We start from the raw sequence: 56053 nt of genomic DNA, 5'->3' as shown, positions 1-56053 counted from the left end.
GCAATACTATAAAAATTACGTTAGGGATTTTGGCGCGACTAACCTGTCGATCCCGCTGACCCTGAGCTGGGCCAGCGACGGCAAGGACAGCTATTTCTTCCCGACCCGTGGTACCTTCCAGAAGGCTGCCCTTGAAGTGGCGTTGCCTGGTGGCGATCTGACCTATTACCGCGCAACCTACCAGTTGCAGCATTTCATTCCGCTCAATCAGCGGTTTACGCTGATGCTGAATGGTGAAATCGGCTACGCAGCTGGTTATGGCGATTCAGGTCTGCCGTTTTTCAAGAATTTCTATGCGGGCGGTATCGGTTCAGTGAGGGGCTACAAGGCATCCAGCCTTGGCCCAGTCGATACCACTGATCCGAATAACCAGTACCGCCTAGGTGGCAATCGCCGCGTCATCGGCAATGCCGAACTGCTCTGGGGGATCCCGGGCATGGAGAAGAGCTTCCGTATGGGCTGGTTCTTTGACGCCGGTCAGGTGTATGGCGATAAGGGTATGAGTGCAGCGGGCGGTCTTCGGTACTCGACCGGTTTGTCTGCTTCGTGGATTTCGCCGATTGGGCCGCTAAAATTCAGTATTGGTCGGCCGCTTAACAAGCAGGTAGATGACAAGTCCGAAACCTTCCAGTTCCAGATGGGTACCACGTTCTAATTCAGGAGTTTTAAGTTGAAAATCAAGTCCGTAGTTCTCGCCTCGTTGTTATCTGCCCTGTTTGTGACCGGCGCGGTTGCGGCCGAGTTGAAGGTGGGTTACGTCAATACGCAGCGCATCTTCCGTGATGCGCCGGCGGCCCAGAAGGCGGCCAAGAAGCTGGAAGGCGAATTTGCCAAGCGCGACCAGGATCTTCAGCGCATGGCCAAGCAGTTGCAGGGCCTGCAGGAAAATCTGGAAAAGAATTCAGTCACCATGGCGGAAAGTGAACGCCGGACGAAGGAAAAGGAATTCGGCGAAATTTCGCGCGAATTCCAGCGTCGTCAGCGTGAATTCCGCGAAGACCTGAACCTGCGCCAGAACGAAGAAAATGCAGCAGTCATTGAAAAAGCCAACAAGGCCATCAAACAGATTGCCGAAAATGAAAAGTATGACCTGATCCTTCAGGACGTTGTCTGGGTCAGTCCCCGTCTGGATATCACGGAGCGTGTCATCAAGGCTTTGTCGGAAGGTAAGTAATATGTCCGGTTTGGGTGAGACGTCTTATACGCTTGCCGACATCGCCGCCCAATTGGGCGGCGATGTGCTTGGCGACGGGCAAACGCGCATTTCTCAGGTGGCGACCCTGGCTTCGGCCGGCGAGGGCGATATTGCCTTCCTGGCCAACCGTAAGTATCGCAATCAGTTGCAGTCGACCGGTGCTTCCGCCGTCATTCTGGCGCCGGATGCGGCTGAAGGATTCGCCGGGCCGCGCATCGTGACGGCCAATCCTTATGCCTATTATGCACGGGTGGCCGCCTTGCTCAATCCGTCGGCGGTGGAGATTGCCGGCATACATCCGACAGCCGTCATCGAGTCAACTGTTCCGGCATCTGTTTTCATCGGGCCGCATGTCTGCATCGGTAAAAATGTCAGTATCGGCGAAGGGTGCCGCATCCATGCCGGGTGCGTCATCGGTGATGGCGCTGTGGTCGGCGAAGGTAGCGTTCTTTATCCCAATGTGAACGTCTATCATGGCTGCCGGATTGGCAAGCAGGCGATTCTGCATTCCGGTGTGGTGATCGGTGCGGATGGTTTTGGCTTTGCGCCGGATGGCAAGGAGTGGGTCAAGATTCCCCAGGTTGGTGCCGTGGTCATCGGCGACGATGTCGAAATAGGCGCCAATACCACCATCGACCGCGGTGCGCTGGACGATACGATCATTGGTGATGGCTGCAAGATCGATAATCTGGTCATGATCGGTCATAACTGCAATATCGGTCCCTATTCCGTGATAGCCGGGTGTACCGGCATGGCTGGCAGCACGACCCTGGGTGAGCACTGCATTCTCGGCGGTGCTTCGATGATCAGCGGTCATTTGAGCCTGGCTCCCAACACCACGATTTCCGGTGCATCGACCGTCATGCGCAGTATCCTTGAGCCGGGTGGGGTCTATGCCAGCGTTTTCCCGCTGGATAGCTATGAGCACTGGATGCGAAATGCGTCGCATATCCGCCGGTTGTCAAAGCTCGCAGACCGCGTTTCAGAACTTGAGAAACAACTTAAAGAAAAACACATAGAGGGTTGATTAAATGGATATTCAAGCAATCATGGAGCACCTGCCGCACCGCTATCCGTTCCTGCTGGTCGACCGTGTGGTAGAAATTGAACTGGGCAAAACGATCCACGCCTACAAAAATGTGACGATCAACGAGCCGTTTTTTATGGGCCATTTCCCGCATCATCCGGTGATGCCGGGCGTGCTGATCATGGAAGCGCTGGCCCAGGCTGCTGGAATCCTCTCCTTCAAGTCGATGGCCGAGAAGCCGTCGGCCGATACGGTGTTCTACTTTGCCGGTATTGACGAAGCCCGTTTCAAGAAGCCGGTGATGCCGGGCGACCAGTTGCATTTGCATGTCGAGATTGAGCGCCAGATGCGGGGTGTCTGGAAATTCAAGGCAGAGGCCCGTGTTGATGATCAGCTGGCAGCGAGCGCACGCCTGATGTGTGCTCAGCGGAATCTGTAAGATGATTCATTCAACTGCCATTGTCGATCCGGGTGCCAAAATTGGTGCCAACGTCGAGATCGGCCCCTATTCCATCATTGGCCCGCATGTCGAGATCGGTGACAACACGGTCATTGGCCCGCATACCGTGATTCGTGGTCACACCCGCATTGGTCGCGACAACCGGATTTTTCAGTTCTGCTCACTCGGTGAAGTGCCGCAGGACAAGAAATACGCCGGTGAACCGACACGTCTGGAAATCGGCGACCGCAACGTCATCCGCGAGTTCTGTACCTTCAATCTCGGTACCGTTCAGGATGCCGGGGTGACGCGTATCGGCGATGACAACTGGATCATGGCCTATGTGCATATCGCCCATGATTGCCAGGTTGGCAACAAGGTTACTTTTGCCAATAACGCCTCGCTGGCCGGCCATGTCGTGGTCGATGACTGGGCCATTCTTGGCGGTTTTACCGGGGTGCATCAGTTCTGCCGCATCGGTGCGCACGTCATGACGGCCGTCAGCACGGTGATCCTCCAGGATGTGCCACCTTACCTGATGGCTGCCGGCAATACGGCGACGCCTTACGGTATCAATGTCGAAGGCCTCAAACGACGTGGTTTTACAGCCGAGTCGATCACTTCGCTCAAGCGCGCTTACCGTACGCTATACAAATCTGGTCTGCTGCTTGAAGAGGCCAAGACCAAGCTGACCGAAGATGCCAAGACCCAGCCGGACGTTCAGCGTTTCGTCGACTTCCTGGCGGTTTCCAAGCGAGGCATTATTCGCTGATATGGGTCGCGCCGTTCGGATTGCCATGGTGGCGGGGGAACCTTCCGGGGATCTCCTGGCCAGCCACCTCATTGCTGCCTTAAAAGAGCGTTTGCCGGATGCCGTGTTTTTCGGCATCGGTGGGCCGCGCATGGAGTCGCATGGCTTTGATGCCTGGTGGCCGATGGAAAAGCTGTCGGTCATGGGCTATGTCGATGCCCTCAAGCATTACCGGGAAATATCCGGGATTCGCCGCCAGCTCAAAAAGCGCCTGCTCGATATCCAGCCCGATATTTTCATCGGGGTCGATGCGCCTGATTTCAACCTGGGTCTCGAAACCAGCCTCAAGTCAGCCGGCGTCAAGACCATCCATTACGTCAGCCCGTCGATCTGGGCCTGGCGCGGCGGGCGCATCAAGAAGATTGCCCGCGCTGTGCACCGTGTCCTCGCTCTGTTCCCGATGGAACCGCCGCTCTACGAAAAAGAGCACATCCCGGTCACTTATGTCGGGCATCCGCTGGCTGACATCATTCCCTTGCAGACCAGCAAGCAGGCGGTCCGTGAAAAGCTCGCCCTGCCGCGCGATTACCCGATTTTCGGGATGCTGCCGGGGAGCCGCCAGGGCGAATTGGCGATGATGGCCGATACCTTCGTGCAGACCGCCAAGCTGATCTGCGAACGCTATCTGCCCAATGCCATTTTCGTTGTGCCGTTGGCCACCCGAGAAACGCGGCTCCAGTTCGAAGCGGCGATTTATCGTCAGCAGGCCAGCGATGTTCCGTTCCGTCTGCTCTTTGGTCACGCTCAGGATGCACTTGGCGCCGCCGATGTTTCGCTGGTTGCCAGTGGTACAGCGACGCTGGAGGCTGCCCTGATCAAGCGGCCGATGGTGATTACCTACAAGATCGCCAAGTTCTCCTACTGGCTCATGAAGCGCATGGCCTATCTGCCTTACGTCGGACTCCCCAATGTCCTGGCCGGGCGCTACGTGGTGCCGGAAATTCTGCAGGACGACGCTACCCCAGAGAATCTCGCCGAGGCCCTCGTCAAGCTGTACGAAGACAAGGAAAATGCCGAAGCGGTCGAGGAGGCGTTTACCGAAATGCATCTGCAATTGCGCCAGAACACGGCAGAAAAGGCCGCCAATGCGGTCATTGAATGCCTGAACTGATCGTCCCCGAAGGCCTCGTCTGCGGTATCGACGAGGCTGGCCGTGGTCCGCTGGCCGGCACGGTGGTCGCAGCTGCGGTAATTCTCGACCCGCTGCGTCCGATTCCCGGTCTCAACGACTCGAAAAAACTCAGTGAAAAAAGACGTGATGGGCTTGCCGTCCTGATCCGTGAACGCGCCGTGGCCTGGGCCGTAGCCTCGGCCTCGGTCGAAGAGATCGACCGCCTCAACATTTTGCACGCCACCATGCTCGCCATGCAGCGCGCCGTTTCCGCCTTGGGCGTGCAGCCAAGCGCCGCCATGGTCGATGGCAACCGCTGCCCGAAACTCGATATTCCCTGCGAGGCCGTGGTCAAGGGCGACGGCAAGATCGCCTCGATCGCCGCTGCCTCGATTCTCGCCAAGACAGTGCGCGATGCCGAAATGCTGACCTTGCACGCGCAATACCCGATGTATGGCTTCGACCGGCATATGGGCTACCCGACGGCGGCGCATTTTCAAGCCCTTGAGGAACACGGCGCGTCACCGGTACACCGACGCAGTTTTGGTCCGGTGGCAAAGCAGCTTTCCTTGCTATGAAACTTATCCAGTCTCGCGACAACGCGTTTTTCAAGTCGCTCAAGCGACTGGCCGAATCCGGACGCGAGCGCCGAAAAACCGGGCAGACCCTGCTCGATGGCGTGCATCTGGTCGAAGCCTATGAAGCTGCTTTCGGGCCGGTTGAGACGCTGATCGTTGCCGAATCGGCGCAGGCCGGCGGCGAAATTGCCCGCTTTGTCGACAAGCGGCAAACCGTGCAGCTGGCCGATAGCCTGATGCGTGACCTCGGCCTGGTTGATACCCCAAGTGGCTTGCTGGCGCTGGTCAAGACTCCGGCTGCAACAGCTGCACCAGACCGCAAAAGCGACGCAATCCTGCTCGATGGCATACAGGACCCCGGCAATGTCGGCACCCTGCTGCGCACGGCCGCCGCTGCCGGTATCAAGCAGGCATTGCTCGCGCCGGGTTGTGCCTCGGCCTGGTCGCCCAAGGTCCTGCGGGCCGGGCAGGGTGCCCACTTTGCCTTGAGTATCCATGAAGACGTCGATCTGACCACCTTCATGGCCAACTACGAGGGCACCTCGGCTGTCACTTGTCTGGATGGCGCAACGTCGCTTTACTCAGCCCAACTTACGGGGGCAATCGCCTGGGTATTTGGTGCCGAAGGGCAGGGCGTGCGCGCCGAACTGATCGCGGCAGCCGGTCAGCGCGTCAAGATCCCGATGCCTGGTGCGGTAGAGTCCCTCAATGTTGCTGCCGCTGCGGCCGTTTGCCTGTTCGAGATGGTTCGGCGCAGATCCGCCTAGGCTATGCCGACTGTTGCTTCAGTAGCTGGGCTATGAAGCGCGATGCCTACAGAATGGGCGTTAGATAACTGATTGCTCATATCCGAGTCTGCCTTGTCTGGTGTGGTTTGTGATTTTTTACCTTGTTCTGATTGTTGGCACAATACATCCTTTTCAGGTGTAATTGTTTCCACTGGAAACAAGGGATAAACATGCGTGCATTCGCACTGACCCGCTATTTCTCGCTCATATCACTGATCCTTATCGTTCTGGCTGGCGGCCTTCTGGGAGTCCTGGTACGTCAGCAGGAGATTGTTCAGGTTGAGCATTTGGCTGAGAACCAGAATATTGCATTGACGCAATTTTTATATAAGTTGCTGGCGCGTGATGTCGATGTATTAATTGCTCATTCAGCCGGGAAGCCACGATCGGAATTGCAGAACTCAGGTCAAATCAGGGCGCTGCACTTGAAAGTCAGCGAACTGATTCGAGGTTCCGAACTAGCCAAGATCAAGATCTACAACCTGCAGGGAATTACCGTATTTTCCACCGAGGCGACACAGATCGGGGATGACAAGAGTGGCAACCCGGGGTTTATCTCGGCCAGTAGTGGCGAGTCAGTCAGTGAACTGGTTCATCGTGATCAGTTTAGTGCCACCGAAGGGATCCTGAGCGATGTCGACCTGCTCTCAAGCTATATCCCTGTTCGCGATGAGTCTGGTGTCGTTGCGGTCTTTGAGGTCTATCTCGATGTGACTCCGCTGGTGTCCAAAATCGATCGTTCAATATGGCGAATTGGCGCGATTGTTTGTGTTGTACTGGGGGGGCTGTATGTCACCCTTTTGTTGGTGGTTCGCCATGCACAGGCCGCACTGAGCACCCAGGAGGCCTTGCTTGAAGAGACGAATCGCGAACTTGACCAGCGTGTGGCGGAACGTACCCAGGCCTTGCTAGAAAGCGAAGGTCGCATACAGGACCTGCTGAAAGAGCAGGAACTGATCTTTGATAATGCCCATGCCGGGATACTGCTCTTGAAGAATCGCCGCATCATCAAGAGCAATCAGCACATAGCGAATATGTTTGGATTCGCCAATCCCAAGGACTACGAAGGGTCGAGTACGGAAATTTTTTATTCGGACACCAGGCAATTTGAAATGGCTGGGGAAATTGGCTATGGCCAGATGGCTGCCAAGGGATTTGCCAATTTCGAGGTGGAGATGTGCAGAAAGGATGGGGGCCGATTCTGGGTTATTCAGTCCGGCCAGCCGCTTGATTCTCAATCCGTCATGGCCGGACTATCGATCTGGGTTTACACCGATGTTACCGAGCAGAAGCAGACGGAAAGGGATCTGCGTATAGCAGCGGCAGCGTTCGAGTCGAGAGAAGGCATGATGATTACTGATTCACAAAATGTCATTCTGCGCGTGAACCGGGCCTTTACAGAACTGACCGGATATTCCTCCGATGAGGTTGTTGGGCAAACGCCGCGGATACTCAAGTCGGAGCGTAACGATGCCGATTTTTTTCGGAATATGTGGGAAATAATAAATCGGACCGGCGGATGGCAGGGGGAAATCTGGGGAAGGCGCAAAAATGGTGAGCTGTATCCAAATTGGCTCAATATCTCGGCAGTCAAGGACAAGAACGGTGTTGTCACCAATTACATCGGCACCCACTACGATATTTCGGAGCGCAAAAAGGCAGAAGAGAGAATCAATGAGCTGGCTTTCTTTGATCCGCTGACCCATCTCCCGAACCGAACCTTGTTGGCAGATCGGCTGACCCAGACGATGACCGTCAGTCACCGTAATGGCGAGTCAGGAGCGGTGTTGTTGATTGACCTTGACCATTTCAAGATGTTGAACGACTCACTGGGACATCATCGTGGTGACCTGTTGCTTGCTCAGGTGGCGCAGAGACTTGCCAAAAGCATTCGCGAAGGCGATACCGTTGCACGTCTGGGTGGGGATGAGTTTGTCGTCATCCTCGGCGGGCTGAGCGGTAGGGCACAAGATGCAGCAAAACAGGTGGAAATCGTCGGGACAAAGATTCTTCTCGCACTCAAAGACAAATTTCAATTGGGTGATGTGGAACACCATACAACGGCAAGTATCGGGGCAACCCTGTTTCGGGGGCATGAGACATCAATAGATGACCTGTTGAAGCAAGCAGATCTGGCCATGTATAAATCCAAGGATCGAGGGCGCAATGCGCTTCATTTCTTTGATCAGACCATGCAGACAGCTGCGACTGAAAGGGCCGCTCTCGAGAAAAGTCTTCGTCGGGCCATCCAGGAAGAGCAGTTTATCCTTCATTATCAGGCTCAAGTTTCACGCGAGGGCCGTATCGTTGGTGCTGAAGTTCTGGTTCGCTGGCTGCCTCCCGAGGGCGGCATGGTCTCTCCGGCCGAGTTCATCCCGCTGTCGGAGGAGACTGGATTGATTCTGCCGTTGGGTCGCTGGGTCCTTGAAATGGCTTGCACCCAGCTGGTTGTATGGGCCAGGCGTAGCGAAACCGAAGCCTTGAGCATTGCCGTCAATGTCAGTGCGAGGCAATTCCATCAGGCGGATTTTGTCGAGCAGGTTCTGGCGATACTGGAACGGACCGGAGCAAACCCCCTGCGCCTGAAACTCGAACTGACCGAAAGCCTTCTCGTCTCAAGTGTTGATGAGGTGATCATCAAGATGAATGCCTTGCGGGCAGCCGGCGTTACCTTCTCCCTGGATGACTTCGGGACTGGCTATTCGTCGCTGTCTTACTTGAGCCGACTGCCGCTGGACCAGCTCAAAATCGACCGCTCTTTTGTGATGAACATAGAATCGAGCGATAACGCAGCAGCGATCTGTGGGGCGACCATCAGCATGGCGCACAACCTCAGGCTCAAGGTCGTAGCCGAAGGGGTTGAGACAGAAGCCCAGCGCTACTTGCTGAATACCGTGCATCACTGCGATTTTCTGCAGGGCTACCTGTTTAGCCGTCCTCTGCCACTTGATGACTTTGAGGCCCTCGTTATACGGGGGAAACTGTAAATCTCCGTTTTACTGTTTTGCCGGCTGGTGTTTCGCCTTGGTGACCAGTGAATGCCCTGTTTCAGCGCAGTTTGAGTTCCTGCAGAATCGTTGTCGAGATTTCCTCAATCGACTTGGTCGATGAATCCAGCCAGCGAATACCTTCGCGGCGCATCATTTTTTCGGCTTCGGCGATTTCGTAGCGGCAGTTGGCCAGCGAGGCGTATTTGCTCCCCGCGCGGCGTTCTTCGCGGATTTGCGTCAGGCGCTCGGGCTGGATGGTCAGGCCGAAGAGTTTGGGGCGATGCTTCTCAAGCGTACTGGGCAGGCGGCCGCGGTCGAAGTCTTCGGGGATGAGCGGGAAGTTGGCCGCCTTGAGGCCGAACTGCATGGCCAGATAGAGCGAGGTCGGCGTTTTGCCGCAGCGTGAGACGGCGACCAGGATGACGTCAGCTTCTTCCAGGTCGCGGTCGGTGATGCCGTCGTCGTGGGCCAGGGTGTAATTGATCGACTCGATGCGTTTCTTGTACTCGGAGCTTTCGGCCGAGCCGTGCGAGCGCCCGACCGTATGGTTGGAGTGACGACCAAGCTCGGCTTCGAGGGGCGACAGGAAAGAGTCGAAATAGGACAGGCAGAAGGCGTCAGCCTGATGGACGATACCCGACAGTTCGGGATTGACCAGCGTGGTGAACACGATCGGGCGCATGCCATCGGATTCGCCCTGGGCATTGATACGGGCCACGGCATCCTGCGCTTTCTCGATGTTGTCGAGGAAAGGAATGCGGATCTGCTTGAACTCGATGTCCTCGAACTGGGTCATCAGGCTGTGGCCGAGGGCTTCGACCGTCAGGCCGGTGCCGTCGGAGACGAAAAAGACGGTGCGTTTTATTATCGTAGGCATCTGGTCATTTTACCCGCTGTTGCGCAGTCCGGAAGCCACCCCGTTGATCGACAGGTGGATGCCGCGGGCGACGCGCTCGTCGGTTTCACCGGCACGGTGACGCTTAAGCAGTTCAACCTGAAGGTGGTTGAGTGGGTCCATGTAGGGCGAGCGGAGTTGAAGCGAACGCTTGAGCATGGGGTTGTCGGCCAGGAAGTCGTGCTGTTCGAGGATAGCCAGCAGGTGCTGGCGGGTCAGCGCCCATTCCGCCTTGATCTGGCTGAAAATGCGTTGGTGCAGATCGGCGTCGGTGACCAGTTCGGCGTAGCGGGAGGCGATGGCGAGGTCGGTCTTGGCCAGTACCATATCCATGTTGGACAGCAGACTCTGGAAGAAGGGCCAGGATTTGACCATGCGGCGCAGTGTTGCCATGCCTGTCGGGTTCGCTGCCAGATAGCCGTGGACGGCCGAACCGAAGCCGTACCAGCCGGGCAGCATGAGCCGGCATTGTGCCCAGCTGAAGACCCAGGGGATCGCCCGCAGATCTTCGATGCGCTCTGAGGCCTTGCGCGATGCGGGGCGACTGCCGATGTTGAGCGAGGCGATTTCATTGACCACGGTCGACTGGCGGAAATAGGTAGTGAAGCCCGGCGTTTCATAAACCAGCCCACGATAGGCGTTAAAGGCGCGTAGCGACAGTTCATCCATCACCGTATGGAACTGTTCGGCCGGCTCGACCTTGTTTTCGTGATCGGTCAGGCTGGCTTCGAGCGTGGCGGCGAGCAGCACTTCAAGGTTGCGGCGGCCGGTGTCGGCGCTGCCGTATTTGGTCGAAATGACTTCGCCCTGCTCGGTCAGGCGGATCTGCCCCGATACCGCCCCGGCCGGCTGGGCGAGGATGGCGTGATAGGTCGGGCCGCCGCCGCGACCGACCGAGCCGCCACGGCCGTGGAACAGGCGCAGGCGAACGCTGTGCTGCTTGAAAACCGCGGCCAGTTCGATTTCAGCCTTGTACAGTTCCCAGCCGGAGGTCAGGAAGCCGCCGTCCTTGTTGGAATCCGAATAGCCGAGCATGACCTCGTGTTCGTTACCGCGTCCGGCAATCAGTTCGCGGTAGGCCGGGATGGCAAATACGCCGGCCATGGTTGCGGCGCTCTTCTGCAAATCTTCGATAGTCTCGAAGAGGGGGATGATGTTGACGTTCAGCTGCGGTTTAGCACCCGGTAGCAGGAGGCCGGATTCCTTGAGAAGGAGGGCCAGTTCGAGCAGGTCGGAGACACCATCGGTCTTCGAGATGATGCAATTGGGCAGGGCTGCAACACCATAGCGCTGGCGCAACTCGCGGGCGGCAAAAAAGATGGCGAGTTCGCCCTCGGTTTCTTCGGAATAGTTCAGGTAGGGCGAGTAGAGCGGGCGCGGCGTGGCGATTTCGGCGGTCAGCAGGGCGATCCGCTCGTTTTCAGAGAGGGCCTCGTAATCCGGGCAGCGACCGGCGCCAGCAAGCAGTTCGGCGACGCTACGGGCATGCACTTCGGAGTTCTGGCGCAGGTCGATTGGCGCCAGGTGGAAGCCGAAGACCTGCACCCCGCGCAACAAGCGGCGCAGACGGCCACCGGCCAGATTGGCACTGCCGTTGAGCTTCAGCGAATTGTTGAGCACCTTGAGGTCGGCGCGCAGGGCTTCCGGCGTGGCGTAGGGTTCGGCGTTGCCGATTTCGTGGCGCACCGGTTCGACTTGATCGAGCACCCGGGCCGTCGCTGCGAGGCGGGCGTAGATGCCGGACAAGGCGCGTCGATAGGGTTCGTCGGCGCGTTGTGGCGAATGGTCGGTTGAATGCTCGGCCAGGGCCAGCAGTTCCGGGGTGACTTTGACGAGGAGGTCGGAGAGCGGCAGTTCGCCACCCAGTTCGTGGACTTCATCAAGATAATGATTGAGGGCGGCGGCCGATTGCAGGCGCAGGGCTTCGCGCAGGATGTCGGCGGTGACGAAGGGGTTGCCATCGCGGTCGCCGCCGATCCAGCTGCCGACGCGGAAAAAGGGTGGCAAGGCCCAGACGGTGTCGGGGTAACGTTTCTGCAATTGCTGCGTGGCCTGAATGTAAAGGCGCGGCAGTTCAGTGAAGAAGGTTTCCTTGAAATAGGTGATGCCGTTCTTGACCTCGTCGAGTACCTTGAGACGGACCGGCCGGAGCATGCGCGACTGCCACAGGGTGAGGATGGAATTGGCGATGCCGAGATCGTTCTCGACCTGCTCCTCGGGCGTCATCTGCAGGCGTTCGCGCTGGTCGAGCAGACGGGCCAGGTCGCGGTGATTGCGAATCAGGCTCTGGCGCTGAACTTCTGTCGGGTGGGCGGTGAGGACAGGGGCAACGACGGCATGAGCGAAGAAGTCGGCAATCGTTTCTGGCGATACGTTGGCTGAAGCCAGCGAATCCAGAGCGAAGATCAGGCTGCCTTCACGCGGCGGCGAATTGGCCAGATCGTGGGCGCGACGGCGGCGGATGTGGTGCTCATCCTCGGCGATATTGGCCAGTTGCAGAAAGTAGCTGAAGGCGCGGACGACGGCCTGGGTGGTGTCGCGCGGTAACGGGTCAAGCAGTGCGGCGAGATCGTCGCGGGCGGCGGGGTCGCCGTCGCGGGCAAAACGGACGGCGGTCTGGCGAACGCGCTCGACGATTTCGAATACCGATTCGCCCTCCTGTTCGCGCACGGTGTCGCCGAGGATGCGGCCAAGCAGGCGGATATCGTCGCGGAGAGGTTCGTCTTTGTGGCTGTCGGTGGCGCGGTAAGACATGGTCGGTCCCATCATGAACGATCCCCGGCATGGCGGGGATCATCGAAGTTTTAAATTGGTTTCCCCGCCAAGGCGGGGCCTGCATCGAGCAGCGTTAGTGCTTGCGTACGAGCAGCACCGAGGCTTCAGCGATTCTAGCCAATTGTTCGGCCACCGAGCCAAGAATCAGCGTGGCCAGGCCGCGCTGGCCGTGGCGGCCGATGATGATCAGCTCGACACCGAGTTCCTTGGCTTTTTCGGCAATGGTTTCCGAGATGCGCCGGCTGCTGGCTTCCAGCATCAGCGGCTCGGCATTAATGCCGGCGGCTGCTTGCATGGCATTGTCGAGCAGTTGTTGTCCGGCCTTGATCAGGTTGGCGACGGCGCCATCGAGATTGACGGCGCCGGACATGGCATGGCCGTGGATGTTGAGCATGGTTTCGTCGGCAACGTGGGTGATGTAGAGCTTGGCGTTGCTCGCTTTTGCGATGTGGAGCGCCTCTTTGAGGGCGCTGCGTGAGGTTTCGCTATCGTCGATGGCAACCAGAATTTTCTTGTACATGGATGTTCTCCAGGGCAGGTGGCTGATGCGGAATAAGGTGATGGCGCAAAGTAGCAAAATTCGTCATCCGCGCCATGTGGGGAATTCCCGAAGCAGGCGGGACATCCGAACGAAGTCGCATGTCCCGCCTGGGCTACACATCTTTTAGTGGTCGCGTACCATCAGCAGCGAGGTGTGGGCGATGCGCACCAGGTTTTCCGCTACCGAACCGACCAGCAGGCGGGCAAAGCCGCGCCGGCCGTGGGTGCCAATGACGATCAGGTCGGCGGCGAAAGCCTCGGCCCCGCTGGCGATCAGCTCGGCAACGCGCTGGTTGCTCGCTTCAAGCAGCCGGGTTTCGGCCGCGACGCCGGCCGCCAACGCCTTGGCAGCAGCAGCGTCAAGGAGCGCCTGCGAGGTGTCACGAATGGCCTGCTTGGTCCGCTCGACGTCGATATAGCTGCCGAGGCCCATGCCGTGCTGGGCGAGCAGGCTTTCGTCGGCGGCGTGGGCGATACACAGGACGGCACCGGCACTTTTGGCAACATCAATCGCTTCGATCAGTGCCTTTTGCGAGGTCGGGCTGTCGTCGATGGCGACAAAGATTTTCTGATACATGATTTCGACTCCGATTATTTGAGGACCATGGCCGTGAAGGGCCAGACATAGGCTTGGGCGGTGATGAACAGGCCCATCAGGGTGCACAGCGCAATGGAGTGGAAGAAGACGTAGCGCAGGATCTCGCCTTCATGGCCGTACCAGTGGGTGGCGGTCGAGGCGACAACGATGGACTGGGCATCGACCATCTTGCCCATGACGCCGCCTGAGCTGTTGGCGGCGGCCATGAGGATGGGCGAAATGCCGAGTTGTTCCGCCGTGGTCCGCTGCAGGCCCCCGAACAGCACGTTGGAGGCGGTGTCGGAACCGGTCAGCGCTACACCCAGCCAGCCCAGGAAGGTGCCGAAGAAGGGATAGAAGACGCCGGTAAAGGCGAAGGCCAGACCAAGCGTCGCATCAATGCCCGAGTAGCGCGTCAGATAGCCCAGCCCCAGCATGGCGATAATGGTGACCAGCGAATAGCGCACCATCCAGATCGTCTTGCCGAATTCGCCGACTAGTTGTTGTGGGCGGTAACCCATAAGCAGGCCGGCCAGTACTGCGGCGAGCAGGATGCCGGTGCCGGTGGTGGTGAACCAGTTCAGCTTGTAGGTGGCTTCTTCCTTCTTGCTCTTGGCGACGACGGGCGGCACCTTTTCGATCTTTTCGTGGATGTCCTCAAACTTGTAAATTGGCGCAAAGAAGGTATTGCCGGCTACTTTCGGCAGACCCTTGGCGTCGAGCACAGGCTGGCCATCGACGACAACCGGCACGGTATCAACGGCTTTCTTGAACTCGGGCAGGCCCCAGATAAAGACGAAGACAGTGAGCACAACCCAGGGCATCCAGGCGCGGCGCACGGCAGCCTTGTCGGCCTTTTGCGGGATGTCGGTCGGCTCCGGGTGGGCTTCGCCACCATCATCCTCGTGGCCGATCAGCTTGGCCGAGGTCCAGATGGATTTTGGCTTCCAGACTTTCAGGAAGGCGATCAGGCAACCCATCGAAACGAGCGAAGCGATGACATCGACCAGCATCGGGCCGTGGTAGTTGGAGACCAGGAACTGGGCGATGGCAAAGGAACCGCCGGCGACCAGGATGGCCGGCCAGATCTGCATCATGCCCTTGCGCCCGGCGAAGGCCCAGATCAGCCAGAATGGTACGAGCAGGGAGAAGAAGGGCAACTGACGACCGATCATCGCCGACAGCATCATTTCGTCGAGGCCGGTGACCTTGGCCAGCGTGATGACCGGTGTGCCCAACGCCCCGTAGGCAACCGGAGCAGTGTTGGCGATCAGCGCCAGACCGGAGGCAGCGAGTGGCGAGAAGCCGAGGCCGATGAGCACGGCACCGGTGACGGCAACTGGCGTACCGAAACCGGCAGCGCCCTCGAAGAAGGCACCAAAGCAGAAGGCGATGAGCAGCAGTTGCAGGCGACGGTCGTCGGTGATGCCGGCGATGGAGTCCTGCAGCACCTTGAAGGAACCGTTTTCGGTGGTCAGGCGATGCAGGAAGATGATGTTGAGAACGATCCAGCCAATCGGCACCAGACCGTTGATAGCGCCGAAAATGGCGGCATCGGTGGCCATGTTGGCCGGCATGCCAAAGCCGAAAATGGCGATGCCCAGCGCCGAGATGAGTGCCAGCAGTGCAGCGACGTGCGCCTTGACGTGGAAGAAGGCCAGCGCGGCCAGCATGACGACGACCGGGACGGACGCCAGTAATGCGGACAGCCCAATGCTGCCCAGCGGATCGTATATCTGTTGCCAGATCATAAGTAGTTTCCTTTAAAATCTGGTCTGACCACTTCGCTGCGTTGGCGCGCAGACGTGTGGCGTGACCGTTTTTAATGTCAGATTTGTCTCAGTTTTCGGCCCGGTGCAAGAACCCCTTCTGCCGGGCTGTTTTTTCCTAGCAGGTCACGGCGCTCTCCTTTCGGCTGCATTCTTCAAGCAGATAGGCAATCGATCGATAGGTGCGCCCGGTTTCGGCCGTCAGGCCGATTTCACAGGTACGGTTGGTCGACACCCCGCAGGCGCAGGTCGGCGGCAGTTCGTCGTGAATTTTGCGCAGGGCATGCTGATTCAGTTCGGGTACGACGAAGCCACGGTCGCCGGCAAAGCCGCAGCAGGTGACGCCGGCCGGTTCGATGATGTGGTCGACGCAGGCGGCAAGCAGGACCTTCAGCTTGGCATCGGAGCCAGTCTTTTTGACGCTACAATTGACATGCAGGGCGACCGGGCCGGGCTGTTTGCTGATCATGAGGCGGGGCAGCAGGGCGTCGTGAGCGAATTCGTGGAAGTCGTAGAGCCTGATGCGGCCAGCCAGATGCTTTTGCATGCGGACCGTGCATGTGCTGGCATCCATGATCACCGGGTACTTGCCGTTCTGCGACGCTTTCATCAGCGCCGATTCGAGCATGTCCGACATTGCCTCGGCTTCCTCGGCCATCCCTTTACTCGCCAGCATCTGGCCGCAGCACAGGCTGTCGAAGCCTTCGGGCAGGATGGGCGCGTAGCCGGCGCGGGTGAGCAGTTCGAGGATGACGTCGCCAAGCTGTTGCTCAGCGGCGCTGGCTGGTCCGAAGATACGCCCGCCGCAGGTCGGGAAATAAACGACCGGGTCGCCTTGGGTGATTCTTGCGACGGGTGCCTTGCCGGCGGTCGGCATGTTCTTTTTCCAGGCCCCGCCGGAGATGCGGCCGAGGAAGTTGTCGCCAAGGACACCGGATACCGCGTGGCCGATCTTGAGGCCGAGGCGCGAGGTATTGGCCAGAGTACCAAAGTGTTGGCCGGTCCAGGCATTGACGCTACGGGCGGTGTCACCGAGGCGGCGACCGCGCAGTCGCCGGGTCAGATCGCCGGTGTCGATGCCGACTGGGCAGGCCGTCGAGCACAGGCCGCAACCGGCGCAGGTGTCGAGACCCATGTAGGCATAATCCTCGCCGACGCTGCCGGCAGGCTCGCCGGCAGCCGTACGGCGGGCCAGTTCGCGGATGCTGGTGATGCGCTGGCGCGGTGACAAGGTCAGGCGATGCGAGGGGCAGAGCGGTTCGCAGAAGCCGCATTCGATGCAGCGGTCGACGATGTCCTCGGCGGCCGGCATCGGTTTGAGGTTTTCAAGGTGGGCGTGGGGGTTGTTGTTGAGGATGACGCCGGGGTTGAGGCGGTTTTCCGGGTCGAACAGGCGCTTGATGTGGCGCATCAGGTCAGCCGCGTCCTTGCCCCATTCCATCTCGACAAAAGGCGCCATGTTGCGTCCGGTACCGTGTTCGGCCTTGAGCGAACCGTCGTACTTGTCGACCACGAGGTGGCAGAGGTCATCCATGAATCGGGCGTAGCGGTCGACCTCGCTGGCATCACCGAAATCCTGGGTGATGACAAAGTGCAGATTACCTTCCAGGGCGTGGCCGAAAATGATCCCCTCGTGATAACCGTGGTGACGGAGCAGGGCTTGCAGATCAAGCGTGGCGTCAGCAAGGTTCTCGATATGGAAAGCGACGTCCTCGATGAGCACCGTGGTGCCCGTGCGGCGCATGGCGCCAACGGCCGGGAAAGTGCCTTTGCGGACTTTCCAGTACATCTCGCAGGTGGCCGGGTCGGTCGAAAATTGCATGGGTTCGACCGTGGCAATACCAGCCATCGCGGCGTGGACAGCGGCGATTTTCTCGCTGATGCCGTCGGCGGTGGCGGCGCGTACCTCGATGAGCAGCGCCGCGGCCTCCTCGCCCAGTTCGCGCATGATGGCCGGCAGGCCGGGCTTGTTCTCGACCGAATGCAGGGCCGGCCGGTCGAGCAGTTCGACGGCGGAAACCGGCTGTGGCTTGAGGCGAATCACCGCTTCGCAGGCCGTGCGGATGTCGGGGAAGAAAACCAGCGCGCTGGCCTTGTGCGGATCTTCGACGACGGTGTGGTAGGTGATGCGTGAAATGAAGCCGAGAGTGCCTTCCGAGCCGATCATCAGGTGACTCAGGATGTCGATCGGGTCTTCGTAATCGATCAGCGCATTGAGGCTGTAGCCGGTGGTGTTCTTGATCTTGAACTTGTGGCGGATGCGCTCGGCCAATTTCGCGTTGTTACGCGTGTCGCGGCCCAGGCGTTCCAGTTCGCCGAGCAGCACGGCATGGCTTTTCGAGAAAGCATCGACGCTCAGGTGGTCTTCGGTATCGAGGCAACAGCCATCGGCCAGCACGACACGCATCCCGGCCAGCGTCCGGTAACTGTTCTGGGCTGTGCCACAGCACATGCCGGAAGCGTTGTTGGCAGCAATCCCACCGATCTTGGCGGCACCGATGGAAGCGGGATCCGGACCGATCTTCTTGCCGAAGGGGGCGAGGCGACGATTGACCTCGCCGCCAATGATGCCGGGGCCAACCTTGACCTTGCTGGCATCGGCATTGAGTTCATAAGTGGCGAAACCTTCGCCGATCAGGGCCAGGATTCCGTCGGTAATGGCCTGTCCGGACAGGCTCGTCCCGGCGGCCCGGAAGGTCACCGGGGTGCTGGTCTGGTGGGCGGCCTTTAGAACCGCCTGAAGTTCAGCTTCGGATTCGATGACGGCGACGACCTGCGGGGTCAGGCGGTAGAAGCTGGCGTCGGTGCCGTAGGCCAGGCGACGGAGGTCGTCGGTGATGACCTGGTGTTCCGGGAGATGTTTGCGGAGTTGCTGGATCAACTGGCTCATGGGGTTGTCTCAAATTTGTTTATGTTTAGTCGACTAATTGGCTGGGGTTTCGTCCTTGAGGGGCGTACTGTCTTTTGGCGAAGCAACAGAAAGTACGCCCGCCAGCAAGGCGGAACCCAAAGCCTATTCAATGGGAAAGCCCCTGCAACCATCACCCGCGTTCCCGCAACATATCCCGCAACCGCTTGGGTGCTGGCTTTAAAGGAACCCGAACCGAAGTCCAAGGGCCTTGCCGCGATGGCATCAACCACCCAAACCGACTTCCCAACCAGGTCACAACGCCATACAGGGCCGGAGACCGATAAACCGCCGCCCATCCCGCCCAAATAGCCGAAATTACGCCGCTATAGGCTGCACCCTGACCAACCATCGCCGGATTCGCATGCGGTGCCGAGAACGCTTCTTCGCGCAGTCGCATGAGCAAATCGGGAATCGGAATCTTGACCGGACAGACTTCACCGCAAGCACCACACAGCGACGAAGCCGTCGCCATCGTCGATGTCGCCTCCAGCCCCAGCATATGTGGCGAAATGATTTTGCCGATGGGTCCGGGATAGGTTGTGCCGTAGGCGTGGCCGCCAATTCGCGTATAGACCGGGCAGTGATTCATGCACGCCCCGCAGCGGATGCATTGCAGTGTCTTGCGTAATTGCTCGTCGGCATAGGCTTGTGAACGGCCATTGTCGAGGAGGACCAGATGTACTTCGCTCGGACCGTCCTTTTCGCCAGCCTTGCGCGGGCTGGAGATCATGTTGAAATAGGTCGAGATGTTCTGGCCGGTGGCCGAGCGGGTCAGGAGCGAGAGCAGGGGCGGGATGTGCTCGAGCTTTTCGACGATCTTCTCGATGCCGGTGATGGCGATATGGACCGGCGGTGCGGTGGTGCACATGCGGCCATTGCCTTCGTTTTCGACCAGGCACAGCGTGCCCGTTTCAGCGACGGCGAAATTGACACCGGAGAGGCCGATGTCGGCTTCGAGAAACTTCTGGCGCAGCACGTTGCGACCGATCTGGATCAGCGCATCGACGTTGTCGGTGTAATCGACGCCTTCGACCTTGTCGGCGAAGAGCTGGGCGATTTCCTGTTTGGTCTTGTGGATGGCCGGCATGATGATGTGCGACGGCTTTTCGCCGGCCAGTTGGACGATGTATTCGCCCATGTCCGACTCAAGCGCGTCAATGCCGGCGGCTTCGGCGGCATGGTTGAGTTCGATTTCTTCGCTGACCATCGACTTTCCCTTGACCATCAGCCTGGCCCGGCGGGCGTGGCAGATGTCGAGAATGATGGCGTTGGCTTCGTCAGGCGTTTCGGCCCAATGCACCTGGATGCCATTGCGCGTCAGGTTGGCTTCGAGTTGTTCGAGCAAGGTGGGCAGTTTGCCGAGGTTGTACTGGCGGATGCTTTCGCCCAGCGTGCGCAGGCTTTCCAGTTCCTCGGCGTCGGGGAACTGGGCGGCGCGCTTGCTCATCAGGAAATCCATGGCGCCACGGAAACTCTGGCGCAGGAAAGGATTGTCGACCACCGCTTTAGAGCGGGCGCGGAAACCTTCGGCCGGCTTGAAGTGAATTGGCTGGGCGTTCATTGTTCGTCTCCGATCATCAACACCACCAATTCTTTCGGACCGTGTGCGCCATAGGCCAGTGTCTGCTGGATGTCGGCTGTCTTGGAGGGTCCGGAGATGAGCAGGGCGTTGGTCGGCAGGCTCTGAGTCCAGCCTTCGCTCTGCATCGCCTCGTAGAAGGTGTTGTAAATCTTGCTGGCATCGAGCAGGACAATATGCACGGGCGGCACCAGCGACATCAGGCGTGGCTCGGCGGCGTCCGGCCAGAGGATCAATGTGCCGGTTTCGGCAATGGCGGCACGGGCGGCGGTCAGGCTGGCCGGCGTGGCGTGGAACATTTCGGTTTTCCAGGCTTCGATGGCCAGATCGTAGGTCTGGCATTCGATACCATGCCGTGGCAACTCATCCAGCGCAGCCTCGCCATGGGCCGTTGAGTCGGCCACGAGCAGCTTTTCTATCCCCTTCGCGTCGAGGACTTCCCGCAATTTTTGCAGCCAGCCGCTGCGCGAAACGGTATGGACTTCGGCATGGGCCAGTTCGATGAAGTGGCGGAAGCGAGCGGCTTTCTCAGCCTTGAATTCGGTCCGGCGGTGCGTTGAGAACCAGGCTGCGACATCGGGTTCCGGCTTGGGGAGTAGGGGGGCGGCCTTGAGTTTGGCCAGGATGCGGTCACGGGCGCTCATTTGGAAGTCCTCCGCAGCAGGAAGCTGGCGATGTGTTCGCCCGGCAGGGTGGGTTTGGTCAAGCCAGCCTGTTGATCTTTCCAGGCGGCGTGGCCGAGGATGTTCATGAGGCAACCGCAGTCGGCGCTGACGACGCGCTCGGCGCCGCTTGCCTTGAGCGCCTTGACCTTGTCTTCGACCATGGCGCCGGAGATCTCCGGCTGCTTGACCGAGAAGGTGCCGCCGAAGCCGCAGCACTCGGATTCGTGATCCTGCTGGGCGAGGGTGACCTTGTTGAGACCGCCAAGCAACTTGCGCCCGGTCAGATGGACGCCCATTTCGCGCCGGGCCGAGCAGGATGTGTGGAGAACGACGGTACAGTCGCCGCCTTTGTCTTCCGGCTGGAAGTTCAAGACATTGACGAGAAAGTCGGTCAGTTCATATATGCGCAAAGACAGGGCCTCGGCCTGCGCCTTGCGCACCGGGTCGGCGGCGAACAGCGTCGGGTAGTGGTGCTTCATCATGCCGGCGCAGGAGCCGGAGGGCACGACGACCGGCCAGTTTTCGGGGAATAGTGTCAGTTGATGCGCTGCTACCTTGCGTGCTTCGTCAGGGAAGCCGCTGGTGTAGGCCGGTTGGCCGCAACAGGTTTGTTCTTCCGGAAAGTGAACGCGGATACCTTCTCGTTCGAGCAGGGTGATCGCATCCATTCCGGCGCCGGGGAAGAACTGGTCTACGACACAAGTGGCAAAAAAATAAACGTCGGTAGGCCGTGGTGCTGCGGATTCCGGTCGGTTCATCTTGTCTCCGGTATAAATTATTTGTCGGTAAATTGGTAAGACCAATATTCGTGCAGATGAAAATTTACGTGAATACCGTGACTTAGTCAATTAACTAAGGGTATATCCTATACTTGCGCTTTACCGATTCGATGATTAGAATTCGTTGGTCTTACCAATCATGCCGAGCCCGATGCCCCTCAATAAAGTGCAGGTCCCGCGTATTTCCGATGCCGTTGCCGCTTCGCTGGAGCGCCGCATCCTGGAAGGCTCGCTCAAGCCGGGCGACCGCCTGCCGCCGGAGCGTGAGCTGGCGACCGAGTTCGGTGTTTCGCGTCCGTCGCTGCGTGAAGCCATTCAGAAGCTGGCTTCCAAAGGCATGGTGCAGAGTCGGCAGGGTGGGGGTACTACCGTCACCGACCGCCTTGAGTCGACTTTCTTCGACCCCTGGCAGGAAATGATGGGCAGCCACCCCAACCTGCGCGAAGACATGCTCGAGTTTCGCCGGATGATTGAAGGTCAGGCCGCCGAGTGGGCTGCCGAGCGCGCAACCGAAGCTGACCTGACGCGCCTTGGTCAGTGCTTTGCCGCGCTCAATGCCGCCTTCTCACATGAAAACATGGACCAGCGTTCCGATGCGGACATCGCCTTTCATCAGGCAGTTGGCGAGGCAGCCCACAATGCGCTGCTCGGCCACCTGTCCTCGGCCCTGCTGCGCCTGATGCACGACAACATCCGCCTGAATCTCGGCGAACTGAAGACCGTACCGGCTGCCGGCAACCTGCTGAAGAGCCAGCATGCCGCCATCTACGACGCCATTGTGGCGCGCAAGCCGCAGGCCGCCCGTGCTGCCGCTGAAACGCACATCGATTTCGTCCGCGAAACCCTGGCCCAGACGCTACGCAGCGTCGCCCGCCGCGAAACGGCGGCGCGTCGCCTGAGTCCTGATTTTTCCGAATCCACTTCCTGATTTTTCAATTTAACTTTCCACCAAGGAACCCTTATGGAACCGCTCGTCCTACCGTTTGAAAAACTCCGCATGACCGATGTCGACAAAGTCGGCGGCAAGAATTCGTCGCTTGGCGAAATGATCAGCCAGCTGGCCGATACCGGCGTCCGCGTTCCCGGCGGCTTTGCCACGACGGCTCAGGCCTACCGCGACTTCCTCGCCCAGTCCGGCCTCGATGCCAAGATCAACGCCGTCCTCGACGCGCTGGATGTCGATGACGTGAATGCGCTCGTCAAGGCCGGTGCCGAGATTCGCCAGTGGATCATGGACACCCCCTTCCCGATGGACCTGACCATCGCCATCACCGAGCAGTACCAGCGCCTCGTCGCCGACTCGACCACCGACATGTCCTTCGCCGTGCGCTCCTCGGCCACCGCCGAAGACTTGCCGGACGCTTCCTTTGCCGGCCAGCAGGAAACCTTCCTCAACATCGTCGGCCTCGAAAACATCCTGCACGCCATCAAGGAAGTCTTCGCCTCGCTCTACAACGACCGCGCCATTTCCTACCGTGTGCACAAGGGCTTCATTCATGCCGACGTCGCGCTGTCGGCCGGCATCCAGCGCATGGTGCGCTCCGACAAGGGCGCCGCCGGCGTCATGTTCACGCTCGATACCGAATCCGGCTTCCGTGACGCCGTCTTCGTCACTTCCAGCTACGGCCTTGGCGAAACTGTCGTTCAGGGTGCCGTCAATCCTGACGAGTTCTACGTGCATAAGCCCATGCTCGAAGCCGGCAAGCACGCCGTCGTGCGCCGCAACCTCGGCTCGAAGATGATCAAGATGACCTTCTCGACCGAAAAGGTCGCCGGCAAGTCCGTCGTCACCGAAGATGTCGAAGAATCCCTGCGTCACCAGTTCTCGCTTAACGACGCCGAAGTCATGGAACTCGCCCGTTACGCCCAGATCATTGAAAAGCACTACGGTCGTCCGATGGACATCGAGTGGGGCAAGGACGGCATCGACGGCAAGCTCTACATCCTCCAGGCCCGTCCGGAAACCGTGCAGTCGCAGGCCGGTGCTGGCAAGGTCGAGAAGTTCAAGCTCAAGTCCTTCTCCAAGGTGCTGGCTTCCGGTCGCGCCATTGGCCAGAAGATCGGCGTCGGCCCGGTCCGCATCGTCAAGGACCCGAAGGAGATGGATCAGGTCAAGCCGGGTGACGTGCTTGTCGCCGACATGACCGATCCGAACTGGGAACCGGTCATGAAGCGTGCTTCGGCCATCGTCACCAACCGTGGTGGCCGTACCTGTCACGCCGCCATCATCGCCCGCGAACTCGGCATCCCGGCTATCGTCGGTTGCGGCGATGCGACCGAAACGCTGACTGAAGGTGAAATCGTCACCGCCTCCTGTACCGAAGGCGATACCGGCCACGTCTATCGCGGCAAGCTCGATTACGAAATCTCCTCGCGTGACATCTCGGCCATGCCGGATGTCCCGGTCAAGGTCATGATGAACGTCGGCAACCCCGAACTCGCCTTCGAATTCGCCCAGCTGCCCAACGCCGGCGTCGGTCTCGCCCGCGTCGAATTCATCATCAACAACGTCATCGGCATCCACCCCAAGGCGATCCTCGACGTCGAGCGTCTACCGTCGTCGAAGCGCGAGGAAATCAAGCGCCGCGCCCGTGGCTACGCCTCGCCCAAGGAGTTCTTCGTCGAAAAGCTGGTCGAAGGCGTGTCCACCATCGCCGCCGCCTTCTGGCCGAATCCGGTCATCGTCCGCCTCTCCGACTTCAAGTCCAACGAGTACCGCAAGCTCCTCGGCGGCGAACTCTACGAGCCGGAAGAGGAAAATCCGATGCTCGGCTTCCGTGGCGCCTCGCGCTACATCGCCCAGTCCTTCCGCGACTGTTTCGAGATGGAATGCCGCGCCATGAAGAAGGTTCGCGAAGAAATGGGCCTGACCAATGTGCAACTGATGGTGCCGTTCGTCCGCACCGTCGGCGAAGGCCAGGCTGTCGTCGATCTGCTGGCCGAACATGGCCTGAAGCAGGGCGAGAACGAACTGAAGCTCATCATGATGTGCGAAATCCCGTCCAACGCGCTGCTCGCCGAAGACTTCCTCAAAATCTTCGACGGCTTCTCGATCGGCTCCAACGACCTGACCCAGCTCACCCTCGGCCTCGACCGTGACTCCGGCCTCGTCGCCAACCTCTTCGACGAACGCGACCCGGCCGTCAAGATGCTGCTGTCGATGGCGATTTCTGCTGCCAACAAGATGGGCAAGTACATCGGCATCTGCGGCCAAGGCCCGTCCGACCACCCCGATCTGGCCGAATGGCTCATGGATCAGGGCATCAACAGCATCTCGCTGAATCCGGATACCGTGGTCGACACGTGGACGCGTCTGGCGACGCACAAGAAGGGCTGATCGCTGTTGCTTGATGTTGGCAAACAGCCATGAAGAAGGCCGGGAGCGATCCCGGCCTTTTTCTTCGTAAGCATTGTTTGGGTGAATTTTGTTTCAACAGGAAGGGAGCGCCCATGAAATTGGCGGGTTTTGAATTGAAACTGACCATTCGGATGGCTAGCTGAGTGTTCGAAGGTACGCATACCTTGTGCAATGTCCGCCGGGATTTTCCCGAGTGGCATCTGGGCCGTTCACCGTATGTGTTCTGGGCGTTTGATGTTGATGTGCCGGCCGTTCGCGAGCGAGTAGGGCGGGCCGGAGCACATCTGGATGGATGCTTGCTCGATGGCTATTCTCGCCAGCCGCATGTCACGCTCGATCTGTGCGGTTTTTCCTCTGTCGAGCCGCTGCACGAGGATGAATTTTCGGCCGAACTGCTGGTGCGCCAATGCGCGGCGCTGAGTCGGGCGCAGATACCGATTTTTGAGATTGAGGTTGGTGGTCTGGAGAGTTTTTCCTCCGCACCTTATCTGGTTGTTGCCGATCGACAGCGACGGATTGCCGCCGTGCGCGCCTGTCTGGCTGTTGATGGTCAGCCACGCTTATTCGGCGACTATGTGCCGCATGTCACGGTTGGCCTGTATGGCGGGGAATGGCCGGTTGATACGGTGAGGGCTCGGCTGGCGGCCTTTCCGGCGGGTGATCGAATAACTTGCCGGATCGAGCGACTCAGCCTGATGGCTTATCAGCCTTCTGAAGTCGGTGGGCCACTGAGTTGTATTGCCGATTACTGGCTGGCGTCTGGCGAGATGCGCTGGCGGGACAAGCTGTTCGCTTAGCGGGCCGCTTCCGCTGCATGCAGGTCGGCCAGGATATTGCCCCGGCAACTGCCGTGCCCCTTGATCCAGCAGATCGTTGCGGCTTTCAGTGAGTCGGCGAGGCCGGATGCTTCCACAAGCCCCCGCAATACCGGATCCTGCGCCAGCCCCTCGGTCTTGCCGCGATTGAGGCGGATCACCGCATCCTGGTTGTCTGAAAACAGGGCGAACGGCCGGCCCGGGAAATGCCGCCCGGCCTCGCTGATTGCAAACAGCGCCGCCTGCAGTTCGAGTTCGTTGCTGCCGGTGACGGGCACCGAACGGGATTCAACCAGCGGTTCCCCATCGGGATCGTCGAACAGAATGGCGGCCAGTCCACCCTGTCTTTTCTGGCTGGCATCGCTGAAAACCAGTAGCTGGCCGACGTAGAGCGGGGTGAGTCGGGCGGGCAGGGGGCCGGCCGATGGATGAATGACGCGGACAATTTTCTTTTTTCGTCTTTTCGGCATGCGGGTCGGGCACCAGATACGATGGCCGCAAGCATAGCCGAAAGCGCGACCCTGAAAAGGCGAAAGCCTCGTACCGGGGGAAGTACGAGGCTTTCTGGACGGCCCGGAGAGGGGGAGGTGGGGGGCCGTCAGGCTGATGTCTGGTCAGCGCATGTGTTCAAGATAGGGGCGCAGCCCTTCGATATCAAGTAACCGTTTGCAACAGCGCGTGTCAGTGTGTGCGTATGCCGCATGGACCACCCCGCAACTCAGCCAGGCGGCTCAGGCTGTAGCTGTCGGTAGGCCTTTCCGTCCGCTGCAGGGCGGCTTCGATGGGGGCGAGCAATGTGCAGTCGAATTTCGGGTTTTGCAGCAGTTGCTGGACGACGAAGCTCTCTTTGGTGGCCGTGGCAATCTCCAGCAGGATGTCGCGGGGCGTTGCCGGATTGCGAGCGAAGGAACGATCCAGACCCATGATGGTGACGGGTCGCCGGTAAAGGTCGACGAGGATGTCTGGTGGTGTGTTGGGATGGGATGCTATGGCCTGGAAGAAGTAGTCGGGATAACTGTGCATACGATAGATGCGGGCCAGCGTTGCAGACGGGCAGGCCGGATGCCGCAATGCGGAAAGCGCAATCCCGAGATCGTCGGAGTTGGCCAGGCGATCGACGGAGGCCGGTGTGACAAAACGGCTTTCCAGCAGGGGCAATATAAACGTTCGCTGACCGAGGTGCTCGCCGATGAGGTTTTCAATGACTTCAGTTTCGCGCCCCGGATTGCTGGCCAGCGATGCCTTGATGCTTTGCCGGTTACGCTCGATTTCGGCCAGATTGGCTTGATGTTGGGCATCGCGGCTGCGATTGAGGGCGATGGTCTCAAAGCCGGAATAGACCAGCCCACCGGGCACGGCTAGGGCCAAGGCCAGACATGGCCAGCCCAGCCCACGCAGCAGCTTGTGTTCGGCCTGCATCAGGTTGCGGTAGAGCCAGGCCATGCCGCCGGAAAAAATCGCGTAGAACGGCAGGAACAGAATGCCGATGGCTGCCGTCGATGAGCGTGATTGAAAAATGGCCCACAGACCTATCAGGATGGTCAGTACACCCAGACTCAGGCCCAGCGCCAGTCCGCGATAGCGTTTGCGATAGGCGAGAAAGGCACCGAACAAAATCACCAGCAGGGTGCCGACGGCTAATGTGATGAACATCCGGTTTTCCAGTCGGGGCGTAGTTCGCAGATTATGGCACTTCGCCCGATCCGTGCAGCATCTGACAGCGGACGACGGCGGGCCGGACCGCAGGGAGAGTGGCGGGCGCTTCAGGCTTGGTCAAGCCCTGAAAAGACCCTGCATCTGCTAAGATTCGGCCCTGATTTTTCAGGCACTTTCCCGGCCCTTTCCCTTGTCCTCCCTCCCGGAAATATTCTCTCCCGAAGGCCCTCTGGCCCGCGCCATCAGTGGCTACCGCGTACGCGACCAGCAGGTCGATATGGCCGAGCGCATCGCTGCCGCCATCAAGGGCTGCTCGGTCTTTATCGCCGAAGCCGGCACCGGTACGGGCAAGACTTTCGCCTACCTCGTTCCGGCCTTGCAGTCAGGCGGCAAGGTGATCGTGTCGACCGGCACCAAAACCTTGCAGGACCAGCTTTTCAACAAGGATCTGCCGATGGTCCGCGATGCCCTCAAGGCGCCGGTCAAGATCGCCCTGTTGAAGGGCCGGGCCAACTACGTCTGCCCCTATCATCTGCAACATGCCATTGCCGACGGCCGCTTCCTGACCCGCGAGGACGCCGCCGACGCCCGCCGTATCTCGGTCTTCGCCAAGACCACGCAGAGCGGCGACAAGGCCGAATGTATCGAGGTTTCGGAGAACTCCCCGGTGTGGGGCCATGTCACCTCGACGCGCGACAACTGCCTCGGCCAGGAATGCCCCGACTACAAGGAATGCTTCGTCATGCAGGCGCGGCGCGAGGCCATGGCGGCCGATCTGGTGGTGGTCAATCATCACATCTTCTTCGCCGACGTCATGCTCCGCGATGAAGGCATGGCTGAACTGCTCCCCGCCTGCAACACGGTGATCTTCGACGAGGCACACCAGTTGCCGGAAGTGGCGACGCTGTTTTTCGGCGACAGCATTTCGACGGCGCAGGTCCTCGATCTCGCCCGCGACTCCCGCGCCGAAGGCCTGACCTCGGCCCGCGATTGTCTGGCTTTGCCGGAAGGCAGCAAGAAATTGGAAAAAGCGGCCAAGGACTTGCGTCTGGCTGTCGGTATCGACAGTGGCCGCTTCTCCTACGGCCAGTTGCAGGAAAAGCCGGAATTCGAGCCGGCCCTCAAGGTGCTGGAAGAAGAAGTTGCGGCCTTCGCCGCCTTGCTCGAAACCCAGGCCGAACGGGCCGAAGGGCTGGAGAAGTGCTGGCAGCGCGCGACGGAACTTGATCAGCGCCTGACCCAATGGCAGCAGGTCAGCGATCTTGGCTACGTGCGCTGGGCCGAAGCCTTTACCCATTCGCTGCAACTCAATTCGACGCCGCTCGATGTCGCCGAAATTTTCCGCAAGCAGATGGGCGGCCATCCGCGGGCGTGGATCTTCACCTCGGCCACCCTCGCCGTGCAGGGCAAGTTCCACCATTACTGCTCTGAACTCGGGCTTGGCGAGCCGGATTCGGCCTGTTGGCACAGTCCGTTCAATTACGACAAGCAGGCCATCCTCTACGCGCCGCTGGGCATGCCTGACCCGAATGCCTGGAACTACACCGACACAGTGGTGGAGGCCGCCTGGCCAGCCGTCAAGGCAGCCAACGGTGGGGCCTTCTTCCTGTGCACCAGTCTGCGCGCCATGCGCCGCACGCACGAACTGCTCAAGGCCAAGCTGGAAGACGAAAACATCGACATGCCGCTGCTGGTCCAGGGCGAGGGCAGCAAGAACGACCTGCTGCAACGCTTCCGCCATCACGGCAACTCGATACTCGTCGGTAGCCAGAGCTTCTGGGAAGGCGTCGATGTGCGCGGCGAGGCGCTGTCGCTCGTCGTCATCGACAAGATTCCCTTCGCCCCGCCCGACGACCCGGTGTTGTCGGCGCGTATCGAGCAGATGAAGCGCGAGGGCCGCAATGCCTTCATGGAGTACCAGTTGCCACGCGCCGTGATCAACGTCAAGCAGGGGGCCGGTCGCTTGATCCGCGACGAGAACGATAAGGGCGTCCTCATGATGTGCGATCCCCGACTCATATCAAAGCCGTATGGTCGTCGTGTCTGGCAAAGTCTGCCCCCGATGAAGCGGACCCGTGAATTGCAGGTCGTCCTCGACTTCTTCGCCAACCGGTAAAGCGAATGAAAACCACCTTCGATCAACTGCGCAGCCAGCAGCCACAGTTCTTCTCCGGCGCGGCCATGACCATCGAGGCCAGCGCCATGCAGGCGATGGCCGGGATCATCTCGGCCATCGAATCCGTCATCGCGCTGCCTGCCTACCAAGTACATGCACTGACCCAGGCGCCCGAAATCGCCCGTCTGCCCGGCAAGGTGCGTGGCGTCTTCATGGGCTACGATTTCCATCTGACCGAGGCTGGCCCCAAGCTTATCGAGATCAACACCAATGCCGGTGGCGGCCTGCTCAATGCCTATCTGCTGGCGGTGCATGGCAAGACGGAAGAGGGCGCACGGATTGCTGACGACTATGTCGCCATGTTCCGCGAGGAATGGCGTGTGGCGCGCGGTGACGCGCCCCTGCGCCGTATCGCCATCGTCGACGAGAACCCGGCCGGGCAATTTCTCGCGCCCGAATTCGCGCTCTTCAAAGCCTTGTTCGAACAGAACGGTATTGCCGCCGTGGTTGCCGATCCCGGCGAGTTTACCCGTGACGGCCAGCAACTCTTCCATGACGGCCAGCCCATCGACCTGATCTATAACCGGCTGACCGACTTTGCCCTTGATGCGCCGGTCAACGCCGATATTCGGGCCAGTTTTGAAGCCGGAGGGGTTGTCTTGACCCCCAATCCGCGTGCCCATGCGCTCTATGCCGACAAGCGCAACCTCATGCTGCTTTCCGACGATACCGCTCTGCAGGCGCTTGGGGTCGATGCCGCCATCCGGAAAATCCTTCTCGCCGGCATCCCGCACACCGTCGCGGTGACGCCCGAACAGGCCGACGCTTTCTGGGCAGGGCGCAAACGCTGGTTCTTCAAACCGCCGGCCGGTTTTGGCAGCCGCGCCGCCTATCGCGGCGACAAGCTGACCAAGCGAGTCTTCGAAGAGATTGTGCATGGCGGCTATATTGCGCAGGAAATCGCACCGCCTTCCGAGCATGTCGTCTCGGTCGATGGACTTGATACGACGATGAAGGCCGATATCCGCTGTTACGTCTATAACGGCCATATCCAACTGGTCGCCGCTCGCCTTTATCAGGGGCAAACGACCAATTTCCGGACGCCAGGCGGCGGTTTTGCCCCGGTTTTCGTCGCCTGAACGGTTAAAATCCCGCCATGAAAGTTTTTGGTATCGCCGGTTACTCCGGTTCCGGCAAAACAACCCTGCTGGAGAAGCTTATTCCCCAGCTGACCGCCCGTGGCCTCAAGGTGTCGGTGATCAAGCACGCCCACCATGGTTTCGATATTGACCGTCCGGGCAAGGACTCGTACCGTCACCGCGAAGCCGGGGCGACCGAGGTGCTGCTCTCCTGTGGCGATCGCTGGGCGCTCATGCACGAGCGCCGCGCCGAGGCGGAGCCGACCCTCAACGAGCTGATCGGCCACCTCTCGCCGTGCGACCTTGTGCTGATCGAAGGTTTCAAGCAGGAGCCGGTGCCCAAGCTCGAAGTCTATCGCCCGGAGAACGGCAAGCCGCCGCTCTTCCCCGAGCGCCACGACGTCGTCGCCGTGGCTACTGACGCCGCCATTGATACCACCTTGCCGACACTGCCGCTCAACGACTACGCCGCAATGGCCGATTTCGTCATGAACCACCTGAATTTGCAGGCCCGCCCATGCTGAGTTTTGAACAAGCCCTGGACAATCTGCTGGCTGCTGCCCGGCCAGTCGAAGAAATCCGTTCGCTGCCGATCACTGCTGCTGCCGGCCGCATTCTCGCCGTTTCACAGCAATCCACCGTCGCCGTGCCGCCGCTCGACAATTCGGCGATGGATGGCTACGCCGTGCGTGTTGCTGACATCACCACTGCCGGCGTCTGCCTGCCGGTCAGCCAGCGCATTCCGGCCGGCACGGTCGGCACGACCCTGCAGCCCGGTACCGCCGCCCGCATCTTTACCGGGGCACCCATCCCGGCCGGTGCGAACGCCGTGGTCATGCAGGAGCGTTGCGAGCATGGCGAGGGCGGGGTGGTCATCAACCACGTGCCGCGTGATGGCGAAAACATTCGTCGGGCTGGCGAAGATATTTCCGTCGGTGCCGAAATCCTCAAGGCCGGGATCAAGCTGCGCCCGCAGGAAATCGCCCTGGCTGCCGCCGCCGGCTTGCCCGAACTGCCGGTCTATCGCCGCATCCGGGTTGGTGTCTTCTTTACCGGCGACGAACTGGTCCAGCCCGGTGAGCCGCTGCCCCCCGGCGCCATCTACAATTCCAACCGCTACGCCCTGCGCGCCCTGCTCGAAGGCATGGGCTGTGAAGTCCGTGACCTCGGTGCCGTTGCCGATACGCTGGAGGCCACCCGCGACGCTCTGCGCCGCGCCGCCGCCGACAACGATCTGGTACTGACCAGCGGCGGCGTTTCGGTGGGTGAGGAAGATCACGTCAAACCGGCGGTCGAAGCCGAAGGCAGCCTCAACATGTGGAAGATCGCCATCAAGCCCGGCAAGCCGCTGGCCTTCGGCGAAATCCGCAAGCCCGAGGGCAAGGCCTGGTTTATTGGCCTGCCCGGCAACCCGGTTGCTGCTTTCGTCACCTTCCTGATCATGGTGCGCCCCTTCATCCTGCGCCTGCAGGGGGCGGCCAGCGTTACGCCGCGCATCCTCAACCTGCCGTCCGCATCGGTTTGGACCAAGGCCGACGGGGCCCGTCTGGAATTTCTGCGCGCCTCGCTCAACGAACAAGGCGCCGTCGAGTTATACAAAAACCAGGGCTCGGCGGTGGTTACCTCGCTGTGCTGGAGCGACGGGCTGGTTCTCAATCCGCCCGGCAACGCCATTGCCGTCGGCGACACGCTGCGCTTCATCTCCTTTGGGGAGTTGCTGGCGTGAGCGTCAACATTCTCTACTTCGCCGGTCTCAAGGAAGCGCTCGGCCTGTCCGGCGAAAGCGTCGATCTGCCAGCCGGTATCGTTACCGTTGGCGGGCTGCGCGACTGGCTGGTCAGCCAGGGGCGCGATCAGCTGGCCACCGCCAAAAACCTTCGCTGCGCCGTCAATCAGGATATGGCGAAGCTTGATGCTGCAATCCAGGATGGCGATGAGGTCGCCTTCTTCCCGCCCGTCACCGGCGGCTGACAATAGAAAGAACAATAATGTCCATCCAATGGTTCCCGGGGCACATGACCTCGGCCCGCAAAAAGGCCGGCGAGACGCTGGCTGTGGCCGATGTCGTCGTTGAAGTCCTTGACGCCCGCCTGCCGCAGGCCAGCAGCAATCCGATGATTCACGAACTGCGCGTCTTTCGGCAGCGCCCGTGCCTCAAGCTGCTCAACAAGGCCGATCTGGCCGACCCAGAATCAACCAAGGCGTGGCTTGCCTATTTTGACGCCCAGCCAGGCGTCAAGGCCGTTGCCATCTCCTGCAAGAAAGCCAGCGACGTGGCGCGCATCCCCGGTCTGGCGCAAAAGCTCGCGCCGCACCGCAACGACGCGGTCAAGCCGCTGCGCCTCATGATCATGGGCATCCCCAACGTCGGCAAATCGACGCTGATGAACGCCCTCGTCAAGAAAAAAGTCGCCGCCGTCGGCGATCAGCCCGCCGTCACCAAGAGCCAGCAGCGCATCGACATCAGCAACCGCCTGACCCTGTACGATACCCCCGGCATGCTCTGGCCCAAGATCGACCACCCCATCGACGGCCTCATGCTCGCCGCCAGCCACGCCGTCGGCGTCAATGCCTACATCGACGAAGAAGTCGGCACCTGGCTCGCCAACTACCTCCTTGAGGTCTATCCCAAGCTGCTCATGGCCCGCTACGGCTTCGCCACCGAAGGCATGGACGCCGTCGGCGTCATCGAAGCCATCGCCAAAAAGCGCGGCTGCATCATCAAGGGCCGCGGCGGCGAACTCGATATGGAAAGAGCCTCGGCCATCCTGCTCGTCGATTACCGCTCCGGCGCGCTTGGCCGCATCAGCCTGGAAACCCCGGTACTCCGTGCCACCCGTCAGGCCGAACTGAAAGCGGCGGGGCGCCTGCCGGTTAATCCCGATCTGGCAACCGACGACGGCGACAACTGATTTTCAATTTTTTTGCGGCACAAAGTGGCTGGCTATTGCAGCCACGCAACCCTCTTGTATATAATCCGCGCCCTGTCAGTCGTAAGGCCGACAGTACCGTTCCTCGATAGCTCAGTCGGTAGAGCGCCGGACTGTTAATCCGTAGGTCCCTGGTTCGAGCCCAGGTCGGGGAGCCAAAAATTCAAGCAAAAAGCCCAGTTCAAAAGACTGGGCTTTTTGCTTTTCTGGGTTTGCGTAGCTGGATCGTAGCCAACGAGCGGGGATCTTGAGGCTGTGACCGAATCTGAGCCTGTTTTTTCGCTTTAATGACGAAGGAATGGTTTGTTCGAGGTGGTTTTAAAAAGTAGATATTTTTGTCACTTTCCCCCCAGAACTCGGCTAAAGTTGTCACAGGTCAAGTGTTGGTAGCCCACATAATCCATTGAGCCACATGTAATGCTCTCGCGCTATTTTCCAAAAATCGACTTGCCGTTGATTTCCTTGTGGCTGGCTGAAATCAGGCTGACGAAAACCAATCCGGTCGTTTTTGTGCTTCTGCCGGAAAGCGCGAAAGAGCGGGTTCCCGTTATTCAAGGGCTGTTTAACGACATCGACCTGCCTTTGCTCGGGGCGATTTTCCCGGCTTTGGTGACGGATGCCGGGTTTGCGACTGATGGCATCACCCTGATGTGCTTCCCTGAGGGAACCCGGCATTTCCTGGTTGATGCGCTCGATACACGTCCTGAAAGTGCCGTCAGTGAGATTGCGGATGGGCTGAGCGAGGGTGAGGCGACCCCGGACTTGCCCGGACAGCAGCTGTTTCTTATTTTTGACAGCATGCTGCCGAATACCGGTTCGCTGTTGATCCAGTTATTTCAACATCTCGGGCGTCGTTTCAGTTACGCCGGTGTCTGTGCCGGTAGCGAAAGCTTTCAGCCGATGCCGTGCCTGTTCGATAACCACCGTTTGCTTGCCAACGGGGCGCTCGGGATCGTCATCAACCCGGCGACGCATATTGCCGTCCACCATGGCTACCCGGTATCCAAGTCATTGATGCGTGCCAGTTCGACCGTGCTTAACCGGATCGACAAGCTCGACGGGCAACCGGCCATGTCGGTGTATCAGCGGATGATTGCCGATGAGTTTGGTATAGCCCTGACGCCGGAAAATTTTTACGACTATGCGGTGCATTATCCGTTCGGATTGATCAGTTCGCTTGAGGTGCTGGTCCGTATTCCGGTCGGCTTCACGGATGACGGATCGATCTATTGTGTCGGCGAAATCCCGCCGAGTTCGATGCTCCGTTTGCTCAAGGCACCCTCCCTATCCGCTAGCCACTGCGTCAATACCGTGGTTGACCATCTGGGCGGGCCGCAAAAATCATCACTGATTGCTTTCTATTGCGCTGGTCGGCGCATGCATTTCGGGCAGGAGGCCAGCGACGAGCTTGAAGACCTGCGGCTCAGCTCAGGTTCGACCGCGATCTGCGGGGCGCTGTCTCTTGGTGAAATTGGCACCTACAGCGATCTCGGTATTCCGGCTTTTCATAACGCTGCACTGGTCTGTATCCGCTAGGCCTTGGACGGGGCCAGCCCCAGTTCGTGCCAGCACAGCCAATGCCCGCAGGCCGAGCGGGCGCGGCGTTCGGAGTTGTCCCAGCCACCGCCCTGGCAGAGTCCTTCCGAGGTTTCCGATTCGATGATGACGGTTCCTGGTTCGCCGGCTTGCCGCCAGCCACACCAATGTTCGCAACTGGCGCAGCGTTTGCGGTCGACGGCCTGGCTTAGCAAGTCTTCGCGGCCTTGCAGGAAGCGATGACCGGGGTCGCCGGGACGACCGGGCCGCCGGCGCCGATCCAGCCCTTGATGCCGCTCTTCACGTTATAAACCGTGGCATAGCCGGCCTGTTGCGAGAGAAACTGGCTGACCGCCTTGGTTCGGTTACCGGTGCGGCAGATGACGATGACTGGTTCGTTCGGCTTGGCGATCGGTTTGACCTTCTCGAGCCAGCCGGGGGCATCGGCGCGACCTCTTTCGTCGAAGAAGGTGAGCAGCTTGCTGCCGGCAACGATGCCGGTTTCTTCCCATTCTGATTGCAGGCGAATGTCGACGACCGGGACTCCGCTCCTGGTCAGCTTCTCCAGTTGGGCATTATCGATGTCGATGACTTCGGCGCGGGCCAGGCTGGTGGCGGCTATCAGGCAGGCAAGAAGCAGTTGGCGCATGGGAGTTCCGTTTATCAGAAAACGCTGATTATAGACGCGATGGGATGTATGGCAATTGACCGCTTCGCCGACAGCCAGGTTCCCGTCCTCGTGGGATAATCCAGCCTTTTTCCGGGGCAGTCATGGCGCTCAAATCAACCATCTTCAAGGCAGAGTTACAGCTGGCCGACCTTGATCGTTCGCATTTTGGCGACTACACGCTGACCATTGCCCGCCACCCGTCGGAAACCGATGAGCGGATGATGGTGCGTTTGCTGGCTTTTGCCCTGAATGCCTCGGAAACCCTGACGTTCGGGCGTGGCCTGTCGGCGACCGAAGACGAGGCCGATCTGCAGGACCTCGACCCGACGGGCAGTATCGAACGCTGGGTTGATGTCGGCCTGCCCGATGAAAAGGCCATTCGCCGGGCCTGCAACCGTTCTCGGCAGGTCATGGTGCTCAGCTATGGCGGGCGCTCGGCGGAAATCTGGTGGCAGCAGACGCAGGGCAAGGTGTCGGGGCAGAAGAACCTGCGGGTGCTGTCGCTCAGCGTCGAGGAGGGCAAGGCGCTGGCTGGCCTGGCCGAGCGTGGCATGCGCCTGCAATGCACGATCCAGGATGGCCTGATCTGGCTGGGCGGTGATCAGGGGCACGTCGAAATCGCACCAAGGGTGCTGTTTGGCGGTGACGCCCCCTAGTGCGTCGAATTACAGGATGACGGTGATTTCCTCGCGCCGGACCAGATCATGTTCCATGTCCAGGCCGTCGCTGTCGAGCGCATCATGCGCCGCCAGAAGGCCGACTGGATGGCCGTTCTCATCAATGACCGGGATGTGCCGGAAGCCGCCTTCGAACATCAGGTGCAGGGCGTGTCCGAAGGGTTTGTCCGGGCCGATGCTCTGAACATTGCGGGTCATGATGGTGCTGACTGCGGTATTGGCCGGGTCGCAGTGGTTGGCTACCGCCCGAAACACGATGTCACGTTCGGTACAGATGCCGACGAGTTTGTTTTTATTGACCACCAGAATGGCCGACGAATGCCATTCTTTCATGATGATCGCCGCTTCGCGCACGGTGGTCCCGGTTACGGTTGTCGGGAACGGCCTTCCTTGAATAACTTCACTGATCAGGCGGTTTGGCATTTGCGGTCCTTTCGCTTCAGGTTGAGTGCGTTGCGTGAAGTTTGTCGGACACGGCATGTGTCTCGAAGTTCAGGCCCGGTGCCTGACCAGAAATGAAAGAGGCCCCTCGTCGAGGCCTCTGCATAAGTCTGGTGCCGATCCGGTTCTGGCATCGGCGCCAATCGTCGATCAGAACTCGTATTCAGCCTGCATCCGGAAGGTGTTATCCGGGGTTGCGCTCGAGGCGGCGAACAGCCAGGCGGCGTTGTACTTGATGGCCTGTTTGTCGCCGAGCTGGACCTTGCCGAAAATAGCCGGACCGACTTTGTGGATGCGCTCGTCGCTTTTCGACCAGTGATCCCACTTGCCCATTTCGCCGAGGCCCTGAAGACCGAATTCAAACTGCTTCAGCCAGCGGTACTTGGCTTGCCACTGGTACTTGAATTCAAGCTGGCTGGGGGCTTCCGAACGGTAGCTGCGCTGGAAGAGCAGGTTGGCGTTGAGCTGAACCTTGCCGAATTCGGTCTGGAACAGTGGCCCCCATTTGACTTCCCAGCCTTCGGTCCGGTCTTTCGGGCGTTCGATTTCGAGCAGGAAGCCGATATCGACCGGATATTTCCCGGTTTCGGTCAGCTGGAATTTGTTTTCCCATTCGATGGCGTCGTAGCTCATGTGCTCGCCGTTCTGCCCCTTATATTTGATGTACAGCTCGGTAAACCACCATTCGGTCGCGCCGTAGCCAAAACCAATGCTTGATGCCGCTACACGCGGATCGCCTTTCTTGCGGGCGTCACCGTATTTGAAGTCGATTTCCTTCTCGCCATATTCGACGGTCGGGGTGTAAATGTAGTCGGATGGACCGGCGTGGGCGAACAGTGGGCTCAGCAGGGCCCCTGCAAGCAGAATCGTTGCATAGTTTTTCAAGGGGAAAACCTTTCAGGAGATGGAAAGTGGTGCAGGGCGTGGCCGGAAGTGGCGCATGCCAGCCAGGATCAGGATCAGGGTGGTGGCGTAGAAGACGACCTGGATGCCGGTGGGCATGGCGTCATAGCCAATCAGGGTGTGCAGGAAGCGGCCGGCGAGGGAGCCATTGTCGAGCAGCCAGGAGGTATTCCACAGCGGATCGGCCAGCGTCGGCAGGAGGTCGGCTTGAACCAGAAAGCGGGCGACCTGGCTGGCCATGGCGGCAGCCAGCAGCAGAATCAAGCCGCTGGTTGCGGTAAAGAAGAGGCGGGGCGGGATGTTGAGAAAACCTGCGTAGAGGCCGAATCCGGCCAGTGCGCCGACGAGCAGGCCAAGGGCACCGCCACCGATGACGCTGAGCAGGGTTTCGTTACCGCTGGCCAGCATGCCATAGAGGAAGAGTGCGGTTTCCGAGCCTTCACGCAGGATGGCGAGGGCGACCACCAGTGCCAGTGCCGACATTTCCCGGCCGCCGGCGGCGACATCGGCCCCCAGTTTTTTGGCGTTGCGGGCCAGTTCAATGCCGTGGCGGGCCATCCAGATGTTGTGCCAGGCGAGCATCAGGGCGGCAACGGTCAGAACGCCTGCGTTGAAGAGTTCCTGACCCATGCCTTCGGCCATGTCGGCGATCTGGCCGGTCAGCGAGGCGACGATCAGGGAACCCGTGGTGCCAGCCAGAATGCCGGTCAGCAGCCAGCGATTGCGGGTCGGCAGGTCACGCGTTGCGGCAGCGATGATGCCGATGATCAGGGCCGCCTCAAGGGCTTCCCGGAATACGATGATGGCCGACCCGAGCATGTCGTTTTACTCCGCGATGACGGTGCCGCGCGCCGTCTTTTCGTTGAATTCACCAAAGAACGGGTAGCGGCCCGGCTTGAGAGGGCCAATGAAAATATTGACCTTGGCACCCGGGGCGATGACTTTTTCGCGGTTGAGTTCATGGCTTTCGAACTCCTCGGGGGTGGCATCCTGGTTGTGCACCACGAGCTTGACCTTCTGGCCGGCCGGGACACGGACCTCGGTTGGTTCGAAACGGTGCTCGCGAATGACCAGCGCAAATTCCTTGTCGGCAGCGATGGCGGACAGTGAACACAGGGAAAGTAGAACGATAAGTTTTTTCATGACGGCTCCTTTGATGCAAATGATAGTGATTCGCATTTGTATCGTCAAGGGGGCGATGAACAATTTTGAAAAAACGATCAGTTACCGGCGGAGCAATTGCCAGATGAACTCAGCGCCAGCCGAAAGCAGATCGATCGTGTCGATGATGCCGGCGTTCTCGGGTTCGCGCTTCAGGCGCTTCTGGCGGGACAGCTCGCGTTCGCGCGTCACGATGGCGTCGCCGAGCAACTCGACATCGCGTGTCGTGCGGCGCACTTCAGCCTGTTGAAACCGGCTGAGCGCCTGTTCGACAGCGCTTGGGTCAAGAATGGTGATGGGGGCCCGGCAATGGCTGCAGGCGTGGTCCTTGCGGATATCGACCGGGGCACCGCAACCCATGCAGCGAATGATGCCGATCCTGGCCGAGAGGGCCTCGATTTCGGCCGGGTTAAGCTGGCGGACGAAGCCCTTTTCAATCATGAACTGGGCAAAGGTCGTGAAACGTCCGTGTTTTTGCAGGCAGCGGTGGTAGTTGAATTTGCCGCCATGCTTGGCGAGATCAAGGCCCTGCAACAGTCGTTCAGCGCAGCGCGGACATTTGAGCGGCTCGCTCAGCGCCGTACGCGGGTCATCCTGGTGCTCATGGAGCAGTTTGAACAACTCGACAATGCCGCCCGGTGTGATCTGGATGCTCTCAAATTCATCGAACCAGATGCCCTGGCAGTTGAAGCACAGATCGAGTTCGACACTGCCGTGAGTCTGGCGCTCGAAGGTCTGGCGGACCATCGTCTGGCGGCAGGAAGGGCAGTGGGTCGGGTCTTTCATGTGGGCCGGATGGTGCCGAGGTTGAGCTTCACGCCTTTCTTCATTTTGCCAACGACATGCATTTCACAGGCTTTGCAGTCGAACTTGAGGATCAGCTTTTCACTGCCGTTGATCAGCGTCATCGGGTCCGGCTTGAGGTGTTTGACCTCTTTCGGGCAGAGATTGAAGCTGTAGCGCAGGCAGTGGCGGGTGATCATCAGCGACACCATGCCCTTTTCGTTGCCGGCCTCGTAGGCTTCCTCGATCAGCTTGACGCCATGCTTCTCGTAGAAGTGGCGGGCCTTGGCGTTGAAGACGTTGCCGAGATAGGTCAGTTCTTCCTGCGGATAGGGTGCGGGGTTGGCTGCCGGGGTGGCGCGGGGTGGGCGTGGGTGACTGGCCAGGCGGGCTGCTTCAAGCTTTTCGGTGGCCTCGCGGCGCAGGGCGTTGATGGCGCTGACGGGCAGGAACCATGGTTGCGACAGTTTCAGTTCGACCGGCTCGGCGATAAACATGGTGTTGCCGAACTTGCCGAGGTTTTCGCTCAGTTTGGCCATCGCCGGCTCGGGGTTCTGGGCCAGTTGCCAGTCGGATTTTGGCCCGATGTCGTGGCTGGTTGTGGCGGTCACGCCATCTTCGTCGGTCAGGGTCAAGCTCAGGCCGGTGTTGGTCTCGGTAAAAACCGGCTTCACTGAAATGCGGCGGTCGGCCGATTCCTTCTCCAAAGCCCGCTCGAACGCCTGGTCGCGGTTGCGGAAGAGGGTGGCGCCGGCGGTCAGCTCCTCCGGCATTTCGGCTGGGAAGAGGGTTGTGCCGTCGGCCCGATTGATGCGCATGCCGACGACTTCGCCGTGGCCATTATAGAAACAGACGCCATCGCCATTGTGGAAGGGCTTTTCGGCATTGACGGTGAAGCAGCCGTCGCCAATGTCGACGACTTCGCCGATCAGTTCACCGACAAAGGCTGGCGAATCGAAAGCACCGATATCGTCCTGGCGGTCGTTGGCGAAATAGTCGGTATAGCCCCGATTGAAGGTCTTGTCCGGCTGCGGCGTGAAGGTGTAAGTGCTGCGCCCGCTGGAGGCGCGGGTGTATTCGGGGTGTTTGGCGATGATGTCGTCGAGCAGCCGGCGATAGTGAGCCGTGATGTTTTTGACGTAACTGAGGTCTTTCAGCCGGCCCTCGATCTTGAAGGAGCACACTCCGGCGCGGATCAGGTCGATCAGATTGTCGCTCTGGTTGTTATCCTTCATCGACAGCAGGTGCTGGTTCTCGGTGATCGTCTTGCCCTTGTCGTCGACCAGGGTGTAAGGCAGGCGGCAGGCCTGTGAACACTCGCCGCGATTGGCGCTGCGCCCGGTGTGGGCCTGGCTGATGTAGCACTGGCCGCTGAACGCAACGCAGAGAGCGCCGTGAACAAAATACTCCAATGAAACATTGGTTTGAGAAGATATCTTAATAATTTCGTTTAAGCTGCATTCGCGCGCCAGAACGACCTGTGAGAAGCCGACATCTTCGAGAAATTTCACCTTGTCGGGGTTGCGGTTGTCGGTCTGGGTGCTGGCGTGCAGCTGGATGGGCGGCAAGTCGAGTTCGAGCAGGCCCATGTCCTGAATGATCAGCGCGTCGGCGCCGGCTTCGTAAAGCTGCCAGGCGAGCAGGCGGCTGTCTTCGAGTTCGTCATCGCGCAGGATGGTGTTGAGCGCGACAAATACCTTGGCGCGGTAGCGATGGGCAAAATCGCACAGGCGCTTGATCTCGGCGACATCGTTGCCCGCACCGTAGCGCGCGCCAAAGGCCGGGCCGCCGATATAGACGGCGTCGGCACCATGCTTGATGGCTTCAATGCCGAAATCGGCGTTCTTGGCCGGGGCGAGGAGTTCGAGAGGGTGTTGAATGCGGGTCATGGCGCCTTAGTACGTGAAACGCGGGGCAAGTTCTTCGAGATTGAACTCGCGCAGGATGGCTTCGGCCCGTTCGCGGGCATTTTTGCGAGGCTGGCCACGTTTGCTGGCGATGATCAGTTCATTTTTCATGGAATGTTCCCAGCCCACCAGTTCGGTGACGGTGACATCGTAGCCGTGCGACTCAAGGAGCAGGCAGCGCAGGACGTTGGTCAGGTGGCTGCCGAGTTCGCGAGTGTGGATGGGGTGACGCCATAACTCGGCGAGCGGCTTTTGCGACAGTGATTCATTTTTGCGCGCCCGCATGGTGGCGGCGACCTCAGCCTGACAGCAGGGGACGAGGACCATGTGTTTGGCGTTCTTGCTCAGGGCGAAACGGATGGCGTCGTCGGTTGCCGTGTTGCAGGCGTGCAGGGCGGTGACGACATCGATGCTGGTCGGCAATTCCGGGGCGGTCAGCGAGTCCTCGACCGTGCAGGCGAGGAAGCGCATGCGCTCGAAACCAAGCCGGGCGGCCAGAACCTGTGATTTATCGACGAGTTCGGCCCGCGTTTCGATACCGATGATCTCGCCGCTGTCGCGTCCCTTGAGGTAGAGGTCGTAGAGGATGAAACCAAGGTATGACTTGCCGGCACCATGGTCGACCAGCGTCTCGGCACCTTCCAGCAGGGGTTCGATGAACTGGTAGAGGTGATAGACCTGCTTGAGCTTGCGCCGGGTGTCCTGGTTGAGCTTGCCGTCGCGGGTCAGGATGTGGAGTTCCTTGAGCAGTTCGATGGACTGCCCGGGGCGGATTTCAGGAATCTCGGCGGAGGTGTTTGGCTTCTTCATGGGGCGACATTATCGCATTCAAACTTCTATCACTTTCGTGTCAACCGAATCAAAACTGCATCGTTATTAGGCACATGGTGTTCAAACACCGCATATAAACGGAGAGAGATAAATGGGCAGTCTGAGCAACGAATCCTTCGAGCAATTCCTGGATTCCCTGAAGAAAGCCGGTATTACCATTTCCAACGAAGTCGAACTGCGTGAGCGCCTGGCTGAAGCACAGCGCTGGCGTTTTGCATTCCAGACCCTGGCTGCCAACGGCAAGCTGATCGGTATCAGCTTCGAAGATCATTCCGAAGGCCGCAACGAAGCCGAAATTACCCGTGCTTTCAACGAATTCCATTTTTCCGAGAAGTCGAAAGCGGTTTTTTCGGCTAATCTCAAGCACTAAGATTTCTGGTTTCAGCCTTCCGCATTGGCGGGGGAAGAAGAAAAGACGGGCGCCTGATGGCGCCCGTTTTGCGTTTACCGTTGCCTTCGGCTGATAGTCCGGGACAAAAAAATGGCCGGAAGTAAAATTCCGGCCATTTTTGTTTAGCGGGTGATCGGCTTGTAGCGGATCCGCTTCGGCTTCGCACCTTCTTCGCCCAGACGTTTCTTCTTGTCTTCCTCGTATTCCTGGAAGTTGCCTTCGAAGAAATTCCACTGCGAATCGCCTTCGGCAGCCAGGATATGCGTACAGATACGGTCGAGGAACCAGCGATCGTGCGAGATGACCATGGCGCAGCCGGGAAATTCGAGCAGGGCATCTTCCAGTGCGCGCAGAGTTTCGACGTCGAGGTCATTGGACGGTTCGTCAAGGAGCAGCACGTTGCCGCCAGTCATCAGCGTCTTGGCCAGGTGCAGGCGACCGCGCTCACCGCCGGAAAGATTGCCGACCTGCTTGCCCTGGTCGGCGCCCTTGAAGTTGAAGCGGCCGATATAGGCGCGGCTGGGCATCTCGAACTTGCCGATCTGCAGGATATCGCTGCCCTGGGCCAGTTCTTCGAAGACCGTCTTGCTGCCGTCGAGGCAGTCACGCGACTGATCGACGTAAGCCATCTTGACCGTCGGCCCGATATCGACCGTGCCGGAATCCGGCTGTTGCTGGCCGGTGATCATCTTGAACAGGGTCGATTTACCGGCGCCGTTCGGGCCGATGATGCCGACGATGGCGCCGGCCGGGATGGTGAAGCTGACGTTGTCGAGCAGCAATTTGTCACCAAACGATTTGGTGACGCCGTTGAACTCGATGACTTTGCCGCCCAGGCGATCACCAACCGGAATGAAGATTTCCTGGGTTTCATTGCGCTTCTGGTATTCCTGGCTCGATAGTTCCTCGAAGCGGGCCAGACGGGACTTCGATTTGGCCTGACGCGCCTTCGGATTGGAGCGGACCCATTCGAGTTCCTGCTTCATCGCCTTCATGTGGGCGTCGATCTGCTTGTTTTCGGTTTCCAGGCGGGCTTCCTTCTGCTCCAGCCAGGACGAGTAATTGCCCTTGTACGGAATGCCGTGGCCACGGTCGAGTTCGAGAATCCACTCGGCGGCGTTGTCGAGGAAGTAACGGTCGTGGGTGACGGCGACGACAGTGCCGGGGAAGCGGACGAGGAACTGTTCCAGCCATTCGACCGATTCGGCGTCGAGGTGGTTGGTCGGTTCGTCGAGGAGCAGCATGTCGGGCTTGGCGAGGAGCAGCTTGCACAGGGCGACGCGGCGTTTTTCGCCACCGGAGAGGACGCCGATTACGGCATCCCAGGGCGGCAGGCGCAGGGCATCGGCAGCCAGTTCCATCTGGGCTTCGGTGTCGGAGCCGGCGGTGGCAATGATCGCTTCCAGGCGGGCCTGTTCTTCAGCCAGCTTGTCGAAATCGGCTTCCGGATCGGCGTAGGCGGCGTATACCTCGTCCAGCTTGGCTTGGGCCTGCATGACTTCGCCCATGGCCGATTCAACTTCTTCGCGCACCGTCTTGGCCGCATCGAGCACCGGCTCCTGCGGCAGATAGCCGATGGAAACGCCGGCCAGGTGCTGCACCTCGCCGTCGTATTCCTTGTCCACGCCGGCCATGATCTTGAGCACGGTCGATTTGCCCGAGCCGTTCAGGCCGAGCAGGCCGATCTTGGCACCGGGGAAGAAAGAGAGGGAAATATCCTTGATGATCTGCCGCTTGGGCGGGACGATCTTGCTCACGCGGAGCATGGACATTACGTATTGAGCCATTGAGCCTACCTGTCGTCGTAAATATTAATGATGCGCGGAGTCTACGAGGCTTCAAGGCAAATGACCAGCCTCCCGAGTGGCGGGGGGCTGGTCATTTGCCGGGCTTAAGGGGGAAAAAGACCGGTGGCCGGCCTTATTGCCCTCAACGATGCGTGGTTGAGGGGGATTCAGCCGACGACAGCGGTCAGCGTCGTTGCCGCTTCGTCGCGGCGGTGAAAAGAGGGCGACTTTTCGGCCGAAAGGGCGTTGATATCACCACACAGCTCGCCCCCTTCATCAATGACCAGCTTGCCGTAGCGGATCTTGCCATGCACCTTGCCGGTGGCGTGAATGATCAGTTGCGAGCGTGCCGTCAGTTCGCCTTCGAAGGTGCCGTGTATTTCGGCGATGTCGATGCTGACCTTGCCGGAGAACGAGCCATTGTCGGCAATGCGGATGACCCGGCTGTCCATGGTGGCCTCGACGCGTCCCTCGACCACCAGCGTATCGCAGTCGAGAATTTCGGCGCCCTTGAGTTTGACATCGGGGCCGACGATGAGGCGGGCACCCATGACGTTTTCGGTCGGATTGGCGGTCTCTGCTTTGTCTGATGTAACGCTTGCTGCAGCTGGCGCATTGGCCGGGGTGGCTGATGCAGCAGCAGGCGTGGTTGTATTGCCGAGAATGTTGTTGACCTCGCGGCGGGTGATGAGGTCATTGCGGTTGGTGATGGTGGGTTTGTTGAACATGGGGACTCCCGTCTTGTGGTTTTTGTCGATAGCTGACCAGATCCTTAACGCGATAAGCGTGCCATGATTTAAATAATCAATTTATTCAGTTGATTAGATATTTATTTGAAAGCTGTTTGTAGAATTTCGAGGCCTATCTGTCGTGAATTTGCGACATCTATTTTTGGCTTTTCCGGGAAAGTGGGCTGATCAGGGCCATGGCCTTGTCGTAAAATCAGGACATGTTTCTAATCTATTGATTTGAAAGTAATAACGGATGAACAAATGGTGCCCGACGGGGGCTCCTGTCGAGCCGTTTTCAGCGCCCTCTGTGGCGCGGGCCGTATAAACTTCAGTTTTGGACACTTGAGTGCCGATGAATCGAATTTCCTTTCGCCAGGGGATGTTGCTTGGCTTTGCCCTGATCGTCCTGCTCCTCGGCGGGGCGGCGGTGCAAAGCTGGCTGGTTGTCGAGCGCCTGGTCGATCAGAACCGGCGCAGCAGCGAACTGGCGGTTCAGCTGACGGCATCTATCCAGGAACTCGGTGAGCGCACCGTCGATATTGAGCGCAGCGCACGGCAATACCTGGTGCTCGACAGCCCGGTTTTCCGCCAGCGCTTTGACGAGCATCTCAGTCAGTCGCTGGCCGTCATTGATCGACTCGATACGCAGGTTGCCGAGCCGCTTATTCCTTTGCTCGGCGGTTGGCGCATGGTGGCCGAGGCGTTGCGCAGTGGCCTTGATCAAAATATCCCGCAGGCCGAAATTATTCCCCTGCTGGCCCGCATGGCCGAGCTCGATGGCCTGCTGAAGCAGGCCGGGCAGCGCTGGATCGAAGCGCAAAATCGGGCGGCGCTCGATGAGCTGGAGGCCAACCGGATGCGTTTGGGTGTACGCATCGGTCTCGCTCTGGTCGGCGCGCTGCTGGTCGCCCTGGCTATGGGCTGGTGGCTGGTCCGGCCGGTTCGCCATCTTGAACAGGCGATCATCCGGCTCGGTGCCAGCCGTTTCGATGAAGCGGTCACGGTCGGCGGCCCGGCCGACCTGCGCCAGCTGGGTAAGCGCCTCGACTGGTTGCGGCAACGCCTGGCCGAACTGGAGGCTGATCGCGAACGTGCCTTGCGGCACGTCTCGCACGAACTCAAAACACCGCTGACCGCGCTCAAGGAAGGAGTCTCCCTGCTGCGCGAGGAGGTTCCCGGTACGCTGGCCGCCGGACAGCGCGAAGTGGTCGATATTCTTCAGCACAATGTCGCCAGTTTGCAGGTGCAGATCGAAAGCCTGCTGACGCTCAACGCTGCCGCCTTCGAGGCGCGCCGCCTGCAAATTGCGCCGACCCGGCTGCACAAGCTGCTTGATGCGGTGGCGCAGCGCCGTGAGTTGCACAGCCAGTCGCGGCATCTGAAGGTGATTATCGATAGCCCCGAGGAGTCGGCCATGCTCGATGGCGACAAAATGACCGTGGTGCTCGATAACCTGTTGTCGAACGCTATCGACTTCAGCCCGGAAGGCGGTGAAGTCCGCCTCGCTGTCAGCCATGGCGAAGGCCTCTGGCGCTTTGACTGCGTTGATCAGGGACCGGGTGTAGCCGAAGAGGACAGGCAGCGTATTTTCGATCCTTTTGTTCAGGGCCAGCGCATGGCCCCGGCCCCCCGACAAGGCAGCGGTGTCGGCTTGTCCATCGTGCGTGAGCTGGTGCGGGCGATGGGTGGGACTGTGCACCTCATTCCGCAAGCCGTGGGTGCCCATTTTTGTGTGGAAATACCCGATGAGCAGTAGCCTTAGTACGTCATTTCGCCAAGTTGCCATCCTCCTTTGGGCGCTCGCCCTCGGGGTGACCATGACGGCCTGCTCGTCCGGCCCGCTAGCCAGGAAACTGCATCTGGAGGACACCAGCCCCGATGCGGCCCTGGCCTATTCTCAGGGGCTGTCGCGCCTGACACCTGCCGAGCTTACCCGGGAGCGTACGGTGCTCGGTGCATTGCCGCAGACCCCCTTTAACCAGGTCAGGATCGCCATGCTGCTCGGCCATCCGCGTGTCCAGCAGGATCTCGCCAGGGGGCATGGAATACTCGAGGGTGTCCTGAAGTCGACGGAACCGGCGGCGCAGACATTTCACCCGCTCGCCCGACAGCTTGCCGACAACTATGGCGAGCGCATCAAGCTTGAAATTCAGCTGGAAAGACAGGGTCAGCAACTGAAAGAGAGCCAGCGCAAGAGTGCCGAGTTGCAGGACAAGCTCGACAGCCTGGCCAACATTGAAAAATCGCTGATTCCGCGACCGCGGCCCGGCAAACCCGAAGGAGCAAGACGATGACGGCCGGCGGCGCACATGTATTGGTCGTGGACGATGACGAGGATATCCTCAAGCTGCTGACCATGCGTCTGCGTGCCAGGGGCTTCCGGGTCACCGCCGTTGGTTCGGCTGAACAGGCGCTGGCGCAGATTGCTGTCGATCCGCCGCGCGTTGTCGTCAGCGACGTCCGCCTGCCCGGACTTGATGGTCTGGCCTTGTTTGAGGAAATCCGCCGCACCCGGCCAACGCTGCCGGTCATCCTGCTGACCGCCCACGGCAATATTCCCGATGCAGTCGATGCGACATCGCGGGGTGTCTTTGGCTACCTGACCAAACCCTTCGACAGCCAGATCCTGCTCGAAAAAATCGACCGTGCCCTGCAACTCTCGGCACCAAATTCCGAATCCGGTGAGCGGCCCGGCGAGGCCGGGAAGGGCGACGACAGCTGGATGAGCGGCGTCATCTTCCGCAGCAGCAAGATGGCCGAGCTGATGGCCGAAGCGCGCATGGTTGCTGCTTCCGATGCCAGCGTCCTGATCCGTGGCGAAAGCGGCTCCGGCAAGGAAGTTCTGGCTCGCGCCATCCACCGGGCCAGTCCGCGTGCCAAGGGGCCTTTCGTGGCTATTAACTGCGGCGCGATTCCGGAACAATTGCTCGAGTCCGAACTCTTTGGTCATGCCAAGGGGGCTTTCACCGGGGCCGGAGCCAGCCGTGTCGGTCTGTTCCAGGCGGCCAACGGTGGCACGCTCTTCCTCGATGAAATCGGTGACATGCCGCTGGCTCTCCAGGTCAAGCTCCTGCGTGTCCTGCAGGAACGCGTCGTGCGCCCGGTCGGCACGACCAAGGCCGAGCCGGTTGATGTCCGTCTGCTCTCGGCAACCCACCGCGACCTCGATGCCGCGATGGCGGAGGGACAGTTCCGCGAAGACCTCTATTACCGCCTTGACGTTGTTTCGCTGACCTTGCCCCGCCTTGACGAGCGACGCGAGGACATTGCGCTGCTCGCCATGCATTTTGTCCAACTCCTCGCCGGAAAATACGGCAAGCCGGTCAACGGCTTCGCCCCTGAGGCCCTTGAGGCGCTTGCCACGGCGGCCTGGCCAGGCAATGTCCGGCAACTGTTCAACGTCGTCGAGCAAAGCTGTGCACTGACCTCGACGCCGCTCATTCCCCTGACCCTCGTCCAGCGCGCCCTGCGCGTGCCGTCGATGGATACCCTGAACTATGCCGAGGCCAAACAGCGGTTTGAGCGCAATTATCTCGTCCAGTTGCTCAAGCTGACCGATGGTAGCGTCGCCGATGCCGCCCGCCTGGCTGATCGTAATCGGACCGAGTTTTACCGCCTGTTGCAGAAACATGACCTGACACCTGCCATGTTCCGCAGTGAAACCGAAAGCCCGCCAGCAGCTGGCGACAGGCCCGGTCCGGCCTAAGGCCGATCCATACCGTCAATATCTGTCGCCGCAGGGCGACAGAAGATGCCTTCCAGGTCCGTTGGTCGTTGTTTAACTATTTGATACTAAATATAAATTGTTTTTTGGCATGGCCTTTGCATAGTGTGGGTGACAGATCACACAAGAAGGGAATCTTCATGCTCAAACGAAAACTCATGATCGTCTGCATTACCGCGGCAGCCACCTTGGCCGGCCTCGGCCTCTCGGCCTTCGCCACTGACGACCCGCAAGTGCTGGCTGCGATGATCGCCAACACCAAGGCCAAGGACATGGCGCTCAATGACAGAGTGGAAACCCTGCTGCGCACCGACATTGGTCTGGCCGGTTCGCACTTGCGCGTCGTCACCAAGTCGTCGGTCGTTACGGTCGGCGGCTCGGTGCCCGATGAGCACGCCTTGCGTCGTGCCCTGGATCTTGCCAGCAATGTGCATGGCGTACGTGAAGTGCGCAATGCCATGGAGGTCGATCTCCCAAAGTGATGGCAGAGGGCGAGTCCGGCGGCTTCAAGGCGTTTCTCAGACTGTTTCCAGGGTTACCAGTAGCCCGCCTTCATCGACCGTATCGCCCTCTGTGACATGAATCTGCACCACCCGGCCGGCGTGCGGGCTGGGAATGTCCAGCGCTACCTTGCCGGTTTCCAGCGTCAGGATGTTGTCGTCCCGCTGCACCATCTCGCCAACTGTCACCAGCAATTCCAGAATGAAGATGTCGCCACTCGCGCACGAGCCGCAACTCGACCAGCACTCGGGGTACTTCGGCATGCGAACGAAGGAAAAAGACATCAGCTTTTTTCGGCGGAAACCTTGCATTCTACGCCAACCTCCGTATAATGCGCCGCTCTGACAGTGCGCCCGTAGCTCAGCTGGATAGAGTACTTGGCTACGAACCAAGGGGTCGGGCGTTCGAATCGCTCCGGGCGCACCATCAGGACAAATGTCGATAGTTTTGGCTAGCGACAGGCAGTAGAGGTAAAAGCAGTTTAGGTGTGCGCCCGTAGCTCAGCTGGATAGAGTACTTGGCTACGAACCAAGGGGTCGGGCGTTCGAATCGCTCCGGGCGCACCAAAAATTCATGAAAAAGCCACCTTCGGGTGGCTTTTTCGTTTCCAGCGCGCGTCTTTGGCGGCTGGTTGTCAGGTTTTGCTCGTTTTCGCCCTAGTGACCGCTTATTAGACTGGCGTGGCTTCCTCATTCGAGGGCATCGAATAGAAGCAATAACGGCCCCGGCCTTCCTGTTTGGCTTTGTACATGGCCTCGTCGGCCCGGCTGAGCAGCAACTGGCCATCCACCCCATCGGTCGGGTAGACGCTGATGCCGACGCTGGCACCGACCCGTAATTCATGCGTTTTGATGGAGAATGGCTTGGCCAGTTGCGAAACGATGACCTGAGCTACCTTGGCGCAGTTTTCGCGGGAGCCGACATCGTTGATGATGGCGGTGAACTCATCGCCGCCACGGCGGGAAATCGTATCGCTTTCGCGCAAACATCGCATGAGCCGCACGGCGACATCCTGCAGGAGAAGATCGCCGACTTCGTGACCATAGGTGTCGTTAACCGACTTAAAGCCGTCCAGGTCAATAAACAGCACGCAAAGGGTCTGCCCCTTACGTTGGGCATGGTCGACTTCGACGTTCAGCCGGTCATCGAAATGCAGCCGGTTGGGCAGTTTGGTCAGGAGGTCGTGGTAGGCCAGGCTGCTCAGATGTTCTTCGGTCATGCGTTGCTGCGTGATATCAAGAATGGTCTCGATATATAGCTTTCTGCTGCCGAGGTGGGCCTCAGTGCGTTCCGTAATGGCGAGAAAACTGGTGCCATCCTTGCGGAGGCCTATCATGTTCCCCTCCTTGCCGGAGACCAGCGTATCGAGCCGCCGTCCCACCATGTCGTCCTGATAGCAGAACAAGGCTCTAGCCGTACGGTTTGCCATGATGATGGTCGCCCCGTCTTCACCGAGCACCATGACACTGGCCGAGACCTTGTTGAGAATTTCATCTAGCAGGCCCAGGTTCTTGGTGGCTTCTCCGATGCGCCGGGAATACAGAAAAAAAGCCCCGATGAAGTTAATCAGCGCCAATATGAAAGCCGCACCCTGATAGATACGTACCTGCACTGCTTCGGCCTTGGTTAGCCGTTCGAGTTCTGTAGTCAATCGATTCATCAGACCCAGAATTTCAAGGTTGTGCTGCTTTGCGTAGGTGGCTGCGGGTGGCAGCGTCGTACCCAGATTGCCCGCTCCCCCCTGTATGACCGCCAGAACCATCTCACGGTACGGTAGCCAGACTGCGTTGGCCTGAACAAGGACATTCCTGGCCTCTTCGCCATTGACTGCTTCGAGAAAAATCTCTTCATTGGCACCACCGAATGTCTGGTGCCCTTGGGAAAATCCCTGCAGCGTCAGGTCGAATAGATCGTGGGTGACTTTCAGTTCGGCCAATGGCGTACTCGGGTCGGTGCCGTCTTGCCGCGCATCCTCGAGTTGCAGGAGTACCTTGGCCATACGTTGGGAGAGCATGCGTTGCCGTCCCGCCAGATTGATGCCAATCGCTTGCCGCTCGATTTTCGAGGTCAGCCAGAAATTCAGCGCCAGGGCTGAAAAATCGAATACCAGAAACAGGACGACGGCCGCCATGGCCGCTCGGGAATTGTGACTGGAATCGGTTAGCGTCATGTTTGCGTCCAGCGTCAGCCCGCCTGAGGTTCAGCGATGGCGGGTGTTCCGAGAGTCTATTGACCTATTTTAGGTTGATTAAATAATTCTCTACTGTGGGGAAATTATCATTATTCCGAAAATTATGAAAACGATTGTGTCGTTTGAGGCGTTTCACATCCGGATAATTCTGACGACGATGCTGGCTGGGCATTGGTTTGTCGGGCACTGGAACTTGTTGTGCGGTCACCACGCAGGTTCATGAATTTGGGCTGGCTATGTCGCAAGCTCAGTCTATTGGCTGAAATATCGAGAATGACGGTGCCATCGCTTGACTTGAGTCAGGTGTCATCGCATAGTCAGCCTCCCATGAAAAATATGGATTTTCCCCCTCCGCAAGATGATGAGCCGGGTTTGGCTGCCCGCGTCCGGGCAGACCAGCTCCATCTGCTGTACGAGCAGTCATATCCGGCCGTCTTCATCAGTCTCATCGTGGCCTTGCTGCTGTGTCAGCTGATCTGGAGCGAAGTCAGGCATGACTTGCTGGTCGGGTGGCTGGCCACTATCTGCCTTGGCACCATCATGCGCTTTGGGCTGTTCTGGTTGCATCGGCGACGCAGGCCGGCAGGCCTGGAGATACTCGATTGGGAAACCCGCTATGCCGTGACGCTGATGTTCACGACGCTGGCCTGGGGGCTTGGCGTGCTGCTGATTGTCCGGGAAAGCTCGCTGGTCTATCGGTTGATTGAATTCACCATTCTGTTGGGAATGTCGGCCGGTGCCTTCTTGCATTACTCGGCGCGGCCCTACATGGTGGCCGGGTCAATGGCCAGCGTTCTGCTGCCAACCACAGTCTGGTTCCTTTTTGGCGGTCTGCCCGTGGAGACGGGGCTGGGCGTCGCCGCATTGTTTTACATGATCGTACTGGTCCGAGCCAGTGCGGCGTTATCGGCCGCGCAAAGCGAGAATTTCAAATTGACCTACCGCCTGTCGGCCGCCAAGCAGAGGGCGGAGATGATGGCGCATACGGATGAATTGACCGGACTGGAAAACCGCCGGGCATTTTTCGAGCATGGTCAGACCCTGGCGGCCTATTGTGAACGTAACCAGCTTCCTTTGAGCGTTGCGATGATCGATGCCGACCATTTCAAGCAGATCAATGACCAGTTTGGTCATTCAGTCGGTGACGCGGTTTTGCGCGCGTTGGCAGATCAACTGAAGGGAAGCCTGCGCAAATCCGATGTGTGTGGGCGGATGGGCGGCGAGGAGTTCGCCATGCTTCTGCCGGATACGACCCTGGCCGAAGCGCAGGCGCTGGCCGAGCGTTTCTGCAAATCCTATGCAGCAACCCCGGTCCTCGGCGCGGGCGTCGGGGTGAGCAATACGGTCAGTATCGGTGTGGCGAGCGATGGTTACGATCTCGACCATTTGCTGCATTGCGCCGATGAGGCGCTTTATCTGGCCAAGGCGACAGGACGCAATCGCGTTGTTTCCGGGGCGAATGAGGCGTTAGCACTGGCGTAAACGCCTGGCCGCTGCCGAAAAAATGCCCACACCGGGGGCGAGGCACATGAAAAAGGCACTTCGCGTGAAGTGCCTTGATTAATTGCTGGCCACGATTTTCTTTAGCGACCACCCGACCGGTTCGGCTTCTGGCCGGTTTTTCCTGCTGGCCGGGGACTTTTTCCGGGGCGGGCAGACGGGCGCTTGGGCGCGTCATCAAAGCCGACCCAATTGCTCGGGGTGCCTTTGCCGCCCCGGCCACCGGCGACCTTCGGTTTTTTGGGCTTCTTGGCCGCGATGGCGGCAGCGCCGGTCAGTGGAATGCGGTGATCGGGTTCGAATCCCGGTTCTTCTTCGCGGCTGAGGGTTTGCTTGAGTAGCGTTTCGATGGCCGCGAGGAGCGGAGCTTCGTCGGCGCAAACCAACGAAATGGCTTCACCGGTGGCACCGGCGCGGCCGGTACGGCCGATGCGGTGGATGTAGTCTTCGGCGACGATGGGCAAGTCGAAATTGACGACTTGGGGCAGGTCGTCGATATCCAGACCGCGGGCAGCGACGTCGGTGGCGACGAGAATCTGCACTTCGCCAGCCTTGAAGCTTTCGAGGGCGCGCAGGCGGGCCGGTTGGGGCTTGTCGCCGTGGATGGCGTCGGCCTTGATGCGCTTGGCGTGCAGGATGCCGACCAGTTCATCGGCGCCGCGCTTGGTCTTGACGAAGACCAGCACCTGGCCCCAGCGCCGGTCCTTGCGCATGAACAGGAAAAGCTCTGTCTTGCGCTTCTTGTCGACCGGCACCATCCACTGCTTGACTGCCTTGACCGTGCTGTTGCGCGGACTGACCTCGATGCTCAGCGGGTTGCGCAGGCGGGCCTTGGCGAGGCTGCGGATGTTGTCGGAGAAGGTAGCCGAGAAGAGCAGGGTCTGCCGCTTTTTGGGAAGGGCGGCAAAAACCGCATCGAGTTCGGTGGCAAAGCCGAGATCGAGCATGCGGTCGGCTTCATCGAGGACGAGGACCTGGACCTTGTTGAGCTTGAGGGCGTTCTGGCTGTAGAGGTCGAGCAGACGGCCGGGCGTGGCGACCAGGACATCAACGCCGCGACGCAGGCGCATCATCTGCGGATTGATGCTGACGCCACCGTAGGCGGCATAGGTACTGACGCCGGTGTGTTCGCCATATTGGCGGAAGCTGGCATGGACCTGTTCGGCCAGTTCGCGCGTCGGCACGAGGACGAGGGCGCGGACCGAGTTGCTGCCGACCTTGACGCCATCGGCCGCGAGGCTGTGCAGGATGGGCAGGGCAAAGCCGGCCGTCTTGCCGGTGCCGGTCTGGGCAGCCGCCATGAGGTCGCGGCCTTCGAGAATGGCCGGGATGGCTTGCGTCTGGATCGGTGTCGGTGTCGTGTAGCCAAGTGCTTCGAGCGACTGGAGCAGGGTGTCGGCAAGGCCGAGGGTAGAAAAAGTCATGAGCGGGGCAGGTAATGTCAGTGGGGCGAGTTTAACCCGCGCGCAGGGTGAACAACTTTAAACGCTGGCGGCGAGGCCCTTGCGCAGCAGACTTTCAACCACTGCATTGAGGCCGCCTTCGTGGCTTTCGGCCAGGCTGCGCAGTTGTTCGGCGAGTTGGGCATCGAGCTTGACGGCAAAGGGGATGAGGCCCTTGGCCTGGTCGAGCTTGCGCTGTTCCTTGCGGTCGAGGAGCGCGCCCTGGCTGAAACGGTCCGGCGTGCCGGCCTGTTTCATGTTGCGGTCGATCTTGCTGGCAAGGTTTTTGTAGAGATCAGTCTTTTTCATGGGAAATCCCGGGGGCGTGGTGATCTTGTTGAGCATCACTGGGTTGCAGTCGGCCGGCGGCCGACTGACGTGCAGAGAAAGAAATCAGCGCCGCGTCAGCAGCAGGCCGCACTCCAGATGGTGCGTGTAGGGAAACTGGTCAAAAACTGCTGAGGCGCTGATGCTGTGCGTGTCATGCAGGGCGGTGACATTGTCGTGCAAGGTTTGCTGGTTGCAGGAAATGTACAGGATACGGTCGAAGCCGCGGGCCAGTTCGAGGGTGACAGCATCCAGACCACTGCGCGGCGGGTCGACAAAAAGCGTGGCGTGGCGGAACGGAGCCAGGTCGATATCCTTGAGTCGCGTGAATTCTTCGCGGCCTGCCAGGGCATTGCTGAATTCCTCGCTCGACATGCGTGCAATGGCGACGTTTTCGACCTGATTGGCGGCCAGGTTGTACTGGGCGGCATGAACGGACGACTTGCTGACTTCGGTGGCCAGTACCTGATCGAACAGGGGCGACAGGGCAATGGTGAAGTTTCCGTTTCCGCAATACAGTTCGACCAGATTGCCGCCGATACCGGCCGCCTGCTGGCAGGCCCAGCCCAGCATCTGGCGATTGACGCCGCCATTGGGCTGGGTAAAGCTTCCTTCAACCTGCTTGTAGCGCAGCTGGCGACCATTCAGTTCAAATTCTTCGAGGACCCAGTCGCGGCCCAGCACAATCTTCTGGCCACGGCTGCGGCCGATGAGCTGGATGCCGAGTTCGGCGGCCAGTTCGCCGGCGGCGGCTTCCCAGTCGGTATCGAGCTTGCGGTGATAAATCAGGGTGACCAGCATGTCACCGCTCAGGGTGGCCAGGAAATCAGCCTGGAACAGTCGGCGGCGCAGGGTTTCGCTGGTGGCCAGGCGCTCACGCAGGCGCGGCATCAGGGTGCAGATGGACTCAGCGGCGGGGGGAAGGTATCGAGGGTGATCGGCACCTTCGGGTCTTCCGGATCGAACATGGCGTAATCAAGGCGGTCGCCTTCGTGCCAGATCCGGAATTCGGCGCGCAGGCGGTAGTGCAGCGGCGTCGAGGCATGGGCGACAGTGTTGTTGACGCCAAGCGAGGCGAAGGTTTGCTCGAAATGGGCGAGTTTGCTG

General features: G+C 59.7%; 52 protein-coding genes, 3 tRNA genes and 1 pseudogene (2 of these 56 running past the window's edge). 29 read left to right on the top strand and 27 right to left on the bottom strand.

Annotated elements, in window-relative coordinates:
* The 9 genes from bamA to HYN24_RS08320 all read left to right on the top strand — a co-directional run.
* Positions 1-655, top strand: partial view of an outer membrane protein assembly factor BamA gene (gene bamA, locus HYN24_RS08360; protein ID WP_117608824.1) — the 3' end only. 1628 nt of this gene lie to the left of the window's left edge; only the last 655 of its 2283 coding nucleotides appear in the window; the start codon falls outside the window, past its left edge; the stop codon is at positions 653-655.
* Positions 656-670: 15 nt separating this feature from the next.
* Positions 671-1174, top strand: a complete 504-nt coding sequence (locus HYN24_RS08355; RefSeq protein ID WP_117608823.1) for an OmpH family outer membrane protein — start codon at positions 671-673, stop codon at positions 1172-1174.
* A gap of 1 nt (position 1175) precedes the next feature.
* Positions 1176-2222 (top strand): UDP-3-O-(3-hydroxymyristoyl)glucosamine N-acyltransferase, encoded by a 1047-nt coding sequence (gene lpxD, locus HYN24_RS08350; protein WP_117608822.1) that lies wholly within the window; start codon positions 1176-1178, stop codon positions 2220-2222.
* Between the two features lie 4 nt (positions 2223-2226).
* Positions 2227-2661, top strand: a complete 435-nt coding sequence (gene fabZ, locus HYN24_RS08345; protein WP_117608821.1) for a 3-hydroxyacyl-ACP dehydratase FabZ — start codon at positions 2227-2229, stop codon at positions 2659-2661.
* A 1-nt stretch (position 2662) separates the two neighbouring features.
* On the top strand, positions 2663-3433 hold the full coding sequence (gene lpxA, locus HYN24_RS08340; protein ID WP_117608820.1) for an acyl-ACP--UDP-N-acetylglucosamine O-acyltransferase: 771 nt from the start codon (positions 2663-2665) through the stop codon (positions 3431-3433).
* Between the two features lies 1 nt (position 3434).
* Positions 3435-4583: a lipid-A-disaccharide synthase gene (lpxB, locus tag HYN24_RS08335; protein ID WP_117608819.1), complete on the top strand. Its 1149-nt coding sequence runs from the start codon at positions 3435-3437 to the stop codon at positions 4581-4583.
* The gene (gene rnhB, locus HYN24_RS08330) at positions 4571-5161 is read left to right on the top strand and encodes a ribonuclease HII (RefSeq protein ID WP_117608818.1); all 591 of its coding nucleotides are present in this window, start codon (positions 4571-4573) and stop codon (positions 5159-5161) included. The genes lpxB and rnhB overlap by 13 nt, the downstream gene beginning before the upstream one ends.
* Positions 5158-5928: an RNA methyltransferase gene (locus HYN24_RS08325; RefSeq protein ID WP_117608817.1), complete on the top strand. Its 771-nt coding sequence runs from the start codon at positions 5158-5160 to the stop codon at positions 5926-5928. Before rnhB ends, HYN24_RS08325 begins: the two co-directional genes overlap by 4 nt.
* A gap of 191 nt (positions 5929-6119) precedes the next feature.
* Positions 6120-8936, top strand: coding sequence for an EAL domain-containing protein (locus tag HYN24_RS08320; RefSeq protein ID WP_117608816.1), 2817 nt, complete (start codon positions 6120-6122; stop codon positions 8934-8936).
* A 61-nt stretch (positions 8937-8997) separates the two neighbouring features.
* On the opposite strand, the gene HYN24_RS08315 is transcribed toward HYN24_RS08320, so the two are convergent.
* From HYN24_RS08315 to HYN24_RS08275, 9 genes are all read right to left on the bottom strand, one after another.
* Complete coding sequence (locus tag HYN24_RS08315; RefSeq protein WP_117608815.1) at positions 8998-9816, bottom strand: pyruvate, water dikinase regulatory protein; 819 nt, start codon at positions 9814-9816, stop codon at positions 8998-9000.
* Between the two features lie 9 nt (positions 9817-9825).
* Entirely contained in the window at positions 9826-12603 is a 2778-nt protein-coding gene (gene ppc / locus HYN24_RS08310) for a phosphoenolpyruvate carboxylase (protein WP_240327641.1), read from the bottom strand.
* A 79-nt stretch (positions 12604-12682) separates the two neighbouring features.
* A complete protein-coding gene (locus HYN24_RS08305; protein WP_117608814.1) occupies positions 12683-13129 on the bottom strand; it encodes a universal stress protein in 447 nt (148 codons plus the stop codon).
* A 144-nt stretch (positions 13130-13273) separates the two neighbouring features.
* On the bottom strand, positions 13274-13726 hold the full coding sequence (locus HYN24_RS08300) for a universal stress protein (protein WP_117608813.1): 453 nt from the start codon (positions 13724-13726) through the stop codon (positions 13274-13276).
* Positions 13727-13740: 14 nt separating this feature from the next.
* Positions 13741-15477 carry an L-lactate permease gene (locus HYN24_RS08295; protein WP_117608812.1) on the bottom strand — a complete coding sequence of 579 codons (1737 nt, stop codon included), beginning with the start codon at positions 15475-15477 and terminating at the stop codon, positions 13741-13743.
* Positions 15478-15613: 136 nt separating this feature from the next.
* Positions 15614-18385 carry an FAD-binding and (Fe-S)-binding domain-containing protein gene (locus tag HYN24_RS08290; protein ID WP_117608811.1) on the bottom strand — a complete coding sequence of 924 codons (2772 nt, stop codon included), beginning with the start codon at positions 18383-18385 and terminating at the stop codon, positions 15614-15616.
* 151 nt (positions 18386-18536) lie between these two features.
* Entirely contained in the window at positions 18537-19967 is a 1431-nt protein-coding gene (locus HYN24_RS08285) for a LutB/LldF family L-lactate oxidation iron-sulfur protein (protein ID WP_117608810.1), read from the bottom strand.
* Positions 19964-20629 (bottom strand): lactate utilization protein C, encoded by a 666-nt coding sequence (locus HYN24_RS08280; RefSeq protein ID WP_117608809.1) that lies wholly within the window; start codon positions 20627-20629, stop codon positions 19964-19966. The genes HYN24_RS08285 and HYN24_RS08280 overlap by 4 nt, the downstream gene beginning before the upstream one ends.
* Entirely contained in the window at positions 20626-21408 is a 783-nt protein-coding gene (locus tag HYN24_RS08275; RefSeq protein WP_117608808.1) for a (Fe-S)-binding protein, read from the bottom strand. Before HYN24_RS08275 ends, HYN24_RS08280 begins: the two co-directional genes overlap by 4 nt.
* A gap of 172 nt (positions 21409-21580) precedes the next feature.
* On the opposite strand from HYN24_RS08275, the gene HYN24_RS08270 reads away from it, so the two are divergent.
* The 3 genes from HYN24_RS08270 (at position 21581) to HYN24_RS08260 (ending at position 25584) form a co-directional block, all read left to right on the top strand.
* Positions 21581-22357, top strand: a complete 777-nt coding sequence (locus HYN24_RS08270) for a GntR family transcriptional regulator (RefSeq protein ID WP_117608807.1) — start codon at positions 21581-21583, stop codon at positions 22355-22357.
* Between the two features lie 33 nt (positions 22358-22390).
* On the top strand, positions 22391-24766 hold the full coding sequence (gene ppsA / locus HYN24_RS08265; protein ID WP_117608806.1) for a phosphoenolpyruvate synthase: 2376 nt from the start codon (positions 22391-22393) through the stop codon (positions 24764-24766).
* Between the two features lie 164 nt (positions 24767-24930).
* Positions 24931-25584: a 2'-5' RNA ligase family protein gene (locus HYN24_RS08260; protein ID WP_117608805.1), complete on the top strand. Its 654-nt coding sequence runs from the start codon at positions 24931-24933 to the stop codon at positions 25582-25584.
* Here the strand turns inward: HYN24_RS08260 and HYN24_RS08255 are convergent.
* Together HYN24_RS08255 and HYN24_RS08250 are read right to left on the bottom strand one after the other, a co-directional pair.
* Positions 25581-26072: an RNase H family protein gene (locus HYN24_RS08255; RefSeq protein ID WP_117608804.1), complete on the bottom strand. Its 492-nt coding sequence runs from the start codon at positions 26070-26072 to the stop codon at positions 25581-25583. The two genes, HYN24_RS08260 and HYN24_RS08255, sit on opposite strands and share 4 nt — an antisense overlap.
* A gap of 211 nt (positions 26073-26283) precedes the next feature.
* A complete protein-coding gene (locus tag HYN24_RS08250; protein WP_117608803.1) occupies positions 26284-27255 on the bottom strand; it encodes a hypothetical protein in 972 nt (323 codons plus the stop codon).
* 193 nt (positions 27256-27448) lie between these two features.
* On the opposite strand from HYN24_RS08250, the gene HYN24_RS08245 reads away from it, so the two are divergent.
* The 8 genes from HYN24_RS08245 (at position 27449) to HYN24_RS08210 (ending at position 34979) form a co-directional block, all read left to right on the top strand.
* A complete protein-coding gene (locus tag HYN24_RS08245; RefSeq protein ID WP_240327640.1) occupies positions 27449-29374 on the top strand; it encodes an ATP-dependent DNA helicase in 1926 nt (641 codons plus the stop codon).
* Positions 29375-29379: 5 nt separating this feature from the next.
* Positions 29380-30513 (top strand): hypothetical protein, encoded by a 1134-nt coding sequence (locus HYN24_RS08240; protein ID WP_117608802.1) that lies wholly within the window; start codon positions 29380-29382, stop codon positions 30511-30513.
* Positions 30514-30530: 17 nt separating this feature from the next.
* Positions 30531-31037 carry a molybdopterin-guanine dinucleotide biosynthesis protein B gene (mobB, locus tag HYN24_RS08235; RefSeq protein WP_117608801.1) on the top strand — a complete coding sequence of 169 codons (507 nt, stop codon included), beginning with the start codon at positions 30531-30533 and terminating at the stop codon, positions 31035-31037.
* Entirely contained in the window at positions 31031-32239 is a 1209-nt protein-coding gene (gene glp, locus HYN24_RS08230; RefSeq protein ID WP_117608800.1) for a gephyrin-like molybdotransferase Glp, read from the top strand. Before mobB ends, glp begins: the two co-directional genes overlap by 7 nt.
* Entirely contained in the window at positions 32236-32484 is a 249-nt protein-coding gene (gene moaD, locus HYN24_RS08225; RefSeq protein ID WP_117608799.1) for a molybdopterin converting factor subunit 1, read from the top strand. The genes glp and moaD overlap by 4 nt, the downstream gene beginning before the upstream one ends.
* A 17-nt stretch (positions 32485-32501) precedes the next feature.
* Positions 32502-33425 (top strand): ribosome biogenesis GTPase YlqF, encoded by a 924-nt coding sequence (gene ylqF / locus HYN24_RS08220; RefSeq protein ID WP_117608798.1) that lies wholly within the window; start codon positions 32502-32504, stop codon positions 33423-33425.
* A gap of 100 nt (positions 33426-33525) precedes the next feature.
* Positions 33526-33601, top strand: a tRNA-Asn gene (locus tag HYN24_RS08215).
* Positions 33602-33860: 259 nt separating this feature from the next.
* Positions 33861-34979: an FIST signal transduction protein gene (locus HYN24_RS08210; protein ID WP_117608797.1), complete on the top strand. Its 1119-nt coding sequence runs from the start codon at positions 33861-33863 to the stop codon at positions 34977-34979.
* Here the strand turns inward: HYN24_RS08210 and HYN24_RS08205 are convergent.
* Entirely contained in the window at positions 34976-35194 is a 219-nt protein-coding gene (locus HYN24_RS08205) for a hypothetical protein (protein ID WP_117608796.1), read from the bottom strand. The genes HYN24_RS08210 and HYN24_RS08205 overlap by 4 nt on opposite strands.
* Positions 35188-35628 (bottom strand): rhodanese-like domain-containing protein, encoded by a 441-nt coding sequence (locus tag HYN24_RS08200; protein WP_240327639.1) that lies wholly within the window; start codon positions 35626-35628, stop codon positions 35188-35190. Before HYN24_RS08200 ends, HYN24_RS08205 begins: the two co-directional genes overlap by 7 nt.
* Positions 35629-35750: 122 nt before the next feature.
* Here HYN24_RS08200 and HYN24_RS08195 point away from each other — a divergent pair, with 122 nt between their 5' ends.
* Positions 35751-36305 (top strand): YaeQ family protein, encoded by a 555-nt coding sequence (locus HYN24_RS08195; RefSeq protein WP_117608794.1) that lies wholly within the window; start codon positions 35751-35753, stop codon positions 36303-36305.
* A 9-nt stretch (positions 36306-36314) separates the two neighbouring features.
* Here HYN24_RS08195 and HYN24_RS08190 read toward each other — a convergent pair whose 3' ends face one another.
* From HYN24_RS08190 to HYN24_RS08160, 7 genes are all read right to left on the bottom strand, one after another.
* The gene (locus HYN24_RS08190; RefSeq protein ID WP_117608793.1) at positions 36315-36749 is read right to left on the bottom strand and encodes a cyclic nucleotide-binding/CBS domain-containing protein; all 435 of its coding nucleotides are present in this window, start codon (positions 36747-36749) and stop codon (positions 36315-36317) included.
* A gap of 168 nt (positions 36750-36917) precedes the next feature.
* Positions 36918-37652: a hypothetical protein gene (locus HYN24_RS08185; RefSeq protein WP_117608792.1), complete on the bottom strand. Its 735-nt coding sequence runs from the start codon at positions 37650-37652 to the stop codon at positions 36918-36920.
* A gap of 12 nt (positions 37653-37664) precedes the next feature.
* Entirely contained in the window at positions 37665-38489 is an 825-nt protein-coding gene (locus tag HYN24_RS08180; RefSeq protein WP_117608791.1) for an FTR1 family protein, read from the bottom strand.
* Between the two features lie 6 nt (positions 38490-38495).
* The gene (locus HYN24_RS08175) at positions 38496-38813 is read right to left on the bottom strand and encodes a cupredoxin domain-containing protein (protein WP_117610255.1); all 318 of its coding nucleotides are present in this window, start codon (positions 38811-38813) and stop codon (positions 38496-38498) included.
* An 81-nt stretch (positions 38814-38894) separates the two neighbouring features.
* On the bottom strand, positions 38895-39617 hold the full coding sequence (locus HYN24_RS08170; RefSeq protein WP_117608790.1) for a zf-TFIIB domain-containing protein: 723 nt from the start codon (positions 39615-39617) through the stop codon (positions 38895-38897).
* On the bottom strand, positions 39614-41503 hold the full coding sequence (locus tag HYN24_RS08165) for a U32 family peptidase (RefSeq protein ID WP_117608789.1): 1890 nt from the start codon (positions 41501-41503) through the stop codon (positions 39614-39616). Before HYN24_RS08165 ends, HYN24_RS08170 begins: the two co-directional genes overlap by 4 nt.
* Before the next feature lie 6 nt (positions 41504-41509).
* Entirely contained in the window at positions 41510-42331 is an 822-nt protein-coding gene (locus tag HYN24_RS08160) for an SAM-dependent methyltransferase (RefSeq protein ID WP_117608788.1), read from the bottom strand.
* 112 nt (positions 42332-42443) lie between these two features.
* Between HYN24_RS08160 and HYN24_RS08155 the strand changes: the two genes are divergently transcribed.
* Positions 42444-42722, top strand: a complete 279-nt coding sequence (locus tag HYN24_RS08155; RefSeq protein WP_117608787.1) for a hypothetical protein — start codon at positions 42444-42446, stop codon at positions 42720-42722.
* Between the two features lie 143 nt (positions 42723-42865).
* Here the strand turns inward: HYN24_RS08155 and ettA are convergent, their stop codons facing one another.
* Entirely contained in the window at positions 42866-44530 is a 1665-nt protein-coding gene (gene ettA / locus HYN24_RS08150) for an energy-dependent translational throttle protein EttA (protein WP_117608786.1), read from the bottom strand.
* A gap of 167 nt (positions 44531-44697) precedes the next feature.
* Positions 44698-45258 carry a polymer-forming cytoskeletal protein gene (locus HYN24_RS08145; RefSeq protein WP_117608785.1) on the bottom strand — a complete coding sequence of 187 codons (561 nt, stop codon included), beginning with the start codon at positions 45256-45258 and terminating at the stop codon, positions 44698-44700.
* A 355-nt stretch (positions 45259-45613) separates the two neighbouring features.
* On the opposite strand from HYN24_RS08145, the gene HYN24_RS08140 reads away from it, so the two are divergent.
* The 4 genes from HYN24_RS08140 (at position 45614) to HYN24_RS08125 (ending at position 49467) form a co-directional block, all read left to right on the top strand.
* A complete protein-coding gene (locus tag HYN24_RS08140) occupies positions 45614-47017 on the top strand; it encodes an ATP-binding protein (RefSeq protein WP_117608784.1) in 1404 nt (467 codons plus the stop codon).
* Entirely contained in the window at positions 47007-47555 is a 549-nt protein-coding gene (locus tag HYN24_RS08135) for a permease (protein ID WP_117608783.1), read from the top strand. Before HYN24_RS08140 ends, HYN24_RS08135 begins: the two co-directional genes overlap by 11 nt.
* Entirely contained in the window at positions 47552-48967 is a 1416-nt protein-coding gene (locus HYN24_RS08130; RefSeq protein WP_117608782.1) for a sigma 54-interacting transcriptional regulator, read from the top strand. Before HYN24_RS08135 ends, HYN24_RS08130 begins: the two co-directional genes overlap by 4 nt.
* A gap of 158 nt (positions 48968-49125) precedes the next feature.
* The gene (locus HYN24_RS08125; protein ID WP_117608781.1) at positions 49126-49467 is read left to right on the top strand and encodes a BON domain-containing protein; all 342 of its coding nucleotides are present in this window, start codon (positions 49126-49128) and stop codon (positions 49465-49467) included.
* A gap of 36 nt (positions 49468-49503) precedes the next feature.
* Here HYN24_RS08125 and HYN24_RS08120 read toward each other — a convergent pair whose 3' ends face one another.
* Entirely contained in the window at positions 49504-49770 is a 267-nt protein-coding gene (locus HYN24_RS08120) for a biotin/lipoyl-containing protein (protein ID WP_162888663.1), read from the bottom strand.
* A gap of 65 nt (positions 49771-49835) precedes the next feature.
* Here HYN24_RS08120 and HYN24_RS08115 point away from each other — a divergent pair.
* Positions 49836-49912 (top strand) — tRNA-Arg (locus HYN24_RS08115).
* Positions 49913-49975: 63 nt separating this feature from the next.
* Positions 49976-50052: transfer RNA gene (locus HYN24_RS08110), tRNA-Arg, on the top strand.
* A 104-nt stretch (positions 50053-50156) separates the two neighbouring features.
* Here the strand turns inward: HYN24_RS08110 and HYN24_RS08105 are convergent.
* Positions 50157-51656 (bottom strand): diguanylate cyclase domain-containing protein, encoded by a 1500-nt coding sequence (locus tag HYN24_RS08105; RefSeq protein ID WP_117608779.1) that lies wholly within the window; start codon positions 51654-51656, stop codon positions 50157-50159.
* A 357-nt stretch (positions 51657-52013) separates the two neighbouring features.
* On the opposite strand from HYN24_RS08105, the gene HYN24_RS08100 reads away from it, so the two are divergent.
* Complete coding sequence (locus HYN24_RS08100; RefSeq protein ID WP_162888662.1) at positions 52014-53159, top strand: diguanylate cyclase; 1146 nt, start codon at positions 52014-52016, stop codon at positions 53157-53159.
* 101 nt (positions 53160-53260) lie between these two features.
* On the opposite strand, the gene HYN24_RS08095 is transcribed toward HYN24_RS08100, so the two are convergent.
* The 3 genes and pseudogenes from HYN24_RS08095 to trmA form a co-directional block, all read right to left on the bottom strand.
* Positions 53261-54601, bottom strand: a complete 1341-nt coding sequence (locus HYN24_RS08095) for a DEAD/DEAH box helicase (RefSeq protein WP_117608777.1) — start codon at positions 54599-54601, stop codon at positions 53261-53263.
* A gap of 57 nt (positions 54602-54658) precedes the next feature.
* On the bottom strand, positions 54659-54928 hold the full coding sequence (locus HYN24_RS08090; protein ID WP_117608776.1) for a hypothetical protein: 270 nt from the start codon (positions 54926-54928) through the stop codon (positions 54659-54661).
* 84 nt (positions 54929-55012) lie between these two features.
* Positions 55013-56053: pseudogene (gene trmA / locus HYN24_RS08085) on the bottom strand (tRNA (uridine(54)-C5)-methyltransferase TrmA) (it continues 47 nt past the right edge of the window).

The sequence above is a fragment of the Dechloromonas sp. HYN0024 genome (genome assembly GCF_003441615.1).
Lineage (GTDB): Bacteria > Pseudomonadota > Gammaproteobacteria > Burkholderiales > Rhodocyclaceae > Azonexus.
Note: the sequence above shows the minus strand (reverse complement) of the source record. Positions and strands in the feature narration are given on the sequence as shown.

Excerpts from the sequence above, each read along its gene's own strand:
- lpxD (WP_117608822.1), top strand. The coding sequence starts at position 1,176 with ATGTCCGGTTTGGGTGAGACGTCTTATACGCTTGCCGACATCGCCGCC.
- fabZ (WP_117608821.1), top strand. The coding sequence starts at position 2,227 with ATGGATATTCAAGCAATCATGGAGCACCTGCCGCACCGCTATCCGTTC.
- lpxA (WP_117608820.1), top strand. The coding sequence starts at position 2,663 with ATGATTCATTCAACTGCCATTGTCGATCCGGGTGCCAAAATTGGTGCC.
- lpxB (WP_117608819.1), top strand. The coding sequence starts at position 3,435 with ATGGGTCGCGCCGTTCGGATTGCCATGGTGGCGGGGGAACCTTCCGGG.
- rnhB (WP_117608818.1), top strand. The coding sequence starts at position 4,571 with ATGCCTGAACTGATCGTCCCCGAAGGCCTCGTCTGCGGTATCGACGAG.
- HYN24_RS08325 (WP_117608817.1), top strand. The coding sequence starts at position 5,158 with ATGAAACTTATCCAGTCTCGCGACAACGCGTTTTTCAAGTCGCTCAAG.
- HYN24_RS08320 (WP_117608816.1), top strand. The coding sequence starts at position 6,120 with ATGCGTGCATTCGCACTGACCCGCTATTTCTCGCTCATATCACTGATC.
- HYN24_RS08315 (WP_117608815.1), bottom strand. The coding sequence starts at position 9,816 with ATGCCTACGATAATAAAACGCACCGTCTTTTTCGTCTCCGACGGCACC.
- ppc (WP_240327641.1), bottom strand. The coding sequence starts at position 12,603 with ATGATGGGACCGACCATGTCTTACCGCGCCACCGACAGCCACAAAGAC.
- HYN24_RS08305 (WP_117608814.1), bottom strand. The coding sequence starts at position 13,129 with ATGTACAAGAAAATTCTGGTTGCCATCGACGATAGCGAAACCTCACGC.
- HYN24_RS08300 (WP_117608813.1), bottom strand. The coding sequence starts at position 13,726 with ATGTATCAGAAAATCTTTGTCGCCATCGACGACAGCCCGACCTCGCAA.
- HYN24_RS08295 (WP_117608812.1), bottom strand. The coding sequence starts at position 15,477 with ATGATCTGGCAACAGATATACGATCCGCTGGGCAGCATTGGGCTGTCC.
- HYN24_RS08290 (WP_117608811.1), bottom strand. The coding sequence starts at position 18,385 with ATGAGCCAGTTGATCCAGCAACTCCGCAAACATCTCCCGGAACACCAG.
- HYN24_RS08285 (WP_117608810.1), bottom strand. The coding sequence starts at position 19,967 with ATGAACGCCCAGCCAATTCACTTCAAGCCGGCCGAAGGTTTCCGCGCC.
- HYN24_RS08280 (WP_117608809.1), bottom strand. The coding sequence starts at position 20,629 with ATGAGCGCCCGTGACCGCATCCTGGCCAAACTCAAGGCCGCCCCCCTA.
- HYN24_RS08275 (WP_117608808.1), bottom strand. The coding sequence starts at position 21,408 with ATGAACCGACCGGAATCCGCAGCACCACGGCCTACCGACGTTTATTTT.
- HYN24_RS08270 (WP_117608807.1), top strand. The coding sequence starts at position 21,581 with ATGCCCCTCAATAAAGTGCAGGTCCCGCGTATTTCCGATGCCGTTGCC.
- ppsA (WP_117608806.1), top strand. The coding sequence starts at position 22,391 with ATGGAACCGCTCGTCCTACCGTTTGAAAAACTCCGCATGACCGATGTC.
- HYN24_RS08255 (WP_117608804.1), bottom strand. The coding sequence starts at position 26,072 with ATGCCGAAAAGACGAAAAAAGAAAATTGTCCGCGTCATTCATCCATCG.
- HYN24_RS08250 (WP_117608803.1), bottom strand. The coding sequence starts at position 27,255 with ATGTTCATCACATTAGCCGTCGGCACCCTGCTGGTGATTTTGTTCGGT.
- HYN24_RS08240 (WP_117608802.1), top strand. The coding sequence starts at position 29,380 with ATGAAAACCACCTTCGATCAACTGCGCAGCCAGCAGCCACAGTTCTTC.
- mobB (WP_117608801.1), top strand. The coding sequence starts at position 30,531 with ATGAAAGTTTTTGGTATCGCCGGTTACTCCGGTTCCGGCAAAACAACC.
- glp (WP_117608800.1), top strand. The coding sequence starts at position 31,031 with ATGCTGAGTTTTGAACAAGCCCTGGACAATCTGCTGGCTGCTGCCCGG.
- ylqF (WP_117608798.1), top strand. The coding sequence starts at position 32,502 with ATGTCCATCCAATGGTTCCCGGGGCACATGACCTCGGCCCGCAAAAAG.
- HYN24_RS08210 (WP_117608797.1), top strand. The coding sequence starts at position 33,861 with ATGCTCTCGCGCTATTTTCCAAAAATCGACTTGCCGTTGATTTCCTTG.
- HYN24_RS08200 (WP_240327639.1), bottom strand. The coding sequence starts at position 35,628 with ATGCGCCAACTGCTTCTTGCCTGCCTGATAGCCGCCACCAGCCTGGCC.
- HYN24_RS08195 (WP_117608794.1), top strand. The coding sequence starts at position 35,751 with ATGGCGCTCAAATCAACCATCTTCAAGGCAGAGTTACAGCTGGCCGAC.
- HYN24_RS08190 (WP_117608793.1), bottom strand. The coding sequence starts at position 36,749 with ATGCCAAACCGCCTGATCAGTGAAGTTATTCAAGGAAGGCCGTTCCCG.
- HYN24_RS08180 (WP_117608791.1), bottom strand. The coding sequence starts at position 38,489 with ATGCTCGGGTCGGCCATCATCGTATTCCGGGAAGCCCTTGAGGCGGCC.
- HYN24_RS08175 (WP_117610255.1), bottom strand. The coding sequence starts at position 38,813 with ATGAAAAAACTTATCGTTCTACTTTCCCTGTGTTCACTGTCCGCCATC.
- HYN24_RS08170 (WP_117608790.1), bottom strand. The coding sequence starts at position 39,617 with ATGAAAGACCCGACCCACTGCCCTTCCTGCCGCCAGACGATGGTCCGC.
- HYN24_RS08165 (WP_117608789.1), bottom strand. The coding sequence starts at position 41,503 with ATGACCCGCATTCAACACCCTCTCGAACTCCTCGCCCCGGCCAAGAAC.
- HYN24_RS08160 (WP_117608788.1), bottom strand. The coding sequence starts at position 42,331 with ATGAAGAAGCCAAACACCTCCGCCGAGATTCCTGAAATCCGCCCCGGG.
- HYN24_RS08155 (WP_117608787.1), top strand. The coding sequence starts at position 42,444 with ATGGGCAGTCTGAGCAACGAATCCTTCGAGCAATTCCTGGATTCCCTG.
- ettA (WP_117608786.1), bottom strand. The coding sequence starts at position 44,530 with ATGGCTCAATACGTAATGTCCATGCTCCGCGTGAGCAAGATCGTCCCG.
- HYN24_RS08145 (WP_117608785.1), bottom strand. The coding sequence starts at position 45,258 with ATGTTCAACAAACCCACCATCACCAACCGCAATGACCTCATCACCCGC.
- HYN24_RS08140 (WP_117608784.1), top strand. The coding sequence starts at position 45,614 with ATGAATCGAATTTCCTTTCGCCAGGGGATGTTGCTTGGCTTTGCCCTG.
- HYN24_RS08135 (WP_117608783.1), top strand. The coding sequence starts at position 47,007 with ATGAGCAGTAGCCTTAGTACGTCATTTCGCCAAGTTGCCATCCTCCTT.
- HYN24_RS08130 (WP_117608782.1), top strand. The coding sequence starts at position 47,552 with ATGACGGCCGGCGGCGCACATGTATTGGTCGTGGACGATGACGAGGAT.
- HYN24_RS08125 (WP_117608781.1), top strand. The coding sequence starts at position 49,126 with ATGCTCAAACGAAAACTCATGATCGTCTGCATTACCGCGGCAGCCACC.
- HYN24_RS08120 (WP_162888663.1), bottom strand. The coding sequence starts at position 49,770 with ATGTCTTTTTCCTTCGTTCGCATGCCGAAGTACCCCGAGTGCTGGTCG.
- HYN24_RS08105 (WP_117608779.1), bottom strand. The coding sequence starts at position 51,656 with ATGACGCTAACCGATTCCAGTCACAATTCCCGAGCGGCCATGGCGGCC.
- HYN24_RS08100 (WP_162888662.1), top strand. The coding sequence starts at position 52,014 with ATGGATTTTCCCCCTCCGCAAGATGATGAGCCGGGTTTGGCTGCCCGC.
- HYN24_RS08095 (WP_117608777.1), bottom strand. The coding sequence starts at position 54,601 with ATGACTTTTTCTACCCTCGGCCTTGCCGACACCCTGCTCCAGTCGCTC.
- HYN24_RS08090 (WP_117608776.1), bottom strand. The coding sequence starts at position 54,928 with ATGAAAAAGACTGATCTCTACAAAAACCTTGCCAGCAAGATCGACCGC.